Below are 56845 nucleotides of genomic sequence, written 5' to 3' on the forward strand. Positions count from 1 at the left end.
CGCGCCCCTGCCATGCCCTCGGGTGGCCGTCGGCTGCAGCGGCGGGTGCATGGGGTGTGCCGCATCGGGCAGCCGAAACACCGCCACCAGCTCGCTCAGCCGCTGCGCCTGCTCGCGCAAGGCCTGCGCCGCCGCCGCGCTTTGCTCCACCAGCGCCGCGTTTTGCTGCGTCATCTGATCGAGCTCAGAAACCGCGCCATTGACGGCCGACAGGCCGCTGGCCTGCTCGCCGCTGGCGCTGCTGATCTCGGATATGAAAGCCGATACTTTTTGCGCGTTGGCCACGATCTCTCGGATATTGGCACCCGCTTGGTGCACCAGTTGCGAGCCCGCCCCGACCTTCTCGACGCTGGCGCCGATGAGCTGCTTGATCTCGCGCGCCGCCGCGGCGCTGCGCCCGGCCAGCGAGCGCACCTCGGTGGCCACCACGGCAAAGCCGCGCCCGGCCTCACCGGCGCGCGCCGCTTCCACCGCCGCGTTGAGGGCCAGAATGTTGGTTTGAAAGGCAATGCCGTCGATCACGCCGATGATGTCGTGAATCTTCTGGCTGCTCTGGTTGATCTCGTCCATGGTGCGCACCACCTGGCCCACCACGGTGCCGCCGCGTTCGGCCACCTTGGCGTTGTCTTGCGCCATGCCCAGCGCAGCGTGCGCGGCCTGGCTGGACTGCTGCACCGCAGCCGTGATCTGGTCCATGCTGGAGGCGGTTTGCTGCAAGTTGCCCGCCGTTTGTTCGGTGCGGTCGCTCAGGTCTTGGTTGCCGCTGGCGATTTCGCCGCTGGCTTGGCGGATGCTCTCGGCGGCTAGGCGCACCTCACCCACGGTGCGCGCCAGCGAGGCCTGCATATCGGCCAGATTGCGCATCAGTTGGGCCAGTTCGTCGTTCCCGCTCAGGTCGGGCTGGGTGCCAAGGTCGCCGCGCGCGATCGCCACCGCCAGCCCTTGCGCCTGCTCCAGCGGCCGCGTGATGCTCACCATATTGAGCAGTGTCGAAGGCAAAACGATCAGCAGCGCCAAGCCCAGCACCGCCAAAAACAGGCCCAAAGCCCAGCCACTGGTGTTGGCAGAGCGCTGCGCCAGCGCCTCCAAGGCTGCGCGTGCAGCCGGCTCCTGTGCGCCTTGCTGCGCCAACTGCAGCAGCTCGGCTTGGACCGCACCCAGACTTTGCATACCCCACCAGCCCACCGCCCCCAGCAGCAGCAACAAAGCAAATACCACTCCAATGGCACCCACCATGCGCAAGCGTATGGAGAAACGGCGCATCAGGGCGGTAGCGCTCATGCGCCGCTCGGGGCATCGATCAGGCCCATGTCGGCGCTGGCCATGAGGGCCTCGATGTCCATCAAAATCAGCATGCGCTCGTTGACGCTGGCAATGCCGGTGATGAAGGAGGTATCCACCGCCGCATTGGCCATGTCGGGCGCCGGACGGATCTGGTCGCGCGCCAGCTCCAGCACGTCCGAGACCGAATCGACCACCGCCCCCACCACCCGGCCCTTGACGTTGAGCACGATCACCACCGTAAAGCCGTTGTATTCCACCTTTTCGCAGCCGAGCTTGATGCGCAAGTCCACCACCGGCACGATCACGCCGCGCAGATTGACCACGCCCTTGAGGTGCGGCGGTGAGTTGGCGATGCGCGTGGGTTCCTCGAAGGAACGGATTTCCTGCACACGCAAGATGTCGATCCCGTACTCCTCGGCACCGAGCCGAAAACTAAGAAATTCGGCGCTGCCGCCAGCGGCACCTGTAGAACCGGACTTGGCTTGGGAGGGTGATTGCTCAAAGGTATTCATGCAAACTCCATAAAATGATGGCAATATAGCAAAAATTCAAGACGATGGCATGTCGTAGCCGGGATTTTTTAAAACACATTCAGCCGTTGTCGAATTCGACCAAGGTGTGCAAGGCCAAGCCGTTGTCGCGCAAGCGCTGCATCCCCCCCAGACTGGGCAGCGCCACGATCGCCGCGCCCTCGAGCACGTGGGCACCGAGCTTTTCCAGCAAGCGCTTGCCCGCCAGCATGGTGCCGCCGGTGGCGATCAGGTCGTCGATCAGCAGCACCCGTTCGCCCGCCTGCACCGCGTCGGCGTGCAGCTCCACGGTGGCGCTGCCGTATTCCAGCTCGTAGCTTTCCTGCACCGTGGTGTAGGGCAGTTTGCCCTTTTTGCGAATCGGCACGAACCCTAGCCCCAGTTCATAAGCCAGCACGGCACCGATGATGAAGCCGCGTGCGTCCAGCCCCGCCACCACGTCGGGGCGCAGACCGCGCACCATATAGCGGTGCACAAAGGCATCGATCAAGACCCGAAACACCTTCGGGTCTTGCAGCAGCGGCGTGATGTCGCGAAATTGCACCCCCGGGGCGGGCCAGTCGGGCACGGTGCGGATGTGGGCCTTGAGGTAAGCGGATGTATCCATTGAAGCATTATGACTGCTACAGTGCCCGCTAGGCCGCCTTCTGCGCCCTGCTGCCGACGGGGTTGGGTTGATAATGCGGTCATGGCTTCGACACCCCCCCTCGCCACCCCCGCTGCCCAACCCGATCCCGCACCCGCCAACGCCCCGGCCACCGCCCAGCGCCTGCTGCAACTGGCGCGCGAGACGCTGCTCATCGAGGCGCAGGCGCTGCACGACATGGCGGCCCGGCTCAATGGCCGCTTTGCCGAGGCGGTGCTGCGCATGCTGGCCTGCCGCGGCCGCGTGGTGGTGAGCGGCATGGGCAAAAGCGGGCACGTGGGGCGCAAGATCGCCGCCACCCTGGCCTCCACCGGCACCCCGGCGCTGTTCATGCACCCGGGCGAGGCCAGCCACGGCGACTTGGGCATGATCACCAGCGCCGACGTGCTGCTGGCCATCAGCAACAGCGGCGAGAGCGAGGAGCTGAGCGCCATTTTGCCGCTGATCAAGCGCATGGGCGTGCCGCTGCTGGCCATGACCGGCCGCCCAGACTCCAACTTGGGCCGCCACGCCGACGTGCTGCTCGACACCAGCGTGGCCAAAGAAGCCTGCCCGCACAACCTGGCTCCCACCGCCAGCACCACGGCGCAACTGGCCATGGGCGACGCGCTGGCGGTGGCGCTGCTGGACGCGCGCGGCTTCAAGGCCGAAGACTTTGCCCGCTCGCACCCCGGTGGCGCGCTGGGGCGCAAGCTGCTCACCCTGGTGGCCGATGTGATGCGCCCGGCCGAGCAAGCCCCGCGCGTGGGCCTGCAAGCCAGCCTGCCCGAGCTCATGCGCGAAATCAGCGCCAAAGGGCTGGGTGCCACCGCCGTGGTCGACGCCGACGGGGTGCCGGTCGGCATCTTCACTGACGGCGACTTGCGCCGCCTGATCGAGCGCGGCGCCGACCTGCAAAGCCTCACCGCCGCGCTGGTGATGCACCCGACCCCGCACACCGTGCGCCCGCAGGCGCTGGCGGTCGAAGCGGCCGAGCGCATGGAGACGCACCGCATCACCAGCGTGCTGGTGGTCGATGAAGCGGGGCGCCTGTGCGGCGCCCTCAACAGCCACGACCTGATGCGCGCCAAGGTCATTTGATCCCCGCTCCTCATGCCCAACCCACCCCACACCTCGCTGCCGCAGCCGTCAACGCCCCCGGGCGCGCCCGCCCTGCCCGCCCTGCCCGCCCTGCTCCCAACGCTCGGTTTCGACCCGGCCCTGTTGCTGCGCGCCCAAGGCATACGGGTGGTGTTTTTCGACATCGACGGCGTGCTCACCGACGCCGGCCTGTACTTTAGCGAAGCGGGCGAGACCCTCAAGCGCTTTCACAGCCTCGACGGCCACGGCATCAAACTGCTGCAACGCGCCGGCATCGTGGTGGCGGTGGTGAGCGGGCGCGACTCGGCGCCCTTGCGCACGCGCTTGCAGGCGCTGGGTGTGACGCATTTGCGGCTCGGCCACGAAAACAAGCGGCCTGCCGCCGAAGCCCTCTTGGCTGAACTGGGCCTGGGCTGGCACGAAGCCGCCGCCATGGGCGACGACTGGCCCGACTTGCCCTTGCTGCGCCGCTGCGCCTTGGCCGTCGCGCCGCCCAACGCCCACCCCGAGGTGTTGCGGCTGGCGCACCACGTCACCACCCGACCGGGTGGACAAGGCGCGGCGCGCGAACTGTGCGACCTGCTGCTGGTGGCCAGCGGCCAGTACGCCCGCCTGTTGCAGGAGGCCGGTGCTTGACTGCCCGCGCCAACTTGGGGCCACTGCCCGCAACCGCGCCGGCTGCGGCGCTGCGGCGGCATTCGGCGCGCGCGCTCAAGCGCGCCTGGGATCAGGCCTCGCTGTACCTGCCGGTGATATTGATGGGTTTGTTGGCGCTTGGGAGTTACTGGATCATTGGTCGCAGCCCCGCGCCAGCCGAACCGGCTGCAGCACGCGCCCCAGTGCAAGGCCCCGGCGCCACCATGCAGGATTTTTTGCTGCGTGACTTTGACGCTGACGGGCAGTTGCTGCTCAAAATCGAAGGGCGTCAACTGCACCATTACCCGGGCCAGGCGCAACTGGTGGTCGAGCAGGTGCGCATGCAGCAGCGCGACGTCCAGGGCCAGCTCAATTTCTTGCAAGCCGACCGCCTCGAGAGCAGCACCGATCGGACCGTGCACCGGCTCAGTGGCAACGTGGTGCTGCAACGGCCAGCCCGTGCGGCCACAACCACTCAGGCTGCCGCGCCGGCAGAGGAATTTCGCAGCCAGGCGCTGACCCTCTACACCCAAGCCCACCGGATTGAATCGGACCAGCCGGTAGAAATTTTGCGCGGCCCCCACCACCTGCGCGCCCAGCGCATGCGCTACGACCAGCAGACCGGGCGGCTCGAGTTGCAGGGTCAGGTGCGCGCCACGCTGGCGCCTGCCTCGGCGAGCTAAACCGCTAGTCTCGCCAAACACCCCGCCCACAACTCTTTTGGACCCATAAAAAACTCAACCCCGCAGGCCAATGGCATGCGGGGTTGAGTGCTGGCTTTGCTTGAGCGGGTTATGGGCTCAAGCCGTCAGGGGTGCGATCAGTAGCCGCGGCCACCGCCGCCGCCGCCTTCACGACGGCCACCACCACCGCCGCCGCCACCACCGTAGGGGCTGCGGAACTGGCCTTCGCCGCCGCCTTCACGACGGCCACCGCCGCCGCCGCCACCACCGTAGCCGCCACCACCACCGCCGCCACCAAAGCCGCCGCCACCGCTACGGGGCGGGCGCGACTCCATCGGACGCGCTTCGTTGACCACCAAGCTGCGGCCACCGAGCGACTGGCCATTCATGCCCTCGATCGCCGATTGGGCGTCCGAGTCGCTGCCCATTTCTACGAAACCAAAGCCTTTGGAACGACCGGTGTCGCGCTCCATCATGACTTTAGCGCTGCTCACTTGGCCGAATTCGCCAAAAGCCTTCTGCAGATCTTCGTCGCGCACCGTGTAGGGAAGATTGCCGACGTACAGTTTGTTGCCCATTGAACCGGGACTCCTGAAAACACGAAAAAACAATAGCGATGGACACCCCGTTGGCACGAAGAAAGCACTTGGCTGGCTGCAGTGGCACGCGAAACTGACCGATCACCTGAAATGCGTGGCAACACCCGTGAGTGAGCCGCGCCTAGCTATTATGCGCTGCCGGGCTGGAATGGCAAGTGTTTTCTGGCCTCGACAGCCCGAAAATCGGGAAAGCCCTGGTACAAAGGGCGTTGCGCACCCACTATTGCTCGCTTTCGTTGCTGGCTCGCAACAGCGCCCGCCCATCCCCTATACTTTGGCGATGCCGCTCCCCTGCCCATCAACCTGCGGCCTGCGCCACACAGCCCCGTGATAGCCCCGTGATCGCCACCCCACAAACGCTGCATTTTGATGCCCCCCTGCCCTTGAGCAGCGGCGCGCAACTGCCCGCCTTCGAACTGGTCTATGAAACCTACGGCCAGCTCAACGCCGCGCGCTCCAACGCGGTGCTGGTCTGCCACGCCCTCAACGCCAGCCACCACGTGGCCGGCCGCCACGCCGACGCCGCCGGGCAGCCCATCCCCAAAAGCGAAGGCTGGTGGGACAACCTGATCGGCCCCGGCAAGCCGATCGACACCGAGCGCTGGTTTGTGGTCGGCGTCAACAACCTCGGCTCCTGCTTTGGCAGCACCGGCCCCACGCACCCCAACCCCGCCACCGGCCAGCCCTGGGGCGCCGACTTCCCGGTCGTCACCGTGGAGGATTGGGTCAACGCCCAAGCACGCCTGCTCGACGCACTGGGCATCGAGCAACTGGCGGCGGTGGTGGGCGGCAGCCTGGGCGGCATGCAGGCGCTCTCCTGGACGCTGCAATACCCGCAGCGCGTGCGCCACGCCGTGGTCATCGCCAGCGCGCCCAACCTGACGGCCGAAAACATCGCCTTCAACGAGGTGGCGCGGCGCGCCATCGTCACCGACCCCGACTTTCACGGCGGCCACTACCTGCGCCACGGCACCAAGCCGCGCCGGGGCTTGCGCATCGCGCGCATGATCGGCCACATCACCTACCTGAGCGACGACGTGATGAACGAGAAGTTCGGCCGCCGCCTGCAGGCCCTGTCCGAGCTCTCCGACGCCGCTGCGGCGGCAACGCAAGACGGCGCGCTCGATGCGCTCGAGCGCCTGGCCTACCGCTACAGCACGCAAGAGGTCGAGTTCCAGATCGAGAGCTACCTGCGCCACCAAGGCAACAAGTTCAGCGACTACTTCGACGCCAACACCTACCTGCTCATCACCCGGGCGCTGGACTATTTCGACCCGGCGCGCGACTACGACGGGCACTTGAGCGCGGCACTGGCGCGCACCGAGGCGCGTTTTTTGCTCATCAGCTTCAGCACCGACTGGCGCTTTGCCCCGGCGCGCTCGCGCGAGATCGTCAAGGCGCTGCTGGACAACAAGCGCGACGTGAGCTATGCCGAAATCGACGCCCCGCACGGCCACGACGCCTTTTTGCTCGACGACGCGCGCTACCACGCCGCCGTGCGCAGCTATTTCGAGCAGCAGATCGCGCCCGCTGTGGGCCTAGGCAGCGCGCCAGAAACCGAGCGGGGGGCACCATGAGCGACCGCCTGACCTTGGAATCCATCGCCCGCTTGGTGCCGGTCGGGGCGCGCGTGCTCGATCTGGGCTGTGGCGACGGCAGCCTGTTGGCGCACCTGCGCCAGCACCGGGCTTGCAGCGGTTACGGGGTCGAGATCGACGACACCAAGCTGCAAGCCTGCCTGCGCCGCGGCATCAACGTGTTGCAACTCAACCTCGAAGACGGGCTGGCGATGTTCGAAGACAACAGCTTCGACCTGGTGCTGCAGATCGACACCCTGCAACACCTGCGCAACACCGAGGTGATGCTGCGCGAGACCGCCCGCGTCGGGCGCCAAGCCATCGTGGCCTTCCCCAACTTTGCCCACTGGCCGAACCGCCTGCGCGTGCTGCAAGGCCGCATGCCGGTGACCAAGCGCCTGCCCTACCAGTGGTACGACACGCCCAACATCCGCGTCGGCACCTACACCGACTTTGAGGTGCTGGCGCAGCGCCTCGGGCTGCAGGTGAGCGACAGCTTTGGCCTGCACGAGGGGCGCGAGCTGCGCTGGGCCCCGAATTGGCGCGCCAGCACGGCGGTGTTCAAGCTGGTCAAGGGCTGAGCTCTCGCGGGGATTTCTGGCGCAAGGCGCTTCATTGGGCTTCGATCAGGTCGTCGAGCCCGAGACCACGGAAAAATACGCGCAAGGTCTGCGGCCCCAGCTGCAACAGATCGAATCGGCTGCGGTCGATCAGCCAGTTGGAAATGAGCCCGTCGAACAGCACGAACAGGGCTTCAGCCACCTGACCGGCTGGCATCGGCAAGCTGCGCCCGGTGGCGGCGCAAACCGCCTGCAGCACCTGCTGCGTCTGCGCAGCGGCCTGTTGCAGGCACACGCGGCGGCGCTCGAACACCGCATCGAGCTCCGAGACGAATTCGATCTTGTGGCTGGCGATGGCAAACACGCGCTGCGTGCGCGCATCGTGCACCACGGCGCCCAACGCCCCCACCAAGGCCGCAAACAGGCTGCGCAGCCGCACGCGCGGCTCCATGCCTTGTTCGTCCAACGCAGCAAAAGCCTGCTCCAGCGGCAGCGTGGCGCGCTCCATCATGGCGTTGAAGAGGTCGGCCTTGTCTTGGAAATGCCAGTAAATCGCGCCCCGGGTGGCCCCGGCTGCGGCGGCGATGTCGTGCAGCGAGGTGCGCGAGACGCCGCGCTCAAGAAACAGCAACTCGGCCGCATCGAGCAGGCGCTGGCGGGTGAGTTCGGCTTCGGCTTTGGTTTGGCGGGGCATGGTGGGTGACGGGAATTTTGCAGAGCTTTTCTAAACTTTTGAATCCCCCACAGCGAAAAAGTTTAACATACATCCACGGATGCATGTATCATCGCGTTTCTGATTTTTCGGCTGCGCTTTGTCTGTGCCCTCAAGCCCAGATGCCCAAGCCGCCGCCTGCCGCTTTGCCCACCACGACCAAACCCTGCACGCCATGCCTGCCACCGCCCCACTCGACTCGGCCCCACAGGGCCGCCCTACCCCCCGCTGGGGCCTATTGAGCACTGGCCTGCTGGCGCTGGTTTTGGCGGCCTGCAGCGGCTCCGGCGCTGCGCCTCAGGCCGGGGCCGCCGGGGCGGCAGCGCCTGCGCCCGAGGTCGGGGTGCTGCAAGTGCAACCCACTGCAACCGCGCTGGAACTGGAGCTGCCCGGGCGCCTAGAAGCGGCGCGGGTGGCCCAGGTGCGGGCCCGCAGCAGCGGCATCGTGCAACAGCGCCTGTTTACCGAAGGCAGCCAGGTGCGTGCCGGTCAGGTGCTGTTTCGCATCGAGTCGGCCAGCGCCGACGCCGCCTTGGCCAGCGCCCGGGCGCAGCAAAGCCGCGCCGAGGCCCAGCTCAGCCAGGCGCGTTCGGTGCTGGCGCGCTACCGGCCGCTGGCGGCGGAGCAGGCCATCAGCCAACAAGAGCTGGTCCAAGCCGAAGTCGCGCTCCAGTTGGCACAGGCCGAATTGGAGCTGGCCCAGGCCGCGGTGCAAACGGCGCGCATCCAGCGCAGCCACTCCGACGTGACCGCGCCCATCGCCGGCCGCGTGGGCCGCGCCTTGGTGAGCGAGGGGGCGCTGGTCGGCCAAGCCGACGCCACCCCGATGGCGCTGATCCAGCAGACCGACACGCTCTACCTCAACTTCACCCGCAGCGCCAACGAGGTGCTGCAGATGCAGCAGGCGCTGCGCGCCGGGCAGTTGCAGCGCGCCGCAGGCGGCGCGGCGGTGGCGGTGGCGCTGCTGCTGCCCGACAGCAGCCTGTACCCACACCCGGGGCGTTTGCTTTTTACCGACCTCAATGTGGACCCGGGCACCGGTCAGGTGACGCTGCGCGCATCCATCCCCAACCCGGATGGCCTGCTGCTGCCGGGCCTGTACGTGCGGGTGCGGCTGGCGCAGGCACAGGCCAGCGCTGCCGTGCGCCTGCCAACCCAAGCCATCCAGCGCGGCCCGCGCGGCGACCACGTGCTGCTGGTCGATGCCGCCGGACTGGTGAGCGAGCGCCCGGTCACACTGGGGCCACCCCAAGGCGGGCAGGTGCTGGTGCTGGCGGGCCTGAACGCCGGCGAGCAGGTGGTGGTGGACGGTTTCCAGCGCATCGGCGTGGGCGCCACGGTGCGCCCGGTTCCTTGGCAAGCCCGCGCCGATGCGGCCCCCAACCGCTGATCGGGTAACAAGCCATGAGCCGATTTTTTATTGACCGCCCCATTTTTGCCTGGGTCATCGCGCTGTTCGTGATGATCGCCGGTGCGCTCTCCCTGACCCAACTGCCGGTGACGCAGTACCCCGCCGTGGCTCCGCCCGCGATCCAGATCGCTGTCGCCTACCCCGGCGCTTCGGCGCAGACGCTCGACGACAGCGTGCTGTCGATCATCGAGCGCGAGATGAACGGCGCGCCCGGGTTGATGTACATGGAGTCGGTGGCGCAGGCCGACGGCAGCGGCACCCTGACACTGAGCTTTGAGCAAGGCACCAACGCGCAACTGGCGCAAGTGGATGTGCAAAACCGACTCAACCGCGCCACCCCGAGGCTGCCCGCCGCCGTGGCGCAGCAGGGGGTGCGTGTGGAGCAGGCCAACAACAACTTTTTGTTGTTCGTCATGCTCTCGTCCACCGACGGCGGCACCGATCCGGTGGCGCTGGGCGACTACGCCGCACGCAGCGTGGTGCCGGTGTTGCAGCGCGTGCCCGGCGTGGGGCAGGCGCAATTGTTTGGCACCGAGCAGGCGATGCGCATCTGGCTCGACCCAGCCCGTCTGCAAGGCCTGGGCCTGAGCAGCGCCGAGGTGCTCAACGCCATCCGCAACCAAAACATCCAGGTGCCGGCGGGCGAGATCGGGGCCTTGCCCAATGTGGCCGGCCAAGGCATCGTGGCCACCGTGGTCGTCGATGGGCAGTTGCGCAACGTGGCCGATTTTGAGCGCCTGCTGCTGCGCGCCAACCCAGACGGCTCCACCGTGCGGCTGGGCGATGTGGCCCGGGTCGAGCTCGGCGGACAGCTCTACGCCACCAGTGCGCGCCTCAATGGCCAACCGGCGGTGGGCATCGGCATCCAGCTCGCCGCTGGCGGCAACGCGCTGGCCGCAGCGCAGGCGGTGCGCGAGCAGCTGCAGCAGCTCGAACCCCAATTCCCAGCCGGGGTGCAGTGGGCCATCCCCTACGACAGCTCGCGCTTCGTCGAGATCTCGATCCAGCAAGTGGCCCTGACGCTGGCCGAGGCGGTGCTGCTGGTGTTTTTGGTGATGTTTCTGTTTCTGCAGAACTGGCGCTACACCTTGATTCCCACCATCGTGGTGCCCATCGCCCTACTCGGCACGCTGGCCAGCTTGCTGGCGCTGGGTTTTTCAATCAACGTGCTGACGCTCTTTGGCATGGTGCTGGTGATCGGCATCGTGGTCGATGACGCGATCGTGGTGGTGGAAAACGTCGAGCGCATCATGCGCGAGGAAGGTTTGGCGGCGCGCGAGGCCACCTACAAGGCGATGCGCCAGATCTCCGGGGCGATCGTGGGCATCACGGTGGTGCTGGTGTCGGTGTTCGTTCCGCTGGCGTTTTTTGATGGCGCAGTTGGCAACATCTTTCGCCAGTTCGCCGCCGTCATGGGCCTGTCGATCGCTTTTTCCGGCTTCTTTGCCCTCACGCTCACGCCGGCGTTGTGCGCCACTTTGCTCAAACACGCTCCGGCTGGCCATGCCCAGCAAAAGGGGTTTTTTGGCTGGTTCAACCGCGGTTTTGACCGCACCACGCAACGCTATCAGGGGCTGGTGGGCATTTTGCTGGGGCGGCCCGGGCGCACCTTGGTGGTATATCTGGCGGTGATTGCGGCCGCCTTGGTGGTCTATCAGCGCCTGCCCACCTCGTTTTTGCCCAATGAAGACCAAGGCACCCTGCTCATCAACGTGCAGCTGCCGCCGGGCGCCACCCAAGAGCGCACACTGGCTGTGATGGAGCAAGTCGAGCAGTTCATGCTGCAGCAGCCCGAGGTGCACAGCATGGTCGGGGTGCTGGGTTTTAGTTTTTCTGGACAGGGGCAAAACGCCGCGCTGGCCTTCGTGACCCTGACCGATTGGAGCGAGCGCAGCGCGCCCGAAAACAGTGCGCAGGCGCTGGCCGGCCGCGCTTTCGTGGCCTTGTCGGGGGTGCGCGATGCCATCATCTTCCCCTTGAGCCCGCCGCCGATCCCGGAGCTGGGCAGCGCCTCGGGCTTCAATTTCAGGCTGCAAGACCGGGCCGGCCAAGGGCACGACGCGCTTTTCGCGGCGCGCAACCAGCTGCTGGGGCTGGCCGCGCAAAGCCCGCTGCTGGCGCAGGTGCGCCCCGACGGGCTGGAGCCGGCGCCGCAGTTGCAGCTCGACATCGACCGCGAACGGGCGGCAGCGCTGGGCGTGGGCTTCGAGCAGATCGCGCAAACGCTGGCGGTGGCCTTGGGCTCGGCCTACGTGAACGACTTTCCCAATGCCGGGCGGCTGCAGCGGGTGCTGGTGCAGGCCGATGCACCGGCGCGCATGCAGCCCGACGACCTGTTGCGCCTGACGGTGCCAAACCAGCGGGGCCAGGCAGTGCCCATGTCGGCCTTTGCGCGCACGCAGTGGGTGGTCGGGCCGATGCAGTCGGTGCGCTACAACGGCTTTCCTGCCATGCGCATCAACGGCGAGGCGGCACCAGGCTTTAGCAGTGGCGAGGCGATGGCCGAAATGGAGCGCCTGGTGGGGCAGTTGCCGCCCGGTTTTGGCTTTGAGTGGACTGGGCAGTCGCTCGAAGAACAGCGCGCCGGTGCCCAAGCCTATCTCGTCTATGCGCTGGCGATTTTGGCCGTGTTCCTGGTCCTAGCGGCCTTGTACGAGAGCTGGTCGATCCCGCTGGCGGTGATTCTGGTGGTGCCGCTGGGCGTGCTCGGGGTGTTGCTGGCGGTGCTGCTGCGCGGGCTCGACGCCGATGTGTATTTCCAAATCGGGCTCATCACCATCATTGGCTTATCGGCCAAGAACGCCATTTTGATCGTGGAATTTGCCAAGGATTTGCAGGCCCAGGGCCGCAGCGTGCGCGACGCGGCGCTGGAGGCGGCGCGGCTGCGGCTGCGCCCCATCATCATGACGTCGCTGGCCTTTACCGCCGGGGTGGTGCCGCTGGCGATCGCCACCGGAGCCGGGGCGCAAAGCCAGCAGGCGATAGGCACCGGCGTGATCGGCGGCATGATCACTGGCACCGTGCTGGCGATCGCCTTCGTGCCGGTTTTCTTCTTGGTGGTGCGCACCGTCTTCAAGGGCAATCTGCGCCAGCATTTTGTGCATCAAGACGATGCCCAACAGATTGGAGTGCGCCATGACTAATCGCCTGTCTGCCACGCTGCGCCCGCGCCTGTGGGGCGCGACTGCGCTGGCCCTGCTGCTGGGTGGCTGCTCCCAGTTCGAGCCCTACCAGCGCGCCGACCTAGCCCTGCCCAGCCAATGGGCCACTGCGCCCAGCGAGGGACCACGCACCACCAGTGGGGTGCCTGCCGCCGCGCCGCTGCCGTGGCAGGATTTTGTCCAGCATGAACCTTTGCAAGCGCTGATCGAACAGGCGCTGCGGCACAACCTCGATGCCCGCCTGGCCCAGCGCCAAATGGCGCAACTGCAAGCGCAGTGGCAACAGCGCCAAGCCGCCCAAGCGCCCGCGCTGCAGGCAGCGGCCCAATCGCAGCTCCAAGGCAACGCAGACGGTGCGGCGCAAGCCAACCGCTACCAAGCCGGCTTGCAGGTGGCGAACTGGGAACTGGATTTCTTCGGGCGGCTGCAGAGCCTTTCCGAGGCGGCGCGGGCCCAGTATCTGGCATCGGCCGAGGCCGAGCGTTTTGTGCGCGTGAGCCTGGTGGCCGGGGTGGTGGCGGCATGGCTGGAGGTGCAAAGCGCGCACGCCCTGCTCGAGGTGTCGCAGCGCAGCGTGGCCAACCACGAAGCCAGTTTGCGGCTGGTGCAACTGCGGCTGCAACACGGCACCGCCTCGGCGCTGCAACGCCAGCACAGCGAGGCGCTGCTGCAAGCGGCCCGGGTGGCGCAGGCGCGCCAGCAGCGCCAGTTGCAGTTGGCCCTGCACCAGTTGCAGCAACTCGCGGGGCCGCTGCACGACCCGGCCGCCAGCACGCCCGCGCCGCTGCCCAGCGGCACCGACGCGCTGTCGCTGTTGCAACCCGTGGCCGTTGGCCTGCCCTCAGAGGTGCTGCTGCTGCGCCCCGACGTGCAAGCAGCCGAAAACCGGCTGGCCGCTGCGCAAGCGCAGATCGGCGTTGCGCGGGCGGCCTTCTTTCCGCGCATCTCGCTCACGGCTCAACTGGGCAGCGCCAGCACCGAACTGGCCGGCCTGTTTGCCGGGGGCAGTTGGGGCTGGACACTGGCCCCGCAAGCCCTGCTGCCGCTGTTCGACCAAGGGGCCAACCGGGCGGGTCTGGTGGCGGCAGAGGCCGAGCGCGACATCGCCCGCTTGCAGTACGAACAAGCCATCCAGACCGCCTTTAGGGAGGTGCGTGACGCGCTCGCCAGCCAAGCCTTTTTGCAAGCCGAATACACCGCACAACAGGCGCTGTGGCAGGCCGAAAGCCAGCGCGCCCAGCTCAGCGCCCGGCTGCTGGCATTGGGCAGCACCAGCCAACTGGAACTGCTCGACGCCCAGCGCAGCGCCTTTGCCGCCGAACAGCAATGGGTGCAACTGCGCTTTGCCCTGCTGCACAACCGGCTCGCCCTGTACCGCGCCACCGGCGGGCACTAAAGACCTGCTGCGCCAGAGGGGCGCAGCCACAAGCAAGGCCCGAGGCAGGCTCTTACAAGCTCTCGCTCCCCATCTGGCAGGCGCGGCGCAAATCGAGCGTGGCACGCTGGCCCAAGTCGGCTCGGTGCGCTTGCAGCCAAGCCTCGGCGCTGGCGTGGCCGCGGGTGTATAAATCTTGCAAAAAAAGCGGGTCGGTGCGCAGCTTGGAAGCGGCACCCAGCGCCTGCAGCGCGGCGCCGCCGTCGATGCGGTGTGTGCGCAAGGCTTGGATGCGGGCAAACAAGGGGTCGCGCCCGGGGTGTTGGGCCGCCGGCCCGTCTTGTTCGAGCAGGTTTTTCAGCAGCTGCAGTGTGCGCAGCTCTTTGAGCACGCTGGCGTTGAAAGTGATTTCGCTGATTCGATCCATGATGTCGGCCACCTGCTGCGGCGCCTCGGGGCGCAGCATCGGGTTGATCTGCACCAGCAGCAAGTCGTCGGCCGGGCTTTCGCGGATGAGCGGCATGAGCGAGGGGTTGCCGGCGTAGCCGCCGTCCCAGTAGGGCTCGCCGTCGATCTCGACCGCCTGAAACAGCGTGGGCAGACAGGCCGAGGCCAGCGCCACCTCGGCGCTGAGCTCGTGCTGGCGAAACACGCGCAAGTCACCGGTGCGCACGTTCGTGGCCGCGATGAACAACTGCGTTTTGTTGCAAGCGCGCACGCGCTCGAAATCGACCGTGCGCTCCAAGATGGTGCGCAGCGGATTCAGATTGAGCGGGTTGAACTGATAGGGCGAAAACGGCTGCCCGACGGCCTTGCTCCACCAGCGCATCGATTCTTGGCTGGCCTGCTGCCACGCCTGCACACCCGGCAGGTGCGCCGCCAAGGCACTGAACCCACCCAAAGCCGGCTGCAGCATGGCAAAGGGCGATTGCGCCCCGACCTGGGTCCAGAATTCGCGCAAGGTTTTGCGCGCGCCCTCGCGGCCGCCATCCATGAGGCCGGCGGCCAGCGCCACCGCGTTCATGGCCCCGGCGCTGGTGCCGCTGATGCCAGCGATTTCGAGGGACTCCTCTTGCAGCAGCCGGTCCAGCACGCCCCACGTGAAGGCCCCGTGCGAGCCACCGCCTTGCAGGGCGAGGTCGATGGGCAGGGGTTTGGTGCGGCTCATAGGGGTGTTCATGGACGCATTATGCTGCACAGCAGCAAGCACGCACCATTCAAAAACCACGCGCCAGCTCGAGCGCGTCTTCGATGCGCTCGACCGGGTGCAGCGCCATGCCGGCGAGCGCCTTGTGCAGCGCCGCATCCGACTTTTTGGGCATGTTCGCCTGCGGCAGCAGCGCGGCCTTAAAGCCCAGCTTGGCGGCTTCGCGCAGCCGCTCTTGGCCGCGTGGAGCCGGGCGCACTTCGCCCGCCAGCCCCACTTCGCCAAAAGCCAGAAAGCCTTGAGGCAGGGCGCGGTTGCGCAGCGACGACGCAATCGCCAGCAGCACCGCCAGATCGGCCGCCGGCTCGCTGATGCGAACCCCGCCCACGGCGTTGACGAATACGTCTTGGTCCATGCACGAGACCCCGGCGTGACGGTGCAGCACCGCCAGCAGCATGGCCAGGCGCTCGCGCTCCAGTCCCACGCTCAGGCGCCGCGGGCTGGGGCCGCCGCTATCGACCAGCGCCTGAATTTCGACCAGCAGCGGGCGCGTGCCCTCCAGCGTCACCAGCACGCAACTGCCGGGCACCGGCTGGCTGTGCTGGCTCAAAAAGATTGCGCTCGGGTTGCTCACGCCTTTGAGGCCGCGCTCGGTCATGGCAAACACGCCGATCTCGTTCACCGCGCCAAAGCGGTTCTTCACGGCCCGGATCAGGCGGTAGGGGCTGTGCGTGTCGCCCTCAAAGTACAGCACGGTGTCCACCATGTGTTCCAGCACGCGCGGCCCGGCCAGCGCGCCTTCCTTGGTCACGTGGCCGACCAGCACGATGGCGCTGCCGCTGGCCTTGGCGGCGCGCGTCAGGTGCGCGGCGCATTCGCGCACCTGCGACACCGAACCCGGCGCCGAGCTGAGCTGGTTGGAGTACAGGGTCTGGATCGAGTCGATCACCGCCACCGCCGGGCGCGTGCGCTCGAGCGTGGCCAAAATCTGCTCCAACTGGATTTCCACCAACACCGGCACCTGGCTGCCCGCCAGCCCGAGGCGGCGCGCGCGCAGCGCCACCTGGGCCGCGCTTTCTTCGCCGCTCACGTACAGCGTGGGCTGGCCCTGGCGCTGCAAGGCGTCCAGCGCCTGCAGCAGCAGCGTCGATTTGCCAATGCCGGGGTCGCCGCCGATCAGCACCACCGCGCCCGCCACCACACCGCCGCCGAGCACGCGGTCCAGCTCCTCGTGGCCGGTGGGGGTGCGCTCCACTTCGCTGGCGTGAATCTCGGCAATCGGGGTCGATTCGCTGGCCGCGGCCAGCCCCAGCAGCCCAGCGGGTGCGGCCGCTAGGCTGAGCCGGTTTTTGCTCGCCGGTGTGGCTTCGAGCACGGTCTCGATCAGGCTGTTCCAAGCCCCGCAGTGCGGGCATTTGCCGAGCCAGCGCGGTGCCGTGCCGCCGCATTGCTGGCAGGTGTAAAGGGTTTTGCTCATGGCTTGCAATGTAGCAGCGCGCAGCCAGCAGCCCGAGCGCTGTGCGCCGCTCGCAGAGGATAATGCGCGGCCATGGCCGTCGTGATTCAAACCCCCCCGCTCTGGCGCCGCGCCTTGCCCTTGGTGCAAGGCTTCGATGGCCCTTTGCTGCTGGCCATTGCGTTTTTGAGCGCGCTCGGGCTGCTGACCATGTATTCGGCCGCCTTCGAAATGCCGGGGCGCTTTGATCTGCATGTGCGCAACCTGCTGATCGCCGCCGGGGTGCTGTTCGTGGTGGCGCAAATCCCGCCGCAGCGCTGGCTGGCCTTGGCGGCGCCGCTGTACCTGCTGGGCGTGGCGCTGCTGCTGGCGGTGGAACTGGTGGGCATCGAGCGCAACGGCTCGCAGCGCTGGCTCGACCTGGGCCTGATCGTGATGCAACCCAGCGAACTCATGAAGCTGGCCATGCCGCTCATGCTGGCGTGGTGGTTTCACAAGCGCGAGGGGCAGTTGAGTGGGCGCGACTTTGTGGTGGCGGCCGTGATCGTCGCCGTGCCCACCGCGCTCATCCTGAACCAGCCCGATCTGGGCACCAGCCTGCTCATCGCCTCATCGGGTCTGTTCGTGATTTATTTTGCGGGCTTAAGCTGGAAGCTGATCGTGCCGCCGGCGCTGCTGGGGCTGGCCGGCATCGTGGCGCTGGTGTGGATGGAGCCACACTGGTGCCGGCCCGGGGTGGACTGGGTGTTGTTGCACGACTACCAAAAGGTGCGCGTCTGCACCTTGCTCAACCCCACCGCCGACCCGCTGGGCAGCGGTTTTCACATCATCCAGAGCATGATCGCCATCGGCTCGGGCGGGCTGTGGGGCCAGGGTTTGCTGCAAGGCACGCAGACCCAGCTCGACTTCGTGCTCGAGCGCACCACCGATTTCATATTCGCCGCCTACGCCGAGGAGTTTGGCTTTCTGGGCGTGCTGCTGCTGCTGGGGGGCTACTTTTACCTGGTCTGGCGCGGGCTCAAAATCGCCGTCGAAGCCCCGACCCTGTTCACCCGCCTGCTGGCGGGCGCCCTCACGCTGGTGCATTTCGTCTACGCCTTCGTCAACATCGGCATGGTCAGCGGCATCTTGCCGGTGGTCGGGCTGCCGCTGCCCTTTTTGAGCTTTGGCGGCACCGCCATGGTCACGCTCGGGGCCAGTCTGGGCATTTTGTTGGCCATAGCGCGCGCCAAGCGGCTCAATCAGTCCTGAACGCTGCCGCCGCCGCAGCCCACTGGCCGCCTGCGCAGCACGATCCGGCGCAACTTCCTACAATGGGGCCCATGACCGCACGCGAACCCACCCTGGCCCGGCTGGCCACTGCCCACAGCCTGTTGCTCGAACCCTATGGGCTCGACGAAACCCATCTGCGCCGCACCCTGAGCCACATCATGGCGCCCGGCGTAGACGACGCCGATCTGTACTTTCAATACACCCGCGCCGAAGGCTGGAGCCTGGAAGAAGGCATCGTCAAGAGCGGCAGCTTCAGCATCGACCAAGGCGTGGGCGTGCGCGCCGTCAGCGGCGACAAAACCGCCTTTGCCTATTCCGACGACCTGTCCTGGACCGCCTTGCAAGACGCGGCGCAAAACGTGCGCGCCATTGCCGCCCAAGGGCAGCAGCGCCAGGTCAAGCTGGGGGCGCGCAAGGTCGCCAAGGCGCGCTCGCTCTACCAGGAGTTTGACCCGATCGCCAGCCTCGACAGCGCCGCCAAGGTCGCGCTGCTTGAGCGCGTGGAGCAGTTGGCCAAGGCGCAGGACCCGCGCATCGTGCAGGTCATGGCCAGCCTAGCCAGCGAGTACGACGTGGTGCTGGTGGCACGCGCCGACGGCACCTTGGCCGCCGACGTGCGCCCGCTGGTGCGCCTGTCGCTCACCGTGATCGCCGAGCAGGGCGGGCGACGCGAGTCCGGCTCCTCCGGCGGTGGCGGCCGCTTTGGGCTGGCGCGCTTCGACGAGGCGCAAATCGGGCTCTATGTGAACGAAGCGGTGCAGGCCGCGCTCACCAACCTAGAAAGCCGCCCGGCCCCGGCGGGCGAGATGACGGTGGTGCTCGGCCCCGGCTGGCCCGGTGTGCTGCTGCACGAAGCGGTCGGGCACGGGCTGGAGGGCGACTTCAACCGCAAGGGCTCCAGCGCCTTCAGCGGCTGCATCGGCCAGCGCGTAGCGGCCAAGGGCGTGACGGTGCTCGACGACGGCACCCTGGCGGACCGGCGCGGCTCGCTCAATGTGGATGACGAAGGCTGCGCCAGCCAACGCAATGTGCTGATCGAAGACGGCATTTTGCGCGGCTACCTGCAAGACAGCCTGAACGCGCGCCTGCTCGGCGTCAAGCCCACCGGCAACGGACGGCGCGAGAGCTACGCCCACCTGCCGCTGCCGCGCATGACCAACACCTACATGCTGGCGGGCGACAAAGACCCGCAGGAGATCATCGCCAGCATCAAGCGCGGCCTCTACGCCAGCAACTTCGGTGGCGGCCAGGTGGACATCACCAGCGGCAAGTTTGTGTTCAGCGCCAGCCAAGCCTGGTGGGTGGAAGACGGCAAGCTGCAATACCCGGTCAAGGGCGCCACGCTGGTGGGCAGCGGCCCGCAAGCGCTCAAAAAAGTGAGCCTGATCGGCAACGACCTGGCGCTCGACAGCGGCGTGGGCACCTGCGGCAAAGAAGGCCAAAGCCTGCCGGTGGGGGTGGGCCAGCCCACGCTGCGCATCGACGGTTTGACGGTGGGTGGCACGGCTTAAACCCGGTTGACAAAAAAAACCGCCAGTCCCTGTGCAGGTCTGGCGGCTTGAAGGCGTGGGGCTTGCTGGCCCCGCGCACTTTCCCGAAATTGAACTCAGCGCCGGGTCGGGGCCAAGGTGCTGGGGTGGTTGAGCATGCGGCCAAACAGGGTGGCGTGCTTCAAGCGGTACACATCGACGTTGTCGAAGCGGGCGCTGAAGCGGCTGTTAAGCAGGCCGGCGTTCAGGCCCGCCGCGCGCGACAGGACGCCGCCGTGGTAGTCCGCCGTGCCGGGCCAAGCGATGCCAAACTGCATCCGGTTCCCAAACTGATCGGGCTCGGTGACGAACATCGGCGACTGGCGGCCTTCCACTCCGTCGAGGAAGTTGTTGACCGTGGCCGAATCGGGCGCGGTGCCACCGGCCGGGGCGGCGGCCGAGGGGTTGGTGGCCACGGTGGCCACGTTGTCGGGGGCGCGCCCGGCGGGCAGGATGTTGGTCGGCGGGGCAATGCCGGCCACTTGGCCCGAGACCACCGTCATGCCACCGGCGTCGCTGTCGGCGGCGGTGACGATCAGGGTGCGCTCATTGCGGCGCTGGAAATCCAGCGCTTTGCCGATGGCGCGGTCGGTGTCCTCCATGGCGTGCAACATGCCGATGGCGTTGGTGTTGTTGCCAAAGTTGTCGATCGACTCTTGCTCTGCCACCAAGAAGAAGCGGCGCTGCGCCGGGTTGCGCTGCTGCGCTGCGGCGCGGTTCAGGATGGTGAGCGCGACCTCGGTCATCTCGGCAAAGGTGGGCGGGTTGAAGCCCGGTTCGGCGGCATCGTGATCGCCCCACAGCACCAAGCGGCTGGGTTTTTGTGGCCCCGGCCCGGTGCTGCCAGCGGCCATGCCCGCGCGCACGAAGCCGCGGTTGATCAGGTCTTGCTCGTTGCGATCGTTGAAGGTGTCTTGGAAAGCGAACAGGCCCAGCACGCGCGGGGCGTAGCGTGGGTTGGCTTGCAGCGCTTGCTTGAGGCGCTCGAATTCGGCCCGGGTGCGCACGACGATGAAGTCGTCGCGCTGCGTCGGGTCGTTGCTCAGGTTGCCGCTGCCCATGGCGTTCCAGGCGGCAACCAGGTTCAGGTCGTCGGTGCGCAGGCTCTGGCGGCTGTTGACTGGGGCGCGGCGCTCTTCGTTGACGTTGCGGTGCAGGGTGGTGGTGCCTTGGGGCAGCGCGTCGGCCTCGCCGCCGCCCATGATCACCCACGGAGCGGTGTCGTTCATGCCGGTGCGGCCCAAAATCATCTGGCGCGTGATTTCCTGCCAGTTGTCGCGGTTGCCCACTTCGGCCAAAAAGGCACCGGTGCCGGGCTCGCCGATGTGGCCGTCGTTGACCACGCCCACCGGAATGCCGGCGTTGGCGGCTTCGCGCATCAAAGAGCCCCGAAAGCCCGACAGGCTGTTGATGGGCCGGTTGGCGGGCGGCGTCAGGTTGCCGTCGCCGTCCATGCCAAAAGAGCCAAAGGCATCGACCTTGTAGCCAAAGGCGTGCGTGGTGGCCCCGGCGTGCGAGGTGCCGTTGATCAGGTTGGCCAAGTGGCCGCGATAGACCGCCTTATTGGGCAAACGGTCCATGTTCGAAATGCCATCGAGCCCATGGAAATACATGCGGTGCGCGGCCCAGTGGTTTAGGCCGGTGCCGTCGGGGTGAAAGAAGATCACGTTGCCGGTGGGCACGGCCTGCGTCATGGCGGCGCGACCGGGGTCGGCGGCGGCGGGGGCGCGGGTCGCGCTGGCGGTGCTGGCGCTGGCCAGACCGGCTGCCAGTGTGAGGGCGCAGGCGGCAGAAACCGCACGTAGGCTCAAATTCATCATCCATTCACTCCAAACTTGGGGATTGTTGCGTTGTGGCAAATTGGTGCGGCAACCCACGCAGCCCAAGGGTGAACGACCCACAGGCTGCCTAAGCACCGCAACCCCGCAACCTTAAGTGTGGAGGATGTAAGCCTGATGAAGCTTGAATGACAAAATCGTGAAACGCTAGCAAGTGCGGGCCGCCTCAGGCCGCCAACCGGCGCGCTTCGGCCTCCAGCCGCAGCCGATCGACCCCGGCCAGCGGCAATTGCACCAACAGTTCCATGCGCAGATGCAAGGCATGCAGGGTTTGGCGAAAGGCTTCGAATTGCTGCTCGGGGTCGCCTTCGACCTTGGATGGGTCGGGGTAGCTCCAGTGTGCAATGGCCGGATGTCCGGGCCAGACCGGACAAGGCTCGCCCGCGGCCTGGTCGCAAACGGTGACGACCAAGTCCATCTGCGGTGCGTCGGCGTGGCTGAACTCCTGCTGGTTTTTGCTGCGCAAACCACGGGTCTCGATGCCTGCGGCGTGCAGCACTTCCAGCGTCAGCGGGTGTGGCTTCTGGTCGGCGCGCGCTTGCGTACCGGCCGAGTAGGCCCGAAAGCGGTGTCCGCCCAAGTGGTTCAAAACCGCCTCAGCCATGATGCTGCGCGCCGCGTTGTGTGTGCACAAAAACAAGACATTAAGGGGCTTTTGCATGGCCATCCTCCAATCGGTTGAACTCGCCGACCAGTATAAGTGGACAGCGTGACAGGGCCAAGTAGGATGCGCCATAATGGGCTTCCGTTATGCACCAAGGAGTATGCGATGCAAACCAACGTAGGCAGTGTAGACAGAGTCGTTCGTGTGGTGGGTGGGGTGGCGCTGATCGCGCTGGCCGCCACAGGTACCGTGGGGGCTTGGGGTTATATTGGGATCGTGCCCATCCTCACCGCCGCCATAGGCTGGTGCCCGGCGTACCTGCCGTTCGGCATCAACACCTGCAAGACCAAAAACTGAGCGGCTGATTCAGCGCCCAGGACAGAAAAAAGGCCAGCATTGAGCTGGCCTGAATTCTTGCTTGATTTGGCTCCCCGACCTGGGCTCGAACCAGGGACCTACGGATTAACAGTCCGGCGCTCTACCGACTGAGCTATCGGGGAAAGACCCGCATTGTAGCACGCTTTCAGCCACTTTCTGACGCCGTGCCCAAGGGGGCTTGCTGCTTGGCAGCCCCACTCCAAGAGCGATGCCGGACCAAGCACCGGGCTTGGGGTGCCCCGTGCCCTACACTGCCCGCCATGACCGTTTGCATCGAGACCCACATTTCGCGCGTGCTGCTGCACGGCGAGCGCGCCTACAAGGTCAAAAAGCCGCTGCGCCTGCCGTTTCTGGACTTTTCCAGCCCCGAGCGGCGGCGCTGGTTTGGCCAAGAAGAGTTGCGCCTGAACCGGCGCACCGCCCCCGAGATCTACTTGGGCCTGCGCCCGCTGAGTGTGGATTGGGCCACTTTTTGCGCCGACCCCGAAGCCGCGCTCGACGCCAGCCACGCCGACACGGCCTTGGACTGGGTGCTGTGCATGCACCGTTTTGACGCCGATGCGCTGCTGGCCGAGCAGGCCCGCTGCGGCCGCCTACAACCGGAATTGATTGACGCCCTGGCCGCGCACGTGGCGGGTTTTCACCAGTCGCTGCCGCCGCTGCCGCCCGAGGCGCTGCCGCAGCGCGACACCCTGCACTGGGCCCAAGAATGCGTGCAGGCGTTGCAACAACAGCCCGGGCTGGCTCCGCCGCAACGAGCCGAAGTCCAAGCGCTGGGCGCTGCGCTGCTGGCGCAATTGCAGGCGCGGCGGCCTTGGATGCAGCAGCGTGCCACGCAAGGCTTTGCGCGCGAATGCCACGGCGATCTGCACCTGGGCAACCTGATCGAATGGGAAGGCGGAGTGCGCGCTTTCGACGCGCTCGAATTCGAGCCCGATCTGCGCGCCATCGACGTGCTGAGCGATGCCACCTTTGCCTTCATGGACTTGCTCCAGTACCGGCAGCCGGAGCTGGCTTGGCGTTTTCTGAACGGCTATCTGGACATCACGGGCGACTTCGAGGGCTTGCGCGGCCTGCGCGCTTGGGCTGCCTACCGCGCCTTGGTGCGCGCCCGCGTGGCGTGGTTGAACAGCGCAAGCAACGGCAGCGAAGCGGGCGGCAAGGGCAGTGGCGAAGGCATGGGCGACGCTGATGCACAGGCCTTGGCCCTGCACGAGCGCTACTGCGCCTGCGCCCAGGCGCTGCTGGCCGCGCCCGCGCCGCCCGGTCTGTGGCTGCTCATGGGCCTGAGCGGCAGCGGCAAATCGACCGTGGCGCAGATGCTGCGCGATGCCCTGGTGCAGCAGGGGCGCGCCGCCCTGTGCCTGCGCTCCGACCTTGAGCGCAAGCGCTTGCTGGGCGTGGCCGCCACGGCGCGCCCGAGCGCGGCGCAGCAGGCGCACTGGTACAGCCCGGCGCTGACGCAGCAAACCTACGCACGCTTGCAGCAGGCGGCGCAGCAGGGCCTGCAAGCCGGTTGCTCGGTGCTGATCGACGCCGCCAGCCTGCGCCGCCACGAGCGCCAGGCGCTGCGCGCACTGGCCGCACAGCAGCAGGTGCCGTTTTATTTGTGGGAGTGCCGCGCAGGCAGCACCCAAGCGCAACGCCGCCTTGCCGTGCGCCAGGCCGACAACCGCGACCCCTCCGACGCCGACGCCGCCGTGCGCGCGCTGCAAGCGGGGTTTTTCGAGCCCATCGACGCCAGCGAACAAGCCGGGCACCGGCTGCTGCACAACGACGGCGATTTGGCGGCCCTGCAAGCGCAAGTGCGCGCCGCGCTGCACGAGGACGAGTCCAGATGAATAGCGCAAGCAACCCCATCGGCACCCCGATCGAGCACCCCCACGCCACCCCGCTCCCCCACACGCCCATCCTGCACTGCCCGGTGGCGATCGTCGGTGCCGGGCCGGCCGGGTTGATGGCGGCCGAGGTGCTGAGCGCCGCCGGGGTGGAGGTGCATTTGTTCGACGCCATGCCCTCGGTGGGGCGCAAGTTCCTGCTGGCCGGCATCGGCGGGCTCAACCTCACCCACGCCGAGCCGCTGCCCGCCTTCACGGCCCGCTACGGCCCGCGCGCCAACATTTGTGGCCGCTGGCTGGATGCCTTTGGCCCGCAGGCGGTGCGCGACTGGGCCGCTGGGCTGGGCATCGAGACCTTCGTGGGCAGCTCGCAGCGCGTGTTTCCGCTGGAGATGAAGGCCGCCCCCTTGCTGCGCGCCTGGTTGCAGCGGCTGCGCCATCCGGCCAGCGGGGTGCCGGTGCGCTTGCATATGCGCCAGCGCTGGAACGGCCACTTGCAGCCGCTGGCACCCGAAGCACCCGGCTACCGCCTGCAGCTGCACGGCCCGCAAGGCCAGACCGAGGTGCGGGCGACCGCGCTGCTGCTGGCGCTCGGGGGTGGAAGCTGGCCGCAGCTTGGCTCCGACGGCGCCTGGATGCCGTGGCTGGCTCAGCACGGGGTGACGCTGCAGCCGCTGCGCCCCAGCAACTGCGGTTTTGAGGTGGCCGTGGGCGCGCGCCTGGGCTGGAGCGCGCACCTGCGCCAGCGCTGCGCCGGGGCCGCGCTCAAGGGGGTGCTGCTGCGCTTCACCGATGCCGCCGGGCAGCTTTTCGAGCGCCGTGGCGAATGCGTGCTCACCGAAACCGGCCTCGAAGGCAGCCTGATCTACGCCGCCTCGGCGCGCCTGCGCGAGGCGATCGAGGCCCAGGGCCGGGTGCGCATCGAACTCGACCTGAAACCCGACTGGAGCCGCAGCCGTTTGCAGGCCGAGCTGGCACGCGAACGCGGCGGCCAGTCGCTGGGCACGCTGTTGCGCAAACGCATAGCCCTCACGCCCGCGCAGGTGGCGCTGCTGCACGAGGTGCGGCCCTCGGCGCCGGGCAGCGACGCGGCCCCATCAGCGCCCGCCCAATCAGCCGCCGATTGGGCAGCCCTCATCCAAGGCCTGCCGCTCGACCTGGTGGCCACGCGCCCGCTGGCCGAGGCCATCAGCAGCGCCGGTGGGGTGGCGCTGGAAGGCCTGAACGAGGCGCTGATGCTGCACCCGCTGCCCGGCGTGTTCTGCGCCGGCGAGATGCTGGACTGGGACGCCCCTACCGGCGGCTACCTGCTCACCGCCTGCCTGGCCAGCGGGCGCGTGGCGGGCCAAGGGTTGCTGACCTACTTGCAAGCGCTGTCCAGCCATCTAACCGCCTCAAGCCCAAGCCCAAGCGATACGCCCTAATCAACCCGGCCCCCTCAAACCCTGCTGCACCCGCCCCGACCCAGACCGCAACGCCAACTGAAGCGCGCCCTGCCTACAATGCACCCATGCTGCACTACCACACCGTTCCCGTTACGCCGTTTCAGCAAAACTGCTCCCTGCTCTGGTGCGACCAGACCTTGGCCGCTGCCGTGATCGACCCCGGTGGCGACCTCGATGACATTCTGGCCGAGGCCAAGCGGCTCGGGCTGGCCTTGCAGCAGATCTGGCTCACGCACGCCCACATCGACCACGCCGGTGCCGCCGGTGAGCTGGCGCAGCGGCTCGGGCTGCCGATCATCGGGCCGCACCCCGGCGACCAGTTCTGGATCGACGGGCTGGTGCAGCAGAGCCAGATGTTTGGTTTCCCGCCTGCGCGCCCCTTCACCCCCACGCGCTGGCTGCACGATGGCGACACGGTCACGCTGGGCCACAGCAGCCTGCAAGTGCGCCACTGCCCCGGCCACACCCCGGGGCACGTGGTGTTTTACGCGCCCGAAATCCGGCGCGCCTTTGTGGGCGATGTGTTGTTTGCGGGCAGCATTGGGCGCACCGATTTTCCCCAGGGCGACCACGCGCAGCTCGTCTCCAGCATCCGCGAGCGCCTGTGGCCCATGGGCGACGACACCGTGTTCATCCCCGGCCACGGGCCCGAGAGCAGCTTTGGGCGCGAGCGCCGCAGCAACCCCTACGTGGGCGACCGGGCCTGAGCGCGCCCGCAGCAGGCCAAATCAGCCGCGTCGCCGCGCCTGCTCGTACAGGCCCATCACGTTGCCGATATTGGCCTGCAACTCGCGGATGCGATCCGGCCCGGCCGGGTGCGTGGAGAGGAAGTTGAGCCCGCTGCTGCGGTTGCGCGCGATCATCTTTTCCCACAGCGTCACGCTGGCTTGCGGGTGGTGCCCGGCGCGGGCGGCGATTTCAAGCCCGACCAGATCGGCGTCGGATTCGTCTTCGCGGCTAAAGCGCAGGCTCAGCAACTGGGTGCCGAGGTTGGCCGCCACGTTGCCCAAATCACCCAAGCCCAGCAACTGCGCCCCGAGCGAGAGCCCGATGCCAACGGTCTGCGTCTTGGCCATTCGCGCCCGGGCGTGTTCGCGCACCGCGTGCGCCATTTCGTGGCCCATGATCATCCCGACTTCGTCGTCGGTCAGGCGCAGCGCATCCAAAATGCCGGTGTAGAAAGCAATTTTGCCGCCAGGCATGACAAAGGCGTTGATCTGCTCGCTGCGGATCAGGTTCACCTCCCACTGCCACTGGCGCGCGCGCGGGTTCCAAGGCTGGGCAAAGGGAATCTGGCGCTGCGCAATGGCGCGCAGGCGGCGCAGTTGGCGGTCGGTATCGGGGGCCAGCACGCCCTGCTGGCGCGCCTGCTGCATCATCTGCTGGTACTGCTGGGCGGCGGCGGCTTCGAGCTGCTCGGCCGGCACCAGATGCCGCAGCCGCGACCCTTCGCCGACCGCCACCTGCGCCTCGGCCTGCACCGGCAGCAAGCCGACCGCCGCCGTGGCCGTGGCCGCACCGGCCGCCAACAAAAATCCGCGCCGCGACGACCACCGGTGCGTCGCAGGCTCGGTCAGGGGAGTTTTTGCATCACATAGCCAGCACATGGCGCAATCATAGGCAAAATCGGGTCATGCGTGTGTCAACATCTGTAACAAATCCGGCGCTTGGCGCGGCGCCCCTGGGCGCCCCTGTAAGCGTGCCGGTAGGCGAGCCTTTGGAAGCCCCGCAAGCCCGCCCCCAAGCCCTGCACACCTGGCGCGAAACCCTGCAGGCGCTGTGGGATTGGCGCATCCTGAGCCTGCTGATGCTGGGTTTTTCAGCCGGGCTGCCGCTGCTGCTGATTTTCTCTTCGCTCTCGCTGTGGCTGATGGAGGCCGGGGTGGAGCGCCGCGCCGTCACCTTCTTTAGCTGGGCCGCGCTGGGTTACTCCTTCAAGTTCGTCTGGGCGCCGCTGGTGGACCGGCTGCCGCTGCCGTGGCTGACCGGGCGTTTGGGGCGGCGCCGCGCCTACATGCTGCTGGCGCAGATCGGGGTGGCGGGGGCGATCGTCGGCATGGCCCTCACCGACCCGGCCTCGGGCGGCTGGGCGCTGACGCAGATGGCGCTGTTTGCGGTGCTGCTGGGCTTTATGTCGGCCACGCAAGACATCGTGATCGACGCCTACCGCATCGAAATCGCCCGCCCCGAGCAGCAGGGCCTGCTGTCGGCGGCCTACATCGCGGGCTACCGCGTGGGCATGATCGTGGCCGGGGCCGGGGTGCTGTTTCTGGCGGCGCACTGGGGCACGGCGCGCGGCAACTACCAGTTCGAGGCCTGGCAGTCGGCCTACCTGATCATGGCCTGCGTGATGGGCATCGGCATGCTGACCACGCTGCTCACGCCCGAGCCCGACTCCTCCCAGCAGCAGGCGCAGCTCGCCCCGGCCGGACAGCACCTGCGCCTGCTGGTGGTGTTTTTGTTCAGCGTGCTGGGCCTGGTGCTGGTGTTTTGGGGCGTGGGGCGGGTGGGCGCACCCCTTGTGGCGGGCAATGGTCCGCTCTGGAGCCTGCTGTTCGAGGCCAGCCGGATGGCGCTGGCGCTGGGGGCCGCCTTCGCCCTGGGCTGGACCCTGATCCGCATCGGGCTGGCCAGCGCCGACCAAGCGCGCATCACTTGGGTGGAACCGGTGCTCGATTTTTGGCAGCGCTACGGCTGGCGCACCGCGGCGCTGCTGCTGGCGCTGGTGGGGCTGTACCGCATCTCCGACATCGTGCTCGGTGTGATCTCCAACATTTTTTACCAGGACATGGGCTTTACCAAGCCCGAGATCGCCACCGCCGTCAAGACCTATGGCCTGGTGATCACCATCGCCGGTGGGTTTCTGGGCGGCATCTTGGCCTACCGGATCGGCGTCATGCGCGCGCTGATGTGGGGCGCGATCCTTTCCGCCGCCACCAACCTGGCCTTCATCGGCCTTGCCCTGGTGGGGCGCGACCTCACCTGGCTGTATTGGGTGGTGTCGATCGACAACCTGGCGGCCGGATTTGCCAGCGCCGCCTTCGTGGCCTTTTTGTCCAGCCTGACCAACATCCAGTTCACGGCGGTGCAGTACGCGATCTTTAGCTCGCTCATGACGCTGCTGCCCAAAACGCTGGGCGGCTACTCGGGCGCCATGGTCGATGGCATGGGCTACCCCGGCTTTTTCACGCTCACGGCGCTGCTCGGGGTACCGGTGATCGCGCTGGTCTGGCTGGCTGGGCGGCGGCTGCAAATCGCCGAGCGCCCGCCTTGAAGCCCTGCACCCGATTGGGCTGCCCTCCCCCAAACAGGGGATAGGCAAAGCCGTGCTGCACCTGCACAATCAAGCCCAGTCGCTGTCAACACAGTCAGATCAAGGGCGCATAAGACAGCCCACAGGGTGTGGCGGCCGCCAAACGGACCAGCCACTTTGGATCACAGTTTCCCAACGACGTCCTGATGGACTTCACGCCGCCTTCGGGCGGCTTTTTTTTGGCCCATCCCTGGGTGGCACGGCTGGGTTGTGCGGCCACACGCCAGCCCAGCGCCAGCAAAGGCTAAGCCGCCTTGGGCACCTGGCGCGGTCGACCCTGGTCGTCGATCGCCACGTAGGTCAGCGAAGCCTCGGTCACTTTCACGTAGCGGCCCTGGGCCGAGAAGCGCTCGGCGTACACCTCCACCTGCACCGTGATCGAGGTGTTGCCGATGCGCGTCAAGGTGGCGTAAAAGCTCAGGATGTCGCCCACCCGCACCGGCTGTTTGAAGATGAACTGGTTCACCGCCACGGTGGCGATGCGCCCCTGCGCCAGCCGCGCCGGCAGCACCGAACCGGCCAGATCGACCTGGGCCATGACCCAGCCGCCAAAAATGTCGCCGTTGGGGTTGCAGTCGGCCGGCATCGGGATCACCTTGAGCACCAGCTCGTGCTCGCAGGCGGGTTGGGGAATGCTGCTGGGATTGGTTCCGGGCCGGGCGGCGGCACCGGCTGCGGGGGTTGCGGGGTCTGCGTTTGTGCTCATCATGGGCCGCATTGTCGGGCATCGCCGCCCCACCCCCCTCTTGCCTGCGCCTGCAGCACCCAAACCGCACCGACGGGCACTGGCCCCTTTCGGCTCACCCCACCCCCGCCCCACTACCCGCTTGGAACGCCACCGGCAGCGAGGCGCGCAAATGCTCGATCCAGGCGCTGGCCGCCAGCGGCAGCCGGCGGTCGCGCCGCCACACCAGTTGCCACAGGCGCAGGATCGGGAAGCCCGTCATGGGCAACAGCGCCAGCCCCTCCTGCGCCGGGTCGGGGTCGAGCGCGTGGCGCGACAGCACCGCCAGCCCCAGCCCTGCGGCCACCGCATGCTTGATGGCCTCGTTGCTGCCCAGGGTCAGGCGCTCGTCGGGCTCAAGGCCGTTGGCGCGCAAGTGCTCAAGCACCACCTGGCGCGTGCCGGAACCGCTCTCGCGCCACAGCAGCGTCTGGCCCTTGAGCGCGCTCAGCGGCAGGCGGCGCCGTTGCGCCCACGGGTGCCCGGCCGGGCCAATCAGCACCAGTGGGTTGTCCAGCACCGGCAGCGTGTGCAGCGGCGGGAAGGTGGGTGGGCGCATCATCAGCGCCAGATCGACGCGCTCGCTGCGCAGCAGCTCCACCACGGCGTCGCGGTTGTGCACCGCCAGCTCGATGTCAATGCCCGGGTGCGTGCGCGCAAAGGCGCTGATCCACTGGGCGATGAAGTACTCGGTGGTGGTGACCCCCGCAATGCGCAGCGTGCCGCGCTTGAGCCCCTGCAGCGCCTGCAGCCCTTCTTCCAGCGCCTGCCAGCGCGTGAACACATCCAGCACCGCCTCGCGCAGCAGCGTGCCGCCCTCGGTGATCTGGATGCCGCGCCCGGCCGGCGCCAGCAGCGCCTGCCCCAGCGCGGCCTGCATCTCGTGCACCTGCGACGACACCGTGGGCTGCGCCAGGTGCAGCTCGCGCGCCGCAGCGGTGATCGAGCCCAGGCGCGCCACCGCCTCCCAGGTGCGCATCTGGGCAAAGCTGATACGGGGCGGGCGCAGCTTATTCATCGATATCGGTCTATGGGTCGCATACCGAATGATAATTTGATTACGATGAAAATTCGCGCCATACTACGAAATGGCCCGCAGCCCACAAGCGCTGCCGCGTCGAAGTTTGCAACGGTTCATCCACCCCAAGAGGAGCATCCCCCCATGAGCAACCTGGTCCCCATCACCGTCGCCCCAGGCGACGGCATCGGCCCCGAGATCACCGAAGCCACGTTGCGCGTGCTGCGCGCCGCCGGAGCGCTCATTGCGCCCGAGACCATCAGCGTCGGCGAAGCCCAGTACCTGGCCGGCCACAGCTCGGGCATTGCCCCCGAAAGCTGGGACAGCCTGCGCCGCACCCGCGTGCTGCTCAAAGGCCCCATCACCACCCCGCAAGGCGGCGGCTTCAAGAGCCTAAACGTGACCATCCGCAAAACGCTGGGCCTGTACGCCAACGTGCGCCCCTGCGTCACCTACCACCCCTTCGTGAAAACGCTGCACCCCACCATGGACTTGGTGATCGTGCGCGAAAACGAGGAAGACCTCTACGCCGGCATCGAGCACCGCCAGACCGATCAGGTCTATCAGTGCCTCAAGCTCGTCACCCGCCCCGGCTGCGAAAAAATCATCCGCTACGCCTTTGAGTACGCGGTCAAAAATGCGCGGCGCAAGGTCACGTGCATGACCAAAGACAACATCATGAAGATGACCGACGGCCTGTTCCACAAGGTCTTCGACGAAATCGCCAAAGAGTACCCGCAGATCGAAACCGATCACATGATCATCGACATCGGGGCGGCGCGGCTGGCCACGCGACCCGAGCGCTTCGACGTCATCGTCACGCTCAACCTCTATGGCGACATCATCAGCGACATCGCGGCCGAGATCACCGGCTCGGTTGGGCTGGCCCCGAGCGCCAACATCGGGGACCGCATCGCCATGTTCGAGGCCATCCACGGCAGCGCGCCCGACATCGCCGGCAAGGGCATCGCCAACCCCTCCGGCCTGCTGCTGGCCGCAGTGATGATGCTGATCCACATCGGCCAGTCCAAAGTCGCCGAAAAAATCCACAACGCCTGGCTGCGCACGATCGAAGACGGCATCATCACCGCCGACCTGCGCGGCTCGCTCAGCGTGGGCCGCCCCTTTGGCAGCATGGATTTTGCCGACGCCGTGATCGACCGCCTAGGCCAAGAGCCGAGCCAGCTCAAGCCGGTGCGCTACGCCGAGCCCGAGCAAACCGCCCTCGCCGCCTCGGCCGCCTCCAGCGCCAGCGCGCACGCCCCGCTGCCCGACCCGGTTTCGGTGAAGGCGCTGGTGGGGGTCGATGTGTTCGTGAATGCACGCCAAAGCGCCGACTTTTTGGCCGGCCAGTTGAGCGCGCTGGTGACACCGGCCTTTCATTTGCAGATGATCACCAACCGCGGCGTCAAGGTCTGGCCGGGCGGCTTCCCCGAGACCTTCTGCACCGACCACTGGCGCTGCCGCTTCGTGGCCGCCAACGGCGAGAGCGTGACGCACTTCGACCTGATCGAGCTGATGGAAGCGCTGGCGCAGCGCGGCATCGACTTCATCAAGACCGAAAACCTCTGCACCTTCGACGGCGAACGCGGCTACGCGCTCGGGCAGGGGCAGTAAGGGCGCACCCAGTCTGGGCGGAGGCGCGGGCATGGCCAGACCAGTGACCCGTTACAGGGCCCGATAAGCCCAGAGCTTCTATGATCGGGGGTTGCCCCCCGATCGAGTCGCTGCGCCCCTTGAACCCAGACCACCCCTCCACCGCTGCCCATCCTGCTGCCGCCATCGACTGCGGCACCCCGCTGGCGCAGGCCTTGCGCCAGCCTGCCGCGATGCTGCGCGTGCGCGGCGCGCGCACCCACAACCTGAAAAACATCGACCTCGACATCCCGAAAAACGCGCTGGTGGTGATCACCGGCCTGTCGGGATCGGGCAAATCCAGCCTCGCCTTCGACACCCTGTACGCCGAGGGCCAGCGCCGCTACGTCGAGAGCCTGAGCGCCTACGCGCGCCAGTTTTTGCAGCGCCTAGACAAGCCCGACGTCGATCTGATCGAGGGCCTGGCGCCGGCCATCGCCATCGAGCAAAAAGCCACCAGCCACAACCCGCGTTCGACCGTGGGCACCGTGACCGAAATCCACGACTACCTGCGCCTGCTCTACGCCCGCGTCGGCACCCCACACTGCCCCGAGCACGGCCAGGCGCTGCAAGCGCAGACCGTGAGCCAGATGGTGGACCACGTGCTGGCCTTGCCCCCCGGCACCAAGCTGCTGCTGCTGGCCCCGATTGCGCGCGCCCGCAAGGGCGAGTTCGCCGACACCCTGGCCGAGCTGCAGGCGCAAGGCTTTGTGCGCTTCCGGCTCGACGGCCAGGTGCTGGAGGCCGAGCGCCTGCCCGCGCTCAAGCGCCACGGCAAGCACGACCTCGACGTGGTGATCGACCGCCTCAAGGTGCGTGCCAGCGCGCCCGCCGAAAACCCACTGCCCGGCGGCGCAGAAACCGGCCCGTCCAGCCCCCTCGCCGCCCCACCCGACGAAGCCGCCGAGCAGCGCCAGCGCCTGGCCGAGAGCTTCGAGACCGCCTTGCGCCTGGGCGAAGGCAAGGCGCTGGTGCTGGAGCTTGACAGCGGGCGCGAGCACCTCTTTAGTGCGCGCTTTGCCTGCCCGCAGTGCGCCTACGCGCTCGACGAGCTGGAGCCGCGCCTGTTCTCCTTCAACTCGCCGCTGGGTGCCTGCCCCGGCTGCGAGGGCCTGGGCCACGTGGAGCGCTTCGACCCTGCGCGCGTGGTGGCCTTCCCCAGCCTGAGCCTGGCCGCCGGGGCCATCAAAGGCTGGGACCGGCGCAACGCCCAGGCCTTTGGCGTGCTGCAAAACCTGGCCACGCATTACGGCTTCGAGCTCGAAGCACCTTGGGAAAATCTGCCCGAATCGGTGCACCAGGTGCTGCTGCACGGCTCGGGTGCGCAAGAAATCGCCTTCGATTACGCCTTCGACGCCGGCCAGACCGTGCGCAAGCACCACCCCTTCGAGGGCCTGCTGCCGAATCTGGAGCGGCGCTGGCGCGAGAGCAGCAACCCCACCGTGCGCGAAGAACTGGCGCGCCAGCGCAGCACCCAGGTCTGCCCGCAGTGCCACGGCAGCCGCCTGCGGCCGCAGGCGCGCCATGTCTATGTGGGCCAGGGCGAGCAGGCGCGCGCCATCTACCAGATCGGCCAGGTCACGCTGGCGCAGGCGCTGCACTGGTTCGAAGCCCTGCAGTTGCACGGCGCCAAGGCCGAGATCGGGGCTCGGGTGCGGCGCGAAATCGCTGCCCGGCTGCAGTTTCTCAACGACGTCGGGCTGGGCTACCTGAGCTTGGAGCGCAGCGCCGAAACCCTCAGCGGCGGCGAGGCGCAGCGCATTCGGCTGGCAAGCCAGATCGGCTCCGGCCTCTCGGGCGTGCTGTACGTGTTGGATGAGCCCAGCATCGGGCTGCACCAGCGCGACAACGAGCGCCTGATCGCCACCCTGCAGCGCCTGCGCGAACTGGGCAACAGCGTGCTGGTGGTCGAGCACGACGAGGACATGATCCGCGCCGCCGACCACGTGATCGACCTCGGCCCCGGCGCCGGGGTACACGGCGGGCGCGTCATGGCGCAAGGCACGTGCGCGCAACTCATGGCCACGCCGGGCTCGCTCACCGGTGCCTACCTCTCGGGCGCGCGCCGCATCGAGGTGCCCGCCAAGCGCAAAGCCTTCAACTCCACCACCGGCGCCGCCCTGCGCCTGCTGCAGGCCAGCGGCCACAACCTGCGCGCAGTCAGCGCCGCCTTCCCCGTGGGCCTGTTCACCTGCGTCACGGGGGTCAGCGGCTCCGGCAAATCGACGCTGGTCAACGACACCCTGTACCGCGCCGTGGCGCGGCATCTCTACCGCAGCCACGACGAACCGGCACCGCACCAAGGCCTGGAAGGGCTGGAGCATTTCGACAAGGTCATCAACGTCGATCAAAGCCCGATCGGGCGCACCCCGCGCAGCAACCCGGCCACCTACACCGGGCTTTTTACCGGCATCCGCGAGCTGCTGGCCGAGGTGCCCGCAGCGCGCGAACGCGGCTACGGCCCTGGGCGCTTTAGCTTCAACGTGGCGCAATCGGCCGGCGGTGGCCGCTGCGAAGCCTGCCAAGGCGATGGCGTGGTCAAGGTCGAAATGCACTTTTTGCCCGACGTGTACGTGGCCTGCGACATCTGCCAGGGCCAGCGCTACAACCGCGAAACGCTGGCGGTGCAGTACAAGGGCAAGCACATCGCCCAGATTCTGGATCTCACGGTCGAGCAAGCCAGCGCCTTCTTCCAGGCCGTGCCCACGCTGCAGCGCAAGCTGCAAACCCTGCTCGACGTCGGGCTGGGCTACCTGCGCCTGGGCCAGAGTGCCACCACGCTCTCGGGCGGCGAGGCGCAGCGCGTCAAGCTGGCGCTGGAACTCTCCAAGCGCGACACCGGCCGCACCCTCTACATCTTGGACGAGCCCACCACCGGCCTGCACTTTGCCGACATCGAGCTGCTGCTCAAGGTGCTGCACCAGTTGCGCGACGCCGGCAACACCATCGTCGTGATCGAGCACAACCTGGACGTGATCAAAACCGCCGACTGGCTGATCGACATGGGCCCCGAAGGCGGCGCCGGGGGCGGCCAGGTGCTGGCCTGCGGCAGCCCGGAGCACGTCGCCGCCTGCACAGCCAGCCACACCGGGGCTTTTTTGCGCCGGATGCTGTCGGCGGCCGCATCCCCAACCACGACCCAACCATGAACCCCTACGACTTCGACCTTTTTGTCATCGGCGGCGGCAGCGGCGGCGTGCGCGCCGCGCGCATGGCGGCGCAGCGCGGCGCACGCGTGGCGCTGGCCGAGGCCAGTGGCCAGGCCGGGCTGGGCGGCACCTGCGTCAACGCCGGCTGCATCCCCAAAAAACTCTACGGCTACGCCGCCCACTATGCCACGGCGCAGCGCGAGTCGCAGGGCTACGGCTGGGAGGGGCCGGCGGCGCGGCTGAACTGGGCCACCCTCAAGGCGAACCGGGCGCGCGAGCTGGCGCGGCTCAACGCCGTCTATGCCGATATGCTGCGCGCCAGCGGCGTGACGCTGCTAGAGGGCAGCGCGCGCCTGCTCGACCCGCACACCCTGAGCCTGGCCAGCCTGAACGCCGACGGCTCGCCGGGGCAGCGCACCTTCAGCGCCGAGCGCATCCTCATCGCCACCGGGGCCGCGCCCTTCTTGCCGCATTTTCAGGGGCGCGAACACGCCCTGAGCTCGACCGAGCTGTTCGAGATCGAGCCCTTTCCGCAGCGGCTGCTGGTGGTCGGCGGCGGCTACATTGCTTGCGAGCTGGCTTCCATCTTTCACGGCCTGGGCGCGCAGGTGACGCAGCTCTACCGGGGCGAGCAGATTTTGCGCGGCTTCGACGACGAGCTGCGCCACTTCCTGGCCGCCGAGCTGCTCAAGCAGGGGCTGGACTTGCGCCTGCAAGCCGGCGTGCTGAGCCTGGAGCGCCACGCCGACGGCCTGCACGCCGCGCTCGAAGACGGTAACACCCTGGTGGTGGATGCGGCGCTCTACGCCACCGGGCGCCGCCCCAATGTGCAGGGGCTGGGGCTGGAAGCGCTCGGTGTGGCCCAGGGTCCACAGGGCGAGATCGTGGTTGATGCGCGGTATCAGACCAGCGTGCCCAGCGTCTATGCCGTGGGCGACGTGACGGCGCAACTGCAACTCACGCCGGTGGCGCTGGCGCAGGCCATGCGCATGGTCGAGCACCTGTATGGCCCAGACCCGAACCGCCCCGGCCACTCCTCCCCAGCGCCCGATTTCGACCTGGTTCCCACCGCCGTGTTCACCCACCCCTGCCTTGCCAGTGTGGGCCTGAGCGAAGCGCAGGCGCGCCAACGCTACGGGCAGGTGAGCATTTACCGCAGCGAATTCCGTGCCCTGCGCCACACCCTGAGCGGCAGCAGCGAGCGCACGCTGATCAAGCTCATCGTCCACGACGACACCGACCGCGTGCTCGGCCTGCACATGGTCGGCGCGGAAGCGGGCGAGATCGTGCAAGGCTTTGCCGTGGCGCTGCAAGCCGGGGCCACCAAGGCGGTGTTCGATGCCACACTCGGCATCCACCCCACCGCCGCCGAGGAATTTGTGACCCTGCGCACGCCGCTGCGGCGCGCGGCCACGCCCTGAGCGCAAGGTTTGGGCCTAGCGCCGCAACAGCGCGGCGGCTTCGTCGCTCTGTGCGTGCTCGAAAGCAGGTGCGAAATCATCCAGCTCCTGCGCGCGCAAACCCACCGTTGGGTCGAGCGCCAGCGGGCGCCAGTGCGACACCGCCGCCTGCACCTGAGCCAGCACGGTCAGGGCTTGCTCGGTGTCCAGCGCGAAGTAGGCCGCTCGGGCCAGCAACATCCGCACATCGGTGATGGGCCCGTCCTGCTCCGACAGCCAGGTCTTGGATTCGCGCTCCTTGTCAGGAAAGGGGTTGAGGTCAAAAGCCGGTGCCAGGCGCCACAGTCCTTGCCCCACGTGCAGAAAACCAAGGTTTTGCAGGTGATCGTCCACGTTGCTGATGAGCAGATTGAACACCAGGCGGCGCCAGAGCTGCTGCACATCCTGGGTGGGGGCATGGCCGTGCGCGCGGATGGCATCGGCGATCTCGGTGTAGCTGCGCTCCTCTTGGCGCGAGGCCTGCAACAGGGTGGCCGCCGACTGATAGGGGATGCGGCCATCTGCGCCATGGCGATCGAAACGGCGGATGACGGCCACCGGCACCTCGTCGATTTGCACGATGCGCGCGGATGCGGCCTCAAGCCCCGCTTTGGCCGCCAGCTTGAGGGCCAACACCTCCCCACGGGTCACGCTGCGCGCATCGCCCACGCTCGGGAACTTGCCGATGGCCAGCCAGCCGTCCTCTTCCAGAATGGTGCACTTGGGGCGCATCCCCCCGAGCGAAGTGCCCTTGCCTTGCAGGTAGCGCAAGTCCTCGGTGGTTTCATGCCCCCGCTCGATGGCGCGGCTGGCCCGGAACACCCGCTCCAGCTCGATCAACGGCGGTGTGCTGCGCCGCCCGGCGGCGGCCGTCTGCTGAAAGTGCCCCCCGGCATCGCGCAGCCGCAAGGCACCCACCCGGCTAAAGTCATCGACCGCCAACAGGTAGTCCAGCTCGGTGAGCGCGGGCAGGCTGGGATCGTTTTTCCGGCGCCTGGCATGGTCGCGGGCGATCACGCGCCGTCCCCAGGCATCCGGGCTGGTGTCGGCGAGGGCACCGTAAAAAACCGAATCGTGCGCCGAAGCCGCCTTGCGGCTCTGGTAGCCCGGCACCAGTTGCAAATCGGCCGAGACGTTGAAGCGCTCTGGATGGGCCAGCCAGGCTGCATCGTAGGCGAAGGCGCTGTGCTCGCGCTGGCCTTGCCGCACATACACGAGCGCACCCAGCGGCAGGCCGGCTTGGCCGATGCACAGCTCGACCTGACGGCGCACCGGCACGGACTCGGCCTTCACAGCGCCCCCGAACCGTGGGGCCTGCTGCGCACGCGCTTGGGCAGTTGCTCGTCCATCAGCAGCAGTCCGATGTCGTCGTTTGCGGTATCGAGCAAGCGCTCCAGTGCCTGAATCTCGCCAAAAACGTACAAGGCGCGGGCAAAGAAGTGGATCGGCACGCGCGCATCCCCCTTTTCCATGCGCCGCACCGTGGACAGGGAAGCCCCCATGCGTTCGGCCAGCGAGGCCTGCGAGAAGTGGCGCCGCCGACGCGCCAGCGAAACATCGCTGCCAAGCTTTTGCAGCGCCCGCTGGACCGGCAAAGGAATCTGGGATTCCATCTTAGGAAACCTCAAGAGAATTGTTATTTGGCATTAGCAATCCATTTGGAACGATTATAAACAATGCCGGCCAGCGTCACAACGCTCTCTGCACCTATTCACAATCCCGCGCCACAATCGCCCCATGCAGCACCGCCCACCCCACAGCCCGCCCTTTAGCCCTCCGCAAAGCTACACCGACGCCGCCGCCGCGCTGGCCCAGGTGCAAGCCCTGTACCAGCGCGCCGTGGCGCACCTGCGCGGGGCTCTGCACGAATTCGTGCGCGCCAGCCAAAACAGCCCGGGCACGGCAGCAGATCCCGATAGAGGCCCCCATGCGGCCGCGCAACGCATCCGCGCCTGCTACCCCTTCGTGCGCCTGCACTGCCACAGCGCCCACGGCGGCCCCAGCCTGGGCGCACACAGCCGCCTGAGCTACGGCTTCGTCGCTGGCCCCGGCCGCTACGAAACCACCCTGACCCGGCCCGACCTGTACGCCGGCTACTACCTGGAGCAGTTCCAGTTGCTGCTGCTCAACCACGGCGGCGCGCTCGAAGTGGGGGTGAGCAACCAGCCCATTCCGCTGCACTTTGCGCTGGCCGAGCACGAGCACTTGGAGGGCGACCTGAGCCCGGCCCAGCGCGCCGCGCTGCGCGAGCGCTTCGACCTGCCCGACCTGAGCCAGATGGACGACGGCATCGCCAACGGCACCCACGTGAGCGCCAGCCACGAAGCGCAGCCGCTGGCGCTCTTTACGGCGGCCCGGGTCGATTACTCGCTGCAACGGCTGCGCCACTACAGCGGCACCGCCCCGGCCTGGTTCCAGAACTTCGTGCTCCTGACCAACTACCCCTTTTATGTGGATGAGTTCATCCGCCTCGGGCAGGCCGAGCTGGCGCGCCCAGGCAGCGCCTACCTGGCCTTGGTCGAGCCCGGCAACCTGATCACCCCACGCGCCAATTTAAGCGCCGCCGAGCAGCAACTGCTGCACGATTTAAGCCAAGGCCAGCCCGGCAGCGCCCTGCCGCGCCTGCCACAAATGCCGGCCTACCACCTGCTGCGCGCCGACGGCAGCGGCATCACGCTGATCAACATCGGCGTCGGGCCCAGCAACGCCAAGACCATCACCGACCACGTCGCCGTGCTGCGCCCGCACGCCTGGCTGATGCTGGGCCACTGCGCGGGCTTGCGCAACAGCCAGCAACTGGGCGACTACGTGCTGGCCCACGCCTACGTGCGCGAAGACCACGTGCTCGACGAAGAGCTGCCGCTGTGGGTGCCCATTCCGGCGCTGGCCGAAATCCAGCTCGCCTTGGAGGGCGCCGTGGCCGACGTGACCGGTTTGGAGGGGCCCGAGCTCAAGCGCATCCTGCGCACCGGCACCGTGGCCAGCACCGACAACCGCAACTGGGAGCTGCTGCCCGACCAGACCCCGCAGCGCCGCTTCAGCCAGAGCCGCGCCGTGGCGCTCGACATGGAGAGCGCCACCGTCGCCGCCAACGGCTTTCGCTTTCGCGTGCCGTACGGCACCTTGCTGTGCGTGAGCGACAAGCCGCTGCACGGCGAAATCAAGCTGCCCGGCATGGCCAACGCCTTTTACCGCGAGCGCGTGGACCAACACCTGCGCATCGGCCTGCGCGCCATCGAGCGCCTGCGCGCCGGTGGCGTCGACCAGTTGCACAGCCGCAAGCTGCGCAGCTTTGCCGAAGTGGCGTTTCAGTAGCGGCCCACCCTACAATGCGCGCATGAACAAAACGTACGACGTGGCCGTTCTGGGGAGCGGCGTGGTGGCGCACGCGCTGGCGCTGTTGCTGGCGCGCGAGCGGCTGCGGGTGGCCCTGCTGCGCCAGCCCGCAAGCCCTGCGGCCGGCCCCGACATCCGCGCCTACGCCCTCAACCAGGCCGCGCACGACTTGCTGACCGATTTGCGCGTCTGGCCCCAAGCCCCGGCCGTGACACCGGTGCGCCAGATGTGGGTCTGCGAACCCGACGACGAGCGCGCCGCCACCCTCAAGCTGCAGCCCCCGGTGGCCACCCAGCCGCTGGCATGGATCGTCGATGTGCCGGCGCTGGAGCAGCACCTGCAGCAGGCCGTGGCGTATCAGGGCACGATCGAACCGGTCGACCAGCCCGTCCCGGCCGCGCTGACCGTGATCTGCGAGGGCAAGCACAGCCGCACCCGGGCCCAATACGGGATCGAGTACGAGGTGCAAGCCTACGCCCACACGGCCGTGGCGGCGCGGCTGCGCTGTGCGCTCCCCCACGAGGGCGTGGCGCGCCAATGGTTCCAAAACGGCGACGTGTTGGCGCTGCTGCCCATGGATGGCCCCGAGGGCAACTTGGTGGCCTTGGTCTGGTCGGTGCAACACGCACGCGCCGCCGAGTTGCTGGCCCTGTCGGCGCCCGCCTTCGCCGACGCCGTGGGCCAGGCTTGCGGCCACGCGCTGGGGGCCATGAGCACCGAAGGCCAGCCCGCGGGTTGGCCCCTGCAACTGTCGCGCGCCCGCCACTGGGTTCGGCCCGGCGTGGCGCTGGCCGGTGACGCCGCCCACGCCATGCACCCCTTGGCCGGCCAAGGCCTGAACATGGGCCTGGGCGATGTGGCCGAACTTGGCCGGGTGCTGCGCGAGCGCGAATACTGGCGCAGCCCAGGCGACTGGCGCCTGCTGCGCCGCTACGAGCGCGCCCGGCGCGCCGATTTCGACCGCATGGCCACGCTCACCGACGGCCTCTACGGCCTGTTTGGCCACAGCGACACCCGCATCCAGGCGCTGCGGCGCTGGGGGCTGCGTGCGTTTGACCAACTCAAACCGCTCAAGCACTTGGCCATTCGCCAAGCCCAGGGCAGCGGCCCTGTCCGCCCTGCACCCGGCCCCCTCTAAACCACCAAGCACCATGCACACTTTCACCGGGTCTGCCACGGGCCTTTTGCTGCGTCACCTCACCGGGCTCACCTTTGTGCTGTGCCTGCTGCTGGGTGCCAGCGCCACCGCCTCGGCCAACGAAGCCGCCATCCGCGCCAACCTGGCCGAGCGCCTGCCCAACCTGCCGCGCATCGACGAAGTGCGCCCCACCCCAATGCGCGGGCTGTTCGAGGTGCGCGTCAATCAAAACCAGATTTTTTACACCGACGCCGAGGGCAGCTTCATCCTGCAGGGCCAACTGATCGACACCCGCAGCCGCAACAACCTGACCGAGCAGCGCGTCGAGCAGCTCAGCGCCATCGCCTTCGATCAGTTGCCGCTGCGCGATGCCTTCACCATCGTGCGTGGCAACGGCCAGCGCCGGCTGGCGGTGTTCCAAGACCCCAACTGCGGCTTTTGCAAACGGCTGGAACGCGACCTGAGCCGCCTCAACCACGTCACCATCCACATCTTTTTGTACCCCATACTGGGGCGCGACTCGCTTGCCAAATCCAAGCGCATCTGGTGCGCCCGCAACCGCGCCCAGGTGTGGGAAAACTGGATGCTGCGCAACGCCGAGCCGCCGGCGGCCAATTGCGACACGGCGGCCTTACAACGCAACATCGCCTTTGGCCAGCGGCACCAGATCACCGGCACCCCCACCACCTTTTTTGCCGACGGCACGCGCCTCTCGGGCGCGGCCGGGTTCGAGGCGATTGAGCAGCGCCTGGTTGCGGCAGCGGCGCCAGCGCGTTGAACGGGCCACGAGCCCCATCCTGACCATGCCCAAGCCCGCCCCCACGGTCCACGCCGCTGCACCCGCCCTCCCCACCCTCCCCCCCAGCGCCCCCGGCCCGCGCTACCGCGTCGATCTCGTCGACCTGCACGCCCACCTATACCAGCTCAGCTTGTTCGTAACGCAGCCAGCGCGGCTGCAGCGCCTGAGCCTGCCGGTGTGGATTCCGGGCAGCTACTTGGTGCGTGAATTTTCCCAGCACCTGCAAGGCTTGAGCGCCGATTGCGACGGCCACGCCGTGCCGCTGCGCCAGCTCAACAAAAACACCTGGGAGGCCGCCACCCCGGCCGGTGCGCAGGTGCTGCGGCTGCGCTACCAGGTCTATGCCTTTGATGCCTCGGTGCGCAGCGCCTGGCTGGATGCCGAGCGCGCCTTCTTCAACCCCACCAGCCTGTGCCTGCGCGTGCACGGGCAAGAGGCGCTGGCGCACCGGATCGAGGTCTATGGCAGCGCGGCCACCCAAGGCTGGCAAGCCGCCACCGCCTTGCCCGATGCCGATGCCGATGCCGCCAGCCCTGCGACTTCCCCGGCGCAAACCCACGCCACCCCTGCCCCCCACTGCCTAGGCCGCTGGCAGGCCGCCGACTACGACGAACTGGCCGACAGCCCCTTCGAGCTGGGCCGGTTTTGGAGCGCCGCCTTCACCGTGCGCGGGGTGCCGCACCGGCTGGTCGTCAGCGGGGCCGGGCCGGGCTTTGACGGCGCGCGCCTGCTGCGCGACACCGAGGCCATTTGCCAGGCCGGCATCGCGTTCTGGCACGGCGCACAGGAAGCGCCACCCTTTGGGCACTACCTGTTTTTGCTCAACGCCCGCTTTGATGGCTACGGCGGGCTGGAACACCGCCACAGCACCGCCCTGATCTGCCGCCGCAACGACCTGCCGCAGTGCAGCGCCCCAAGCACCCAGGCCGGCGCGGCCAGCCCCGCAGCGCTCAGCGCCAGCGAGGGCTACACCGCCCTGCTCGGCCTCATCAGCCACGAATACTTCCACACCTGGCACGTCAAGCGCCTGCGCCCGCAAGCGTTCGCCCGCTACGACTACGACGGTGAAAACTACACCGAGCTGCTGTGGCTGTTCGAAGGCTTCACCAGCTATTACGACGACCTGCTGCTGCGCCGCGCCGGCCTGATCGACGAGGCCTGCCACCTGCAACTGTTGAGCAAGACCCTCAACCAGGTGCTGCAAAGCCCAGGCCGCTTGGTGCACAGCCTGGCCCAAGCCAGCTTCGAGGCTTGGACCAAGTACTACCGCGTCACCGAAAACAGCCCCAACGCCACCGTGAGTTACTACGCCAAGGGCGCGCTGGTGGCGCTGGCGCTCGATTTGCAGTTGCGCGCCGAAGGCCGCAGCACCCTCGACGAGGTGCTGCGCGCCCTCTACCGGCGCTGCCAAGGCGGCCCCATGCAAGAGGCCGACCTGCTGGCCGTGTTGGAGCAATGCGCCGGGCGCAGCTACGCCGCCGAAATTCAGGCCTGGGTGCATGGCTGCGCCGACCTGCTCACGGCCTCTGGCGCCGTGCCCGGCTTGCCCGAGTTGCTGCGCGCCCAAGGCATAGACTGGCAGACCGAACCCGCGCGGCTGGCCCAGCGCCTGGGGCTGCGCGTGAGCGAAACCGAGGGCCTGCAGATCAAAAACGTGCTGCGCGGCTCGCTGGCCGAGCAGGCCGGGCTGGCTGCGGGCGACGAATGGCTGGGCATAGAAGTCGAGGCCGCCCCGCCCCCAGCAGGGGATACCACCCTGGGCGCAACGCCCACACCCACCAGCGCCTGGCGCGTGCGCAAACTCGACGACGTGGCGCAATGCGCCCATGGACTAAGCCAGATCGTGGCCTTGGTGGCGCGCGACGGCCGGCTGCTGCGCCTGCCGCTGCGCTGGCCCGATCCGGCCAGCCCCGAAACGCAGACCGTGCGTCTGGTGCGCGCAGCCCTGCTGGGTTCGGCCACCGAGGCCGCCCCGGCCGCACGCACCGCCACGGCCCCAGCCCATCCCCACCCAGATAACGCCATCGCCCCCACCCGCCCTTGGTGGCCCGAGTGAGCAGCGCGCCGCCATGCACCCGCGTTATAGTGGCGCCTTAGCCATACCCTTAGCGAGACCACCCATGAGCCAGCCCTACGAATTGATCCTGGTGCGCAGCGAAGGCCGCGTCGGCCTCATCACCCTCAACCGCCCCAAGCAACTCAACGCCCTCAACGATGCGCTGATGGACGAGCTCGGCGCCGCCCTCAAGGCCTTCGATGCCGACGAGGGCATCGGCTGCATCGTCCTCACCGGCAGCGAAAAAGCCTTTGCCGCCGGGGCCGACATCGGGGCCATGGCCAGCTACAGCTTTGCCGATGTGTACAAGGGCGACTACATCACGCGCAACTGGGAGGCCATGCGCAGCATTCGCAAGCCCATCATCGCCGCGGTGAGCGGCTTTGCCTTGGGCGGCGGCTGCGAGCTGGCCATGATGTGCGACTTCATCATCGCCGCCGACAACGCCAAATTCGGCCAGCCCGAAATCAAGCTCGGCATCATCCCCGGCGCCGGCGGCACCCAGCGCCTGCCGCGCGCCGTGGGCAAATCCAAAGCCATGGACCTAGCCCTCACCGGCCGCATGATGGACGCCAGCGAGGCCGAACGCGCCGGCCTAGTGAGCCGCGTGGTGCCGCTGGACAAGCTGCAAGACGAGGCGTTGGCCGTCGCCCTGACCATCGCCGGTTTCTCGCAAATCGCCGTCATGGCCGCCAAAGAGGCCGTCAACAAGGCCTTCGAGGGCAGCTTGGCCGACGGCATGGCCTTCGAGCGCCGCCTGTTCCACGCCCTGTTTGCCACCGCCGACCAAAAAGAAGGCATGGCCGCCTTCGTCGAAAAGCGCCCGGCGCAGTTTCGGCACCAGTAAAGCCTGCTACAATGCTGGGCTTCAAGGCGCTTTAGCTCAGCCGGTTAGAGCGACGGAATCATAATCCGCAGGTCCGGGGTTCGAATCCCTGAAGCGCCACCAAACAACTCAAAAATCAAGCCAGCTTTCGAGCTGGCTTTTTTATTGATCAGCCCTAAGCCGGTCAGCCGAAAAAATCAGGGTTTACACCTACTCCGAAATCCCTGCACATTGATAGATATGCAGGATTTTTCCGCGCCACGCCGCTGCGCTTAAGGCAAAATAGCACGATCGTTCGTTTCATCCACTCACCGATCATGCAACACCCGTTCGCCAACACGCCCCGCCCTTGGGTCGCTGTGTATCGAGCAGTCGGTATCACGCCCGAGCTGCCACCGCTGAGCCACCCCAACCTGGGGGCTTTCGTGCACGACGCCTGCACGCGCTGGGCGCGCGAGAGCCAAGTCAAGGCGGCGTTCACCTGCGTCGTGCCCAACGGCATGAACGGCAGCCTGAGTTTTGCCAAGGTCGATGAGCTGTCGGACTACTTCGCCGCCTACCTGCGCGAGGTGCTGGGTCTGCATGCGGGCGACCGGGTGGCGGTGCAGATGCCCAACGGCTTGGCCTATCCGGTGGTGGCGTTTGGCATTTTGAAGGCCGGCTGCGTGCTGGTCAACACCAACCCGCTCTACACCCCGGCAGAAATGGTGCATCAGTACAAAGACGCCGGCGTCAAGGCCTTGGTGCTGATCGACATGTTTGCCGACAAGCTGCCCTCGGTGCTGTCCATGACCACCATCAAGCACGTGGTGCTGGCCGGAGTGCCGGAGTTTTTCCCGATCATCCCCAAGGCCATCATTCGTGGCGTGCAAAAGGTTTGGGCGCAGGTGCTGCCGCCGGTCACGGTGCCGCACACGCGCATTGCCGCTGCGCTGGCGCAGGGCCGCGCCGCACTGCAAAAGGCCGGTGGCCGCCTGCACGCGCAGAACTACTGGAAAGCCATCCAGCCGCACGAACTGGCGCTGCTGCAATACACCGGTGGCACCACTGGCGTGAGCAAAGGTGCCATGATCAGCCACGGCAACCTGCTCAACAACGTGCAGCAAATGCTGGCCATGGGCGGCACCCACATGGAGCCCGGCAAGGAATGCGTGCTGACGGCGCTGCCCATTTATCACATCTTTGCATTTACGGCCAATTTGCTCGGTTTTCTGGCCATCGGCGCGCAAAACATCCTCATCCCCAGCCCGCGTCCGGTGCAAAACCTGCAGCGCGCGGTCGAAAACTACCCCATCACCTGGATGACGGGCGTCAACACGCTCTACAACGGCTTGCTCAACGAAGAGTGGTTCGTGGCCTACCCGCCGCGCAAGCTCAAAGCCTCCATTGCCGGCGGTACCTCGCTGCACAACGCCGTCGCCAAGCGCTGGCGCGAAGTGACCCAAACCCCGATCGCCGAGGGCTACGGCCTGACCGAGACCTCGCCCGTGGTGAGCTTCAACCCCTTGCACGGCGAGCCGCGCCTAGGCAGCATCGGCATTCCGGCGCCGGGCACCGACATTCGTCTGGTGGATGAAAATGGCGTTGACGTGAGCTTTGGCCAAGGGGGTGAGATTTACGTCAAAGGCCCGCAAGTCATGCAGGGCTACTGGAACCAGCCGGCCGAAACCGCTGCGGTGCTGCGCGACGGCTGGCTCGCCACCGGCGACGTGGCCGAGATGGACGACCAAGGCTTTATGCACATCGTCGATCGCAAAAAGGACATGATCCTAGTTTCGGGCTTCAACGTCTACCCCAACGAGATCGAAGAAGTAATCGCCGAGATGGACGCGGTGCTCGAAGTGGCCGTGGTCGGCACCCCGGACGAAAAAACCGGCGAGGCGGTGCGCGCCTACGTGGTGCACAACCCTGAGCACGACGGGGAACTGCAGCCCGAGGCCGTGATCGCCCACTGCCGCAAGTTCTTGGCCGCCTACAAGGTGCCCAAGTCGATCGTGATCCGCGAAGAACTGCCCAAAACGGTGGTCGGCAAGGTGCTGCGCAAAAACCTCAAGGCCGAAGTCAAGGCCGAGTGGCAAGAGCAGCTCCGGGCCAACCTGCACCCTTGAGCGCTGCCAGCCATCGAATGAAACCGGAGACCGAATCCCATGATCACCGAATTTGAAACCCAATTGCTCGGCCTAATGATGATGGTCATCATGCTGGGCATGGGCGCCTCGCTCACCTACCGCGATTTCCTGATTGCCTTTCGCCGCCCCAAAGGCGTGCTGGTGGGCATGGTGTGCCAGTACGGCATCATGCCTTTTCTGGGCTTTTCGCTGGCCATCGTGCTCGATTTCCCGCCCGCCATCGCTGCCGGCCTGATCCTCATGGCCTGCATGCCCGGCGGCACCACCTCCAACATTTTCAGCTATTTCAGCAAGGGCGTGCTGGCGCTGTCGATCATGATGACCAGCGTCTCGACCTTGGTGGCCCTGGTCATGGTGCCGGCGCTGCTGGCCTTCTACACCGGGGCGGCCGGCATTGGCGGCGAATTCAGCGTGCCGGCCACCAACGTGGCCCAGGTGTTGGTGGTGCTGCTGGTGCCCACCATGATCGGCATGGTGCTGCGCAAGGTCAACCCCAACATCGGGGCCACGATGGAGCTCATCGGCAGCTTCATGGGCATCGTGGTGATTGTGTTCCTGCTTGCCACCTGGGTGCCGCGCAACCACGAGCTGTTGGCTATCACGCCCTTTAGTGTCTATTTTGCTTCCATCGGGCTGGGTTTGATTGGCATGGCGCTGGGCTTTGGCTTGGCGCGCCTGCTGCGCCAAGACCGCAACCGCAGCCGCACCATCGCGCTCGAAACCGGCATTCAGAACGGGCCGCTGGCGGTGTTGATCGTGACCTTAAGCTTCAGCGGCGCCATCCAGCAAGATGTGCTGCTGATCCCGGTGCTGTACTCGCTCTTCATCGTGATTTCCAGCACCTTCGTCACGCTGTACTTCCGCCGCTTGGCCGACCGCGAAGCGCTGGCACGCGACCAGGCCAAAACGGGTACCGTGCTGCAAGCCTCGCGCTAAACTGCGGCGCATGACCGCCGTTTGCGCTGCACCCAAGCTGTTGCACTGGCTGCTGCTGGCCACCGCGCTGGCACTGGCCAGCGCGCCCGCTAGGTCCCAGTCCAGCCCACTGGAGGGCCGCGTGATTGCGGTGGCCGACGGCGACACCGTGACCGTGCTCGACGCGCAACAGCGCCGGCACCGGGTGCGCTTGCTCGGCATCGACGCGCCCGAGCGCGCGCAGCCTTGGGGCGCAGAATCGGGGGCCTACCTAGAAGCCAAAGTCATGCAGCAAGACGTGCAGGTGGCCTTTGCCAAGACCGACCGCCATGGGCGCCTGATCGGCACCGTGCGCCTACAGGGGCTAGACGTGAACCTGCAAATGCTGCGTGCCGGTCTGGCCTGGCACCACAAACCCTATGCCGCCGACCAGTGGCTGCTGGAGCGCTGGCGCTACGCCCGCGCCGAACGCCAGGCGCAGCGCGAGCAGCGCGGTCTGTGGGCCGACCCCGCCCCCACCCCTCCTTGGGAGTTTCGCCAACAGCAGCGCGCCAGGCGCTAAGCCTTTGCGCCGCCCCATCTACAGCCGCGCCAGCAGCCTAGATGGGTTGACGCGCACCCGCACCTCGTCTGCCGCCACGCCAGCCTTGACCTGAAACGCCGCCTCCGAGGTATCGCGCAGGGCCGGCTCTCCCAAAGGCAGGCCTTGGCGCCCCACCAAGGCAAAAACCAGTGGGGCGTTGGCGCGGCGACCGCGGCGCACCACCACCGCCAATTCTCCATTCTCCAATTGCACGTAGCTACCCGGTATATGCACCCCCACCGTTTTGATGAAAGCCGCTCCCAGCGGCGCCGCCTGCCCGTTTTCGGTCAGATAGGCGTCACGAGCGGCCACGTGTGCCGGCTGGCTGCGCCGGCTGGCGCGCGGGCTGATGCGTGCCACAAACACGTCGGCCATGGCCAGCAAATGCGCCGCCAGTTCAGAGGGGGCGCAACCGGCCAAGTTAAGCAAATCGGGCCGGCGCTGGTGGTGGTGGCGCACCAGGTCCAACCACGCTCCGTCACCCACTCCCAGCGCCTGCAAAATGCGCACCCCATCGAGCGGATGGCGGTGGACGCGCGCGCGCATGGCTTCATCCAAAGGCTCCAGACGCAGCGCGAGCTCGTCTTGCAGCCTCGTCATGCCTATGTTCATGGTCAGCGCAGCGCGCATCAGGCTGCGCTGCAGCGGCTCGTGGCTGGCCAGCAAGGGCGTACCCACCAGCCGGCACAACACGGTGCTCAGCAGGGCATGGCTGGCGCTGTAGCCCTGCGTTCGGTCAAGCAGCAACTGCACCAGAACAAACAGGCTGTCATCGACACGGGCGCGCAAAATGTCGTCGATGCGGCTCTCGATCTGCTCCAGACGGCGCCCAAAATCCTGCGCCTGTTCACCTTGGACAAGCAGCAGCGACAAACGGGCGTGCAGATCGGTCCAACGCTCCAGCACCGAGCGCTCTTGCTCATTGCGCACGGGCTGCACGCCCATGGGCCGCGCCACCCCAGCAATCGCCTCCAGCCGCTCGTTGCTGCGCAGCTTGCGATCAATGGCCGCGGTGTAGCGAAAAGTCCACTGTCGATAATCCTCCTCGTCCACCATCGGCCCATGGGTCTTGAGCAAATCGCGGTGGGCTTCGTTGCGTATCATTTCGCCACGGCGCAGCAACAGCACACCGTGCGGGTCAAGCACGTCGACAGGCAACGGGGCATTGAGTTCGACTTGTTCGATCGGGAACGGCACCTTCATTTCGCTATGCTACCAGTCAGCGTCACCCGTCAGGGTTGGCACCCACACCCACAGCCAAAAATGCACGCCGCGCTGCCTTTGGCGATAATCAGCCCACCACCCTCCCACTTATACGCTGAGGGACTGCAGCCATGACCGACACCAGCCCTCCCACTGTCCCAGTTTCTGAACTGCGGGTGGGTCTTTATGTGCATTTAGACCTGGCTTGGGTGGACCACCCCTTTGCCAGCAGCAGCTTTAAAATCAGCACGCTGCAGCAGATCGACACCATCCGCTCACTTGGCTTGCAACGGCTGCGCTACAGCCCCGAGCGCAGCGACCCCCCTGCTAGCGCCGAAAGCGCCGCCGCCGCAGCGGCTTGTGCACCGCCTCCTGCGCAACCGGATGCCGCTGCCGCACCAGACCCAGTCGCCGGCACCAACGCCCTGCCCCCACCTGCCGCGGCGCCATCTGCCGCCCAATGGGCGCAGATGCAGCGCCAAGCCCAACTCCAATGCGAGCGCCAGTATGCCGAAAGCAGCCGCGCGGTCAAAGCCCTGTTCGAGCAAGTGCAGGCGGCCCCGCAACAAGCCGGGCAGGCCAGTGCCGCGCTCGTGCACAGCATGGTGTCGCAACTGACCCAGAACGCCGAATCGGCGCTGCGCCTGCTGGCCGATGGCGCAGGAGACCGCTCGTCTCAGCACGCCATCAACGTGGCCGTGCTGAGCGTGCTGCTGGGCCAAGCCATGGGGCATGGTGCCGAGGACCTGCAAGCGCTGGCCTTGGCCGCCCTGTGGCACGATGTCGGCAAACTGGAGCTGCCGCAGCGGGTGCGGCTGCGCGACGACGGCTTCGGCCCCAGCCACCTCAAGCTCTACCAAGAGCACGTGATGCACAGTGTGGTGTGGGGCAAGCGCCTCGGGCTGCCTGCGGCTGCCTTGCTGGGCATCGCGCAGCACCACGAGCTGGCCGACGGGAGTGGCTTTCCGTTGGGCTTGGTGGCCGACAAAATCGCCCCCATTTCGCACATCCTGGCGCTGGTGAACCGCTACGACGGCTTGTGCAACCCGGCCAACCCGATCAAGGCCCTGACGCCGCACGAAGCGCTGGCCCAGATTTTCGCCACCCTGAAAACGCGCTTCGAGGTGCGCACCCTGAGCGCTTTTATCCGCATGATGGGCATCTACCCGCCTGGCTCGGTGGTGCAGCTCAGCGACAGCCGCTACGCGCTGGTGATGTCGGTCAACGCGGCGCGGCCGCTCAAGCCCAAGCTGCGGGTTTACGATGCGCAGCCCGGCGCCGACGAACCGACGTGGCTGGACTTGCAACAAGAACCCCATTTGAACATCCAACGCAGCCTGCGTCCCGACCAACTGCCGCGCCCGGCGCTGAACCAACTCTCACCCCGCCCCCGGGTTTGCTACTACTTTGAACGCGCGGTCGATCTGCATCCGCCAGATGGAGCGGGCGCATGAACCACATCCAGTGGGAGCCGCTGCTCGAACGTCTGCTGGAAGCGGTCTGGCTGGTCGATCCGCACACGCTGCGCATTGTGGCGGCCAACCCCTGCGCGGCCGATTTGCTTAAGCTGCCGCTGCAGCGCTTGCGCGGCAGCCTGGCCAGCGACCATTCGGCCAGCCCGCAAGACCTCCATTTCTGGTCCACCTTGGCGCAAGACGGGCTGGGCAGCCTGCAGGCCGAGGCCCTGTTGCGCCGCGCCGACGGCCAGACGGTGCGGGTGTTGCGCCGCATCTCGGCCTTGCCCAACACCGAGGGGGCGCCGCTGCACCTGGTGGCCATGCAAGACCAAACGCAGCAGCACCAAACCGAGCAGCAACTCGAGCACCTGCTGGCTGAGCTGCGCGCCACGCTGGAGTCGACCGCCGACGGGATTTTGGTGTGCGACCTCGACGGCCGCATCCGCGCCTTCAACCGGCTCTTTGCCCAACTGTGGGATCTTCCCGCCACCCTGCTCAGCCAGCAAGACGACGAGGCCATCCACACCTGGATGAGCGGCCGCGTGACCGATGCCGACAGCTACGCCCAGCGCCTAGGCCAGATTCAGCGCCTGCCGCTGCTCGAATGCACCGACGCGCTGGTGCTGCAGAGTGGGCGCGTGCTCGAGCGCATTGCCCGACCCCAGTACGCGCGCGGACGCCCGATCGGGCGCGTCTACGCCTATCGCGACGTCACCGAGCGCACCGCCATCGAGGCCAAACTTCGGCTGGCCTCCAAGGTGTTCGATTCCAGCTTGGATGCGATCTTTATCACCGACCCACAGCAGCGGGTGCTGGTCTGCAACCCGGCGGCTGAGCGGCTCACTGGCCAGCCGCACGCTGCACTGGCCCAATGCGAGGCCGCCGGGCTGTTTTTCTCCCCCACCCGGCCCGACTGGTCGGCCGATTTGTCGCTGCAATTGCAGCAGCAGGGCTACTGGGAGGGCGAGCTCTGGCACCGGCGCCCCGACCAGTCGGCGCTGGCGCTGCACGTGTCGTGGGTGGTGCTGCGCGATGCGCATGGACAAGCGCTCAACACCTTGCTGTTTGCCAAAGATTTGTCTGAAAAACTGGCGGCGCAGCAACGCATCGAGCAGCTCGCCTACACCGACGCCCTGACCGGCCTGCCCAACCGCCTGACCCTGACCGAGCGCGTCGGGCACGCGATACGGGTGGCGCAGCGCAGCGGCAGCGGCTTTGCCGTGATGTTTCTCGATCTGGACCGTTTCAAGCACATCAACGATTCGCTCGGGCATCTGTTTGGCGACAAGGTGCTGATCGAGATCGCCTCCCGGCTCCAGACCTGCCTGCGCCAGACCGACACCCTGTGCCGCTTGGGCGGCGACGAGTTTGTCATCCACCTGCACGAAGCCGACGCGGCCGGGGCCGAAATCACCGCCCAGCGCCTGATCGAGGCCGTGGTGCAGCCGGTGGAAATCGAGGGCCTGTACTTCAACCTCTCGTGCAGCCTCGGCATTGCGCTCTACCCAGACGACGGCGCATCGCTCGACGAACTGATCCGCCTGTCTGACACCGCCATGTACGAAGTGAAGGAGCGCGGCAAGGGCCACTACCGCTTCTACCGGCCCGAAATGAACGCCAACCTGTTGGCGCGCATCCATCTCGACCACGCCCTGCGCGAGGGCCTGCGCGCCCAGCAATTTTTGCTGCACTACCAGCCGCGCATCGATCTGCGCAGCGGTCAGTTGCGCTCCTGCGAGGCGCTGCTGCGCTGGCAAGACCCGGAACAGGGCCTGGTGCTGCCGGGGGAGTTCATCGGCGTGGCCGAAGAAACCGGCTTCATCGTCGCGCTGGGCGACTGGGTGCTCGATAGCGCCGTGCAGCAGGCCGCTGCCTGGCTGCGTGCCGGAACCCCCTGCCCGGTGGCGGTCAATGTTTCGGCGCTGCAGTTTCACCAAGCCGACTGGGTGGCGCGCGTGGCGCGGGCCTTGAACGCGCACGCGCTGCCAGCCGAGCTGCTGGAGCTTGAGCTGACCGAATCGATCCTGATTCGGGACGCCGACGAAGCGCTGGAGCGCCTGCTGGCCTTGCGCAACTTGGGCGTGCGGCTGTCGCTGGACGACTTTGGCACCGGCTACTCCAGCCTGACCTACCTGAAACGCTTTCCGCTGCAGCAGCTCAAAATCGACCGCTGCTTCATCGCCACCATGCACTCCGACCCCGTCGACGCCGCGATTGTGGCGGCCATCATCCAGATGGGCCAGGCGCTGCAAATGGAGGTGGTGGCCGAAGGGGTGGAGTTGCCCGAACAGCATGCGCGCCTGCAAGCCCTGGGCTGCGACCAGTTCCAGGGCTTTTTGTGCTCACCGGCCGTGCCGCCAGACGCATTCGGCCAGCTCCTGCGGCAAGCCCGATAAGCAGGCCCGATAATTGCGCCCCATGCACATTCACATCTTAGGCATTTGCGGCACTTTCATGGGTGGTTTGGCCGCCTTGGCACGCGCGGCGGGGCACCGCGTCACCGGTTGCGACGCCGGCGTCTATCCACCCATGAGCGATCAGTTGCAGGCCTTGGGCATCGAGCTGATCGAAGGCTTTGGGGCCGAGCAGATGGCGCTGCAGCCCGATCTGTACGTGGTCGGCAACGTGGTGTCGCGCGCCTTGGGGCCAGACGGTGCGCCCAAATTCCCGCTCATGGAAGCGATTTTGGATGCGGGTGCGCGCTACAGCAGCGGCCCGCAGTGGCTGAGCGAGCACATTTTGCACGGCCGCCACGTGCTGGCGGTAGCGGGCACGCACGGCAAAACCAGCACCAGCGCCATGCTGGCTTGGATTTTGGATCAGGCCGGGTTGCAACCGGGTTTTTTGATTGGCGGCGTGCCGCAAAACTTTGGCGTCTCGGCGCGCCTAGGCGCGGCGCAGGCCCCGTTCGTGATCGAAGCCGACGAATACGACACCGCCTTTTTCGACAAGCGCAGCAAGTTTGTGCACTACCGGCCGCGCACCGCCGTGCTCAACAACCTCGAATTCGACCACGCCGACATTTTCGACGACCTGGCCGCCATCGAGCGCCAGTTCCACCACCTGCTGCGCACCGTGCCCGCCAGCGGGCGCGTGATTGTCAACGGCCTCGAAGAAAGCCTGGCGCGCGTGCTCAACATGGGCTGCTGGAGCGAGCAGCGCAGCTTTGGCAGCACCGTGAGCGATTTTTATGCCGAAGGCGAGGCCGACGATTTTTTGCTGCGCCAGCGCGGGCAGGCAGCCGGCCGGGTGCGCTGGGGCTTGAGCGGGGTGCACAACCAGCTCAACGCGCTGGCCGCCAGCGCCGCCGCCGAGCACTTGGGCGTGCCGCTGGCGCAGGCCGCCGAGGCGCTGGGCCGCTTTGAAGGGGTAAAACGCCGGCTCGAAGTGCGCGGGCAGGTGGCGGTGGCAGGCGGCGCAGCGCTCACGGTCTATGACGACTTTGCGCACCACCCCAGCGCCATGCGCACCACCCTAGACGGGCTGCGGCGCCAGCTCGACCGCCAAGGTGGCCGCGGGCAGCGCATTCTGGCGCTGTTTGAGCCGCGCTCCAACACCATGAAGCTGGGCACCATGAAGGCGCAACTGCCTTGGAGCCTGGAGCAGGCCGACCTGGCTTTTTGTCACAGCGGTGGCCTGGGCTGGGACGCCGCTGCCGCCTTGGCCCCCATGGGCGCCCGGGCCTTGGTGGCAGCCGACATCGACACCCTGGTGCAGCAGGCCGTGGCCGCCGCGCAAGCAGGCGACCACCTGCTGTGCATGAGCAACGGCGGCTTTGGTGGCGTGCACGGCAAGCTGCTGGCGGCGCTGCAGCAGCGCTTTGGCGCGCCGCCCTGCGCTTAAGCCCTAAGGGCGCGGCCCCCCAATGGGCGCACCCAATGCAGCCAAGGCGCTTTTAGTAGCTCACGGTCATCGAAGGCACATCGATGTGCAGCACCGGCTTGGCCAAGCTGGCGCTGGCGGCTTGGGCAAAAGCCAGCGCCCATTGCCGGTGTGCGGGTTCAGCAAAATGCTGCTCACCCGCCGTGCGCGCAATCACCGCCACTTTATCGGCCGTCAGCACCTTGCCACTTAGGCGCAGCGGCTCGCAATCGAGCTCGATGAACTGCTGATCGAGCCAGCTGCGCGCCACGTCGCTGGGCATGGGCTGCATTTCTTCCAGATCGAAGGCGTACTGTTGGGCTTCGCCCCAACTGACGATGACTTGGCTGCGCATGAAATCGGCTCCTGCAATAGAGGGGGGTTTGCAGCCGCACCCATCGCACGGCCGCGCACCCCTCATTGTGTCAGAACGATTGTGTCAAACCCAGCACCAAGCGGCCCGTTCCGGCCTGACCGGCGCGGTCGGTGTCGGCACCGGACCAGACCGCCGAGGTGCTCAAACTCTCGGTGAGGGCGTAGCTGAGGCCGAGCCGGTAGTCGGTGGCGCCGCTGTTGTTGTTGGAGGTGTTGCGAAAGCCCACCCCGGCCTCGAGCGTGAGGCGCTCGCTCAGGGGCTGCTCGATCAAAAAGCTCAGGCGTGCGTGCTCGTCGATCGCGCCGCTGGTGCCCCAGCTCAGCTTGGTGGTCAGAATGCCGTAGCTCAGGCTGCCATAGACCTCGCTGCCGTTCAAACTGCCTTGACTGGGATAGAGGTACTTGATGTAGCCCACGTCGAACCCGAGGCCGTTGCCCAGCTCGCCGCTGTAGCCGCCGTAGAGGTTGATCTCGAGGTTGGCCTCGCCAAAACGGCCAGTGGAGTTCCAGTTGCCAATGTACAAACCATTGCCAAAATCGTAATCCACCCCGCCTTGCAGCGCCGGGCGGACATCGCGCTCGCGCTCGCTTTGGCGCGAGTCTTGATCGATGCCGTTGGATTTGTAGAGCGATACCACGCCCAAGTTGAACGAGAGCTGGGCCTGCGCGGCGAGCGGCAGCGCCAAGGCGGCCGCAGCAGCCAAGCAAGTGAGGGCAAAGGGAACGGTGCGCATGGAGGGCTCCTGGTAAGGTTTCGGGAAAACGCAGCTTAATTTAAGCAAAGACAATGCCAGGATGAAATATTTTTCGCACACCTTGCGGCGGATCTGGTTTGATTTTCACAGTGCAGTGCAAGGCAGGCCTAACCGCGGGGTCTTTCGGCCGCATGGCGCAGGCTCAAAGGCCTAAGGCATTAGGGGCTTAAAAACGGGCCAGCGCCAACAACACCCCGCTCAGCCCGATGGCGGCCAGCACCAATACCGGCCAGCGCGGCATGGCCCCGCCCTGGGCCATGGCGCGACCAAACATAAAAAACACGAAAGGATGCACCAAAAAGGGCATGGAGAAGATGAGCGCGATCAGCCCCGCCGCTTCCGGGCCAAACATGCCGCCCTGGGTGGCGGCAAA

General features: G+C 67.2%; 47 protein-coding genes and 2 tRNA genes (1 of these 49 cut by a window edge). 30 read left to right on the top strand and 19 right to left on the bottom strand.

The annotated features are described in order from the left end of the window. The 3 genes from SRAH_RS06895 to SRAH_RS06905 form a co-directional block, all read right to left on the bottom strand. Positions 1-1281: methyl-accepting chemotaxis protein (locus SRAH_RS06895; protein ID WP_149028946.1), on the bottom strand; the 1281-nt coding region annotated here is incomplete at its 3' end. After that, entirely contained in the window at positions 1278-1796 is a 519-nt protein-coding gene (locus SRAH_RS06900) for a chemotaxis protein CheW (protein ID WP_029462618.1), read from the bottom strand. The genes SRAH_RS06895 and SRAH_RS06900, both read right to left, overlap by 4 nt. Positions 1797-1875: 79 nt before the next feature. Then, positions 1876-2421, bottom strand: a complete 546-nt coding sequence (locus tag SRAH_RS06905) for an adenine phosphoribosyltransferase (protein WP_029462619.1) — start codon at positions 2419-2421, stop codon at positions 1876-1878. A gap of 81 nt (positions 2422-2502) precedes the next feature. Between SRAH_RS06905 and SRAH_RS06910 the strand changes: the two genes are divergently transcribed. The 3 genes from SRAH_RS06910 to lptC are packed head-to-tail and all read left to right on the top strand — an operon-like array spanning position 2503 to position 4859. Continuing rightward, the gene (locus SRAH_RS06910) at positions 2503-3540 is read left to right on the top strand and encodes a KpsF/GutQ family sugar-phosphate isomerase (protein WP_045476570.1); all 1038 of its coding nucleotides are present in this window, start codon (positions 2503-2505) and stop codon (positions 3538-3540) included. A gap of 12 nt (positions 3541-3552) precedes the next feature. Next, positions 3553-4176, top strand: coding sequence for a KdsC family phosphatase (locus tag SRAH_RS06915; protein WP_082210107.1), 624 nt, complete (start codon positions 3553-3555; stop codon positions 4174-4176). Next, entirely contained in the window at positions 4173-4859 is a 687-nt protein-coding gene (gene lptC / locus SRAH_RS06920; protein WP_029462622.1) for an LPS export ABC transporter periplasmic protein LptC, read from the top strand. The genes SRAH_RS06915 and lptC overlap by 4 nt, the downstream gene beginning before the upstream one ends. Positions 4860-4996: 137 nt before the next feature. On the opposite strand, the gene rbp is transcribed toward lptC, so the two are convergent. Continuing rightward, entirely contained in the window at positions 4997-5437 is a 441-nt protein-coding gene (gene rbp / locus SRAH_RS06925; RefSeq protein WP_029462623.1) for an RNA-binding regulator, read from the bottom strand. A gap of 359 nt (positions 5438-5796) precedes the next feature. Between rbp and metX the strand changes: the two genes are divergently transcribed. Together metX and metW are read left to right on the top strand one after the other, a co-directional pair. Beyond that, the gene (gene metX, locus SRAH_RS06930; protein WP_029462624.1) at positions 5797-7035 is read left to right on the top strand and encodes a homoserine O-succinyltransferase MetX; all 1239 of its coding nucleotides are present in this window, start codon (positions 5797-5799) and stop codon (positions 7033-7035) included. Further along, positions 7032-7616, top strand: coding sequence for a methionine biosynthesis protein MetW (gene metW, locus SRAH_RS06935; protein WP_029462625.1), 585 nt, complete (start codon positions 7032-7034; stop codon positions 7614-7616). Before metX ends, metW begins: the two co-directional genes overlap by 4 nt. A gap of 31 nt (positions 7617-7647) precedes the next feature. Here the strand turns inward: metW and SRAH_RS13135 are convergent, their stop codons facing one another. Then, positions 7648-8289 carry a TetR family transcriptional regulator gene (locus SRAH_RS13135; protein WP_029462626.1) on the bottom strand — a complete coding sequence of 214 codons (642 nt, stop codon included), beginning with the start codon at positions 8287-8289 and terminating at the stop codon, positions 7648-7650. Positions 8290-8413: 124 nt separating this feature from the next. On the opposite strand from SRAH_RS13135, the gene SRAH_RS06945 reads away from it, so the two are divergent. Genes SRAH_RS06945 through SRAH_RS06955 form a run of 3 tightly spaced genes read left to right on the top strand, consistent with a single transcriptional unit; the run spans position 8414 to position 14275 of the window. Next, on the top strand, positions 8414-9697 hold the full coding sequence (locus SRAH_RS06945; RefSeq protein WP_232841008.1) for an efflux RND transporter periplasmic adaptor subunit: 1284 nt from the start codon (positions 8414-8416) through the stop codon (positions 9695-9697). 14 nt (positions 9698-9711) lie between these two features. Continuing rightward, positions 9712-12861, top strand: a complete 3150-nt coding sequence (locus SRAH_RS06950) for an efflux RND transporter permease subunit (RefSeq protein ID WP_029462628.1) — start codon at positions 9712-9714, stop codon at positions 12859-12861. After that, complete coding sequence (locus SRAH_RS06955) at positions 12854-14275, top strand: efflux transporter outer membrane subunit (protein WP_029462629.1); 1422 nt, start codon at positions 12854-12856, stop codon at positions 14273-14275. The genes SRAH_RS06950 and SRAH_RS06955 overlap by 8 nt, the downstream gene beginning before the upstream one ends. 52 nt (positions 14276-14327) lie before the next feature. On the opposite strand, the gene SRAH_RS06960 is transcribed toward SRAH_RS06955, so the two are convergent. Both SRAH_RS06960 and radA read right to left on the bottom strand, forming a co-directional pair. After that, positions 14328-15434 carry a patatin-like phospholipase family protein gene (locus tag SRAH_RS06960; RefSeq protein ID WP_029462630.1) on the bottom strand — a complete coding sequence of 369 codons (1107 nt, stop codon included), beginning with the start codon at positions 15432-15434 and terminating at the stop codon, positions 14328-14330. Positions 15435-15471: 37 nt separating this feature from the next. Further along, positions 15472-16878 carry a DNA repair protein RadA gene (gene radA / locus SRAH_RS06965; RefSeq protein ID WP_029462631.1) on the bottom strand — a complete coding sequence of 469 codons (1407 nt, stop codon included), beginning with the start codon at positions 16876-16878 and terminating at the stop codon, positions 15472-15474. A 72-nt stretch (positions 16879-16950) separates the two neighbouring features. Here radA and rodA point away from each other — a divergent pair, with 72 nt between their 5' ends. Both rodA and tldD read left to right on the top strand, forming a co-directional pair. Continuing rightward, a complete protein-coding gene (rodA, locus tag SRAH_RS06970) occupies positions 16951-18108 on the top strand; it encodes a rod shape-determining protein RodA (RefSeq protein WP_029462632.1) in 1158 nt (385 codons plus the stop codon). A gap of 71 nt (positions 18109-18179) precedes the next feature. Beyond that, positions 18180-19640 carry a metalloprotease TldD gene (gene tldD / locus SRAH_RS06975; protein ID WP_029462633.1) on the top strand — a complete coding sequence of 487 codons (1461 nt, stop codon included), beginning with the start codon at positions 18180-18182 and terminating at the stop codon, positions 19638-19640. A gap of 95 nt (positions 19641-19735) precedes the next feature. Here the strand turns inward: tldD and SRAH_RS06980 are convergent, their stop codons facing one another. Together SRAH_RS06980 and SRAH_RS06985 are read right to left on the bottom strand one after the other, a co-directional pair. Further along, positions 19736-21478, bottom strand: coding sequence for an alkaline phosphatase (locus tag SRAH_RS06980; RefSeq protein WP_206741111.1), 1743 nt, complete (start codon positions 21476-21478; stop codon positions 19736-19738). Between the two features lie 184 nt (positions 21479-21662). Beyond that, a complete protein-coding gene (locus SRAH_RS06985) occupies positions 21663-22163 on the bottom strand; it encodes an arsenate reductase ArsC (RefSeq protein WP_029462635.1) in 501 nt (166 codons plus the stop codon). A 102-nt stretch (positions 22164-22265) separates the two neighbouring features. Between SRAH_RS06985 and SRAH_RS06990 the strand changes: the two genes are divergently transcribed. After that, entirely contained in the window at positions 22266-22457 is a 192-nt protein-coding gene (locus tag SRAH_RS06990; RefSeq protein ID WP_029462636.1) for a YgaP family membrane protein, read from the top strand. 67 nt (positions 22458-22524) lie between these two features. On the opposite strand, the gene SRAH_RS06995 is transcribed toward SRAH_RS06990, so the two are convergent. Next, positions 22525-22600 (bottom strand) — tRNA-Asn (locus SRAH_RS06995). A 138-nt stretch (positions 22601-22738) separates the two neighbouring features. Here SRAH_RS06995 and SRAH_RS07000 point away from each other — a divergent pair. From SRAH_RS07000 to SRAH_RS07010, 3 genes are all read left to right on the top strand, one after another. Further along, complete coding sequence (locus tag SRAH_RS07000) at positions 22739-24319, top strand: bifunctional aminoglycoside phosphotransferase/ATP-binding protein (RefSeq protein WP_052369122.1); 1581 nt, start codon at positions 22739-22741, stop codon at positions 24317-24319. Beyond that, positions 24316-25740, top strand: a complete 1425-nt coding sequence (locus tag SRAH_RS07005) for a BaiN/RdsA family NAD(P)/FAD-dependent oxidoreductase (RefSeq protein ID WP_082210108.1) — start codon at positions 24316-24318, stop codon at positions 25738-25740. The genes SRAH_RS07000 and SRAH_RS07005 overlap by 4 nt, the downstream gene beginning before the upstream one ends. An 86-nt stretch (positions 25741-25826) precedes the next feature. Beyond that, positions 25827-26468, top strand: coding sequence for an MBL fold metallo-hydrolase (locus SRAH_RS07010; protein WP_029462639.1), 642 nt, complete (start codon positions 25827-25829; stop codon positions 26466-26468). Between the two features lie 21 nt (positions 26469-26489). On the opposite strand, the gene SRAH_RS07015 is transcribed toward SRAH_RS07010, so the two are convergent. Further along, entirely contained in the window at positions 26490-27368 is an 879-nt protein-coding gene (locus SRAH_RS07015; protein WP_045476574.1) for a M48 family metallopeptidase, read from the bottom strand. A gap of 110 nt (positions 27369-27478) precedes the next feature. Between SRAH_RS07015 and SRAH_RS07020 the strand changes: the two genes are divergently transcribed. Continuing rightward, the gene (locus SRAH_RS07020; RefSeq protein WP_045476576.1) at positions 27479-29035 is read left to right on the top strand and encodes an AmpG family muropeptide MFS transporter; all 1557 of its coding nucleotides are present in this window, start codon (positions 27479-27481) and stop codon (positions 29033-29035) included. Positions 29036-29318: 283 nt separating this feature from the next. Here the strand turns inward: SRAH_RS07020 and SRAH_RS07030 are convergent, their stop codons facing one another. Next, positions 29319-29780 (bottom strand): acyl-CoA thioesterase, encoded by a 462-nt coding sequence (locus tag SRAH_RS07030; protein ID WP_082210119.1) that lies wholly within the window; start codon positions 29778-29780, stop codon positions 29319-29321. 94 nt (positions 29781-29874) lie between these two features. Then, positions 29875-30816: a LysR family transcriptional regulator gene (locus SRAH_RS07035; protein WP_029462643.1), complete on the bottom strand. Its 942-nt coding sequence runs from the start codon at positions 30814-30816 to the stop codon at positions 29875-29877. A 144-nt stretch (positions 30817-30960) separates the two neighbouring features. Here SRAH_RS07035 and SRAH_RS07040 point away from each other — a divergent pair, with 144 nt between their 5' ends. The 3 genes from SRAH_RS07040 to gorA all read left to right on the top strand — a co-directional run bounded on the left by SRAH_RS07040 (position 30961) and on the right by gorA (position 37021). Then, positions 30961-32433, top strand: a complete 1473-nt coding sequence (locus SRAH_RS07040; RefSeq protein ID WP_029462644.1) for an NADP-dependent isocitrate dehydrogenase — start codon at positions 30961-30963, stop codon at positions 32431-32433. A gap of 80 nt (positions 32434-32513) precedes the next feature. Next, positions 32514-35600 carry an excinuclease ABC subunit UvrA gene (gene uvrA, locus SRAH_RS07045; RefSeq protein WP_045476578.1) on the top strand — a complete coding sequence of 1029 codons (3087 nt, stop codon included), beginning with the start codon at positions 32514-32516 and terminating at the stop codon, positions 35598-35600. Further along, the gene (gene gorA / locus SRAH_RS07050; protein WP_029462646.1) at positions 35597-37021 is read left to right on the top strand and encodes a glutathione-disulfide reductase; all 1425 of its coding nucleotides are present in this window, start codon (positions 35597-35599) and stop codon (positions 37019-37021) included. The genes uvrA and gorA overlap by 4 nt, the downstream gene beginning before the upstream one ends. A gap of 15 nt (positions 37022-37036) precedes the next feature. Here gorA and SRAH_RS07055 read toward each other — a convergent pair whose 3' ends face one another. Together SRAH_RS07055 and SRAH_RS07060 are read right to left on the bottom strand one after the other, a co-directional pair. After that, positions 37037-38332 carry a type II toxin-antitoxin system HipA family toxin gene (locus tag SRAH_RS07055; RefSeq protein ID WP_029462647.1) on the bottom strand — a complete coding sequence of 432 codons (1296 nt, stop codon included), beginning with the start codon at positions 38330-38332 and terminating at the stop codon, positions 37037-37039. Further along, positions 38329-38652, bottom strand: a complete 324-nt coding sequence (locus SRAH_RS07060) for a helix-turn-helix domain-containing protein (protein ID WP_029462648.1) — start codon at positions 38650-38652, stop codon at positions 38329-38331. Before SRAH_RS07060 ends, SRAH_RS07055 begins: the two co-directional genes overlap by 4 nt. A gap of 124 nt (positions 38653-38776) precedes the next feature. Here SRAH_RS07060 and SRAH_RS07065 point away from each other — a divergent pair, with 124 nt between their 5' ends. The 9 genes from SRAH_RS07065 to SRAH_RS07105 all read left to right on the top strand — a co-directional run bounded on the left by SRAH_RS07065 (position 38777) and on the right by SRAH_RS07105 (position 48800). Further along, positions 38777-40354: an AMP nucleosidase gene (locus tag SRAH_RS07065; protein ID WP_029462649.1), complete on the top strand. Its 1578-nt coding sequence runs from the start codon at positions 38777-38779 to the stop codon at positions 40352-40354. 22 nt (positions 40355-40376) lie between these two features. After that, the gene (locus tag SRAH_RS07070) at positions 40377-41513 is read left to right on the top strand and encodes an FAD-dependent monooxygenase (RefSeq protein WP_045476581.1); all 1137 of its coding nucleotides are present in this window, start codon (positions 40377-40379) and stop codon (positions 41511-41513) included. Positions 41514-41526: 13 nt separating this feature from the next. Beyond that, entirely contained in the window at positions 41527-42291 is a 765-nt protein-coding gene (locus tag SRAH_RS07075; protein ID WP_082210110.1) for a DsbC family protein, read from the top strand. Positions 42292-42316: 25 nt separating this feature from the next. After that, positions 42317-44368 (top strand): M61 family metallopeptidase, encoded by a 2052-nt coding sequence (locus tag SRAH_RS07080; protein ID WP_082210120.1) that lies wholly within the window; start codon positions 42317-42319, stop codon positions 44366-44368. Between the two features lie 64 nt (positions 44369-44432). Next, positions 44433-45215, top strand: coding sequence for an enoyl-CoA hydratase (locus tag SRAH_RS07085; RefSeq protein WP_029462653.1), 783 nt, complete (start codon positions 44433-44435; stop codon positions 45213-45215). A 25-nt stretch (positions 45216-45240) separates the two neighbouring features. Next, positions 45241-45317: transfer RNA gene (locus SRAH_RS07090), tRNA-Met, on the top strand. A gap of 194 nt (positions 45318-45511) precedes the next feature. Beyond that, positions 45512-47302, top strand: a complete 1791-nt coding sequence (locus SRAH_RS07095; RefSeq protein ID WP_029462654.1) for an AMP-binding protein — start codon at positions 45512-45514, stop codon at positions 47300-47302. A 39-nt stretch (positions 47303-47341) separates the two neighbouring features. Next, a complete protein-coding gene (locus SRAH_RS07100) occupies positions 47342-48259 on the top strand; it encodes a bile acid:sodium symporter family protein (protein WP_029462655.1) in 918 nt (305 codons plus the stop codon). Between the two features lie 10 nt (positions 48260-48269). Beyond that, positions 48270-48800: a thermonuclease family protein gene (locus SRAH_RS07105; RefSeq protein WP_045476583.1), complete on the top strand. Its 531-nt coding sequence runs from the start codon at positions 48270-48272 to the stop codon at positions 48798-48800. 18 nt (positions 48801-48818) lie between these two features. On the opposite strand, the gene SRAH_RS07110 is transcribed toward SRAH_RS07105, so the two are convergent. Further along, positions 48819-50024, bottom strand: coding sequence for an HD-GYP domain-containing protein (locus SRAH_RS07110; protein WP_052369123.1), 1206 nt, complete (start codon positions 50022-50024; stop codon positions 48819-48821). A gap of 131 nt (positions 50025-50155) precedes the next feature. Here SRAH_RS07110 and SRAH_RS07115 point away from each other — a divergent pair, with 131 nt between their 5' ends. The 3 genes from SRAH_RS07115 to mpl are packed head-to-tail and all read left to right on the top strand — an operon-like array spanning position 50156 to position 55324. Further along, positions 50156-51478 carry a cyclic di-GMP phosphodiesterase gene (locus tag SRAH_RS07115; RefSeq protein ID WP_029462658.1) on the top strand — a complete coding sequence of 441 codons (1323 nt, stop codon included), beginning with the start codon at positions 50156-50158 and terminating at the stop codon, positions 51476-51478. After that, positions 51475-53877, top strand: coding sequence for a sensor domain-containing protein (locus tag SRAH_RS07120; protein WP_029462659.1), 2403 nt, complete (start codon positions 51475-51477; stop codon positions 53875-53877). Before SRAH_RS07115 ends, SRAH_RS07120 begins: the two co-directional genes overlap by 4 nt. A gap of 22 nt (positions 53878-53899) precedes the next feature. Further along, on the top strand, positions 53900-55324 hold the full coding sequence (mpl, locus tag SRAH_RS07125; RefSeq protein ID WP_029462660.1) for a UDP-N-acetylmuramate:L-alanyl-gamma-D-glutamyl-meso-diaminopimelate ligase: 1425 nt from the start codon (positions 53900-53902) through the stop codon (positions 55322-55324). A gap of 52 nt (positions 55325-55376) precedes the next feature. On the opposite strand, the gene SRAH_RS07130 is transcribed toward mpl, so the two are convergent. The 3 genes from SRAH_RS07130 to SRAH_RS07140 form a co-directional block, all read right to left on the bottom strand. Further along, positions 55377-55697: a hypothetical protein gene (locus tag SRAH_RS07130; RefSeq protein WP_029462661.1), complete on the bottom strand. Its 321-nt coding sequence runs from the start codon at positions 55695-55697 to the stop codon at positions 55377-55379. Between the two features lie 70 nt (positions 55698-55767). Next, complete coding sequence (locus SRAH_RS12055; RefSeq protein ID WP_052369125.1) at positions 55768-56451, bottom strand: TorF family putative porin; 684 nt, start codon at positions 56449-56451, stop codon at positions 55768-55770. A 187-nt stretch (positions 56452-56638) separates the two neighbouring features. After that, positions 56639-56845 carry the end of a hypothetical protein gene (locus SRAH_RS07140; protein WP_029462663.1) on the bottom strand. Its footprint extends 1332 nt past the window's final position, so the window shows 207 of its 1539 coding nt (coding positions 1333-1539); its start codon lies off the right edge, out of view; its stop codon occupies positions 56639-56641.

This window comes from Serpentinimonas barnesii (genome assembly GCF_000696225.1).
GTDB classification, from domain to species: Bacteria; Pseudomonadota; Gammaproteobacteria; order Burkholderiales; family Burkholderiaceae_C; genus Serpentinimonas; species Serpentinimonas barnesii.

What these genes read in the sequence shown, in the direction of transcription:
- rodA (WP_029462632.1), top strand. Translation starts at nt 16,951, where the DNA reads ATGGCCGTCGTGATTCAAACCCCCCCGCTCTGGCGCCGCGCCTTGCCC.
- SRAH_RS12055 (WP_052369125.1), bottom strand. Translation starts at nt 56,451, where the DNA reads ATGCGCACCGTTCCCTTTGCCCTCACTTGCTTGGCTGCTGCGGCCGCC.
- SRAH_RS06955 (WP_029462629.1), top strand. Translation starts at nt 12,854, where the DNA reads ATGACTAATCGCCTGTCTGCCACGCTGCGCCCGCGCCTGTGGGGCGCG.
- SRAH_RS06910 (WP_045476570.1), top strand. Translation starts at nt 2,503, where the DNA reads ATGGCTTCGACACCCCCCCTCGCCACCCCCGCTGCCCAACCCGATCCC.
- SRAH_RS07005 (WP_082210108.1), top strand. Translation starts at nt 24,316, where the DNA reads ATGAATAGCGCAAGCAACCCCATCGGCACCCCGATCGAGCACCCCCAC.
- SRAH_RS06985 (WP_029462635.1), bottom strand. Translation starts at nt 22,163, where the DNA reads ATGGCCATGCAAAAGCCCCTTAATGTCTTGTTTTTGTGCACACACAAC.
- SRAH_RS07030 (WP_082210119.1), bottom strand. Translation starts at nt 29,780, where the DNA reads ATGAGCACAAACGCAGACCCCGCAACCCCCGCAGCCGGTGCCGCCGCC.
- uvrA (WP_045476578.1), top strand. Translation starts at nt 32,514, where the DNA reads ATGATCGGGGGTTGCCCCCCGATCGAGTCGCTGCGCCCCTTGAACCCA.
- SRAH_RS07000 (WP_052369122.1), top strand. Translation starts at nt 22,739, where the DNA reads ATGACCGTTTGCATCGAGACCCACATTTCGCGCGTGCTGCTGCACGGC.
- SRAH_RS07130 (WP_029462661.1), bottom strand. Translation starts at nt 55,697, where the DNA reads ATGCGCAGCCAAGTCATCGTCAGTTGGGGCGAAGCCCAACAGTACGCC.
- SRAH_RS07080 (WP_082210120.1), top strand. Translation starts at nt 42,317, where the DNA reads ATGCCCAAGCCCGCCCCCACGGTCCACGCCGCTGCACCCGCCCTCCCC.
- rbp (WP_029462623.1), bottom strand. Translation starts at nt 5,437, where the DNA reads ATGGGCAACAAACTGTACGTCGGCAATCTTCCCTACACGGTGCGCGAC.
- metW (WP_029462625.1), top strand. Translation starts at nt 7,032, where the DNA reads ATGAGCGACCGCCTGACCTTGGAATCCATCGCCCGCTTGGTGCCGGTC.
- SRAH_RS06990 (WP_029462636.1), top strand. Translation starts at nt 22,266, where the DNA reads ATGCAAACCAACGTAGGCAGTGTAGACAGAGTCGTTCGTGTGGTGGGT.
- SRAH_RS07060 (WP_029462648.1), bottom strand. Translation starts at nt 38,652, where the DNA reads ATGGAATCCCAGATTCCTTTGCCGGTCCAGCGGGCGCTGCAAAAGCTT.
- SRAH_RS07085 (WP_029462653.1), top strand. Translation starts at nt 44,433, where the DNA reads ATGAGCCAGCCCTACGAATTGATCCTGGTGCGCAGCGAAGGCCGCGTC.
- SRAH_RS13135 (WP_029462626.1), bottom strand. Translation starts at nt 8,289, where the DNA reads ATGCCCCGCCAAACCAAAGCCGAAGCCGAACTCACCCGCCAGCGCCTG.
- SRAH_RS07105 (WP_045476583.1), top strand. Translation starts at nt 48,270, where the DNA reads ATGACCGCCGTTTGCGCTGCACCCAAGCTGTTGCACTGGCTGCTGCTG.
- SRAH_RS07010 (WP_029462639.1), top strand. Translation starts at nt 25,827, where the DNA reads ATGCTGCACTACCACACCGTTCCCGTTACGCCGTTTCAGCAAAACTGC.
- SRAH_RS07065 (WP_029462649.1), top strand. Translation starts at nt 38,777, where the DNA reads ATGCAGCACCGCCCACCCCACAGCCCGCCCTTTAGCCCTCCGCAAAGC.
- SRAH_RS07100 (WP_029462655.1), top strand. Translation starts at nt 47,342, where the DNA reads ATGATCACCGAATTTGAAACCCAATTGCTCGGCCTAATGATGATGGTC.
- SRAH_RS07035 (WP_029462643.1), bottom strand. Translation starts at nt 30,816, where the DNA reads ATGAATAAGCTGCGCCCGCCCCGTATCAGCTTTGCCCAGATGCGCACC.
- SRAH_RS07110 (WP_052369123.1), bottom strand. Translation starts at nt 50,024, where the DNA reads ATGAAGGTGCCGTTCCCGATCGAACAAGTCGAACTCAATGCCCCGTTG.
- SRAH_RS07120 (WP_029462659.1), top strand. Translation starts at nt 51,475, where the DNA reads ATGAACCACATCCAGTGGGAGCCGCTGCTCGAACGTCTGCTGGAAGCG.
- SRAH_RS07040 (WP_029462644.1), top strand. Translation starts at nt 30,961, where the DNA reads ATGAGCAACCTGGTCCCCATCACCGTCGCCCCAGGCGACGGCATCGGC.
- SRAH_RS06960 (WP_029462630.1), bottom strand. Translation starts at nt 15,434, where the DNA reads ATGAACACCCCTATGAGCCGCACCAAACCCCTGCCCATCGACCTCGCC.
- SRAH_RS06915 (WP_082210107.1), top strand. Translation starts at nt 3,553, where the DNA reads ATGCCCAACCCACCCCACACCTCGCTGCCGCAGCCGTCAACGCCCCCG.
- mpl (WP_029462660.1), top strand. Translation starts at nt 53,900, where the DNA reads ATGCACATTCACATCTTAGGCATTTGCGGCACTTTCATGGGTGGTTTG.
- radA (WP_029462631.1), bottom strand. Translation starts at nt 16,878, where the DNA reads ATGAGCAAAACCCTTTACACCTGCCAGCAATGCGGCGGCACGGCACCG.
- SRAH_RS07075 (WP_082210110.1), top strand. Translation starts at nt 41,527, where the DNA reads ATGCACACTTTCACCGGGTCTGCCACGGGCCTTTTGCTGCGTCACCTC.
- SRAH_RS06905 (WP_029462619.1), bottom strand. Translation starts at nt 2,421, where the DNA reads ATGGATACATCCGCTTACCTCAAGGCCCACATCCGCACCGTGCCCGAC.
- SRAH_RS07095 (WP_029462654.1), top strand. Translation starts at nt 45,512, where the DNA reads ATGCAACACCCGTTCGCCAACACGCCCCGCCCTTGGGTCGCTGTGTAT.
- SRAH_RS07015 (WP_045476574.1), bottom strand. Translation starts at nt 27,368, where the DNA reads ATGTGCTGGCTATGTGATGCAAAAACTCCCCTGACCGAGCCTGCGACG.
- gorA (WP_029462646.1), top strand. Translation starts at nt 35,597, where the DNA reads ATGAACCCCTACGACTTCGACCTTTTTGTCATCGGCGGCGGCAGCGGC.
- SRAH_RS07070 (WP_045476581.1), top strand. Translation starts at nt 40,377, where the DNA reads ATGAACAAAACGTACGACGTGGCCGTTCTGGGGAGCGGCGTGGTGGCG.
- tldD (WP_029462633.1), top strand. Translation starts at nt 18,180, where the DNA reads ATGACCGCACGCGAACCCACCCTGGCCCGGCTGGCCACTGCCCACAGC.
- SRAH_RS06950 (WP_029462628.1), top strand. Translation starts at nt 9,712, where the DNA reads ATGAGCCGATTTTTTATTGACCGCCCCATTTTTGCCTGGGTCATCGCG.
- SRAH_RS07115 (WP_029462658.1), top strand. Translation starts at nt 50,156, where the DNA reads ATGACCGACACCAGCCCTCCCACTGTCCCAGTTTCTGAACTGCGGGTG.
- SRAH_RS06980 (WP_206741111.1), bottom strand. Translation starts at nt 21,478, where the DNA reads ATGATGAATTTGAGCCTACGTGCGGTTTCTGCCGCCTGCGCCCTCACA.
- SRAH_RS06900 (WP_029462618.1), bottom strand. Translation starts at nt 1,796, where the DNA reads ATGAATACCTTTGAGCAATCACCCTCCCAAGCCAAGTCCGGTTCTACA.